This is a genomic window from Nitrococcus mobilis Nb-231 (assembly GCF_000153205.1).
Taxonomy (GTDB): Bacteria; Pseudomonadota; Gammaproteobacteria; order Nitrococcales; family Nitrococcaceae; genus Nitrococcus; species Nitrococcus mobilis.
The window spans coordinates 1319846-1377516 of the sequence record NZ_CH672427.1; the positions used below are offsets into that span (position 1 = coordinate 1319846).

The following is a 57671-nucleotide window of genomic DNA, read 5'->3' on the forward strand; positions in this document are numbered from 1 at the left end:
CAGCACCGCCGCCGCGGTAAGATCTTGCTGATCCGGCTCCGCGTCGAGATGAGCTTCCTTGGCAGGCGCGCGGGCAAAGCGCGCTTGAACCCAGTGACGATCGTATAGGGTGTCCCGTGGTGCATCCATAAGCTATTGATATAGAATACAAGCACATTATACAGATCAGCGGGTTGACTAGCTTTGCAGGCGGATTCCCGAATGCTTTCCCATCCGCTGACTTGCATCTTCCCGCCCATTGGCCTAACTATTCAACTAAAGAAATAACGGCATGATCCGCTTACGATATCAACAATCAGCGAACAAGGACGTGGCCCGCAAAATGCACACCTATTCGCTCGCGTTTTTGACAATGGGAATCTCCCTCCTGGGCTTGCTCGCCATACCAAGCGTCCAGGCAGGCGATACGGCGCGGATGGGTTGGCGCTCACCCCTGCATCCTCAGTTCGAATTGACCGCCCCACTCTCTAGCCAACTTAATTTCCGTTTTGGATTCAGCCGTTTTGATACCTCTTCAGCGACCGACCAACTCCAAAGCGCATTGGCCAACGAGGCGACGCCCGTTTTCTCAGCTTCCGCACTCGTCGACTGGCAAGTGCTCCCAGGCGGCCTGCACCTAACCGGCGGCGCACTCTATGACGACTTGGGCTGGTCAAACTCAGGGCAGACCAGTGGCGTCACCGCCATGGGCCGCTATCGCTCGACCCGCAATGGCGCTCTGCACCAAGACCGCGATTATTTGGACAAAGTCAAACCCTACCTTGGGCTCGGGTGGCGAGATCAGTTTGGGCCCGATGGGAGTTTTCGGCTGCAACTGGACCTCGGATTGGTCTTCCAGAGCGTACCGCCAGGTAACGCAAATTCGCCAAGCTCGGACTACATGGACAATGCGAACGCTGATGCCAAGTTCGGACCCACCTTCCAAAATTTCTACTATACACCCATGTTCTCTGCTGGTTTCCGCTACCAATTTTAATCGTGCCGTCGACACGCGATGCCTCTGACCCGAGTCTACTGAGCGCAACGGATGACGGCAGGTGCAGAGTTGACGCACGTCGAATCGAAAATGCTGATTGCGAGTAATCAATTCGGCATACTGTGCAAGATCTGCGTTGCGACGAGGGAGCAGCCGTGGCCGAATCCATCTTGGATCTACTGAACGCCCATCGTGGAATCGTCTGCGCAGTTGGTGCCGGCGGCAAGAAGACCACGCTGTATCGCCTTGCTGCTGTACATCCTGGCAAAGTCGGAATAACTACTACAGTGTTCATGGCGCCCTTCCCAGGCGCGCTGCAGGCCGCACGCGTTATCGCGCCCCAAGCAGAGCTCCCGACGGCGGTCATTGCAAGTGCTCGGGAAAATCGTCAGGTACTCTTCGCCTGCCCATCCGAAAAAACAGGGCGCCTTGGCGGATTATCGGTGGATGCCGTGCAACCGCTGCACGAGAGCGCCGGATTTGACCTAACCCTCGTCAAAGCCGACGGTGCAAGGATGCGGCAAATCAAAGCGCCGACAGCGCAGGAACCCAACATTCCGTGCGGTACCGGGGTGGTACTATTCCTCGTTTCCGCCGGTGTTATCGGCCAACCTCTGGATGAGGCGGTTGCACATCGTGTCGACCGCTTGGAGTTCGTTACCGGCGCGCACCGTGGTGAGCCCATCGAGCCACGGCATGTGGCCCGACTACTGACTTCCGCAGCCGGAGCGCGGCAGAATGTGGAACACGCCCAGTTAATCCCTGTCATCAATCAGGTCGACACCCCAGAGCGGCGCCGTCAGGCCCGCGCGGTGGCCGAGCAGGCCTTGGTCGAAGGTGAGTTTCTAAACCGCATTGTGCTCACCTCGATGCACAAGACCAACCCCATAGTAGATGTCATCCGGCGTGCCTGAGCTGACCGCGCACCTGTGCTAGTCTGATTCTACGACTAAGCTGGGTCGGCGCCCCGGCAAAACCATACAGCACTGGCTGTATACGGCGTGGCCCTTTTAAGCCAACGCACCGTAGCGAACGAGCCAACCCGTACTTGGCCCCGACTAAGATCACTTTAGAGGGGAGGCGAGACCATGAGCGGAGATTACCCGCTCGATCGTATTACTGGCGTAATCCTGGCCGGCGGCCGCGCCACCCGCATGGGTGGTGTGGATAAAGGTTTAATATCGCTGAACGGGCGCCCTTTAGTGGCTCATGTACTGGCCGCCCTGCGACCGCAGGTTGCAACGGTACTGATCAACGCCAATCGCAATCTCGAGTCCTACGCCGAGTTGGGCTGTCGCGTTATAGCCGACGTTCAGCAAGGCTATCCCGGACCACTTGCCGGGATCGTCGCTGCACTTGAACAAGCCGAAACCCCTTGGGTGCTCACAGTCCCATGCGACGGCCCGTTGTTAGCCGCAGACCTTGGAGCGCGCCTATATCAAGCCTTGCAGAGCAGCGAGGCCGAGGCGGCCACGGTGCGCGCTAGCGAACGACTGCACCCCGTATATGCCCTGCTGCCAACCTGGTTACGGGAGAGCGCGCAAGACTACCTGGCCGCGGGCGAGCGCAAGCTCATCACCTGGCTACAGCACCGGCGGCTGGCCATCGCCGATTTCTCGGACAAAAATGAACGTTTCATCAATTTGAATACCATCGAGGAGCGTGACGCCCTGGCCTTGCAATTGGCGGGTGATCACTGCGGAACCCGGAGGAAGGCATGAGCACGACTGGTGGCGAGATCAAAGCGCAGAAGGGATGCGGCCATGACGGTCCGTCCATGTCGGTGGACGAGGCGCGACGCCAAGTTCAGGCGGCGCTGCAACCACCGGCGGTGGTGGTGCAGCTACCGATCAGGGACGCGCTGGACCGAGTGCTCGCCGCAGACATCCACTCTCCAATCGATGTGCCCGGTCACGCGAACTCGGCAATGGACGGCTACGCGCTGCGCGCGAGTGATCTCGAGGCTCCTCTGGCGGTGATCGGGACGGCATTTGCCGGTCATCCCTTCGACGGCGAGGTCGGCGCCGGCGAGTGCGTACGCATCATGACCGGTGGAATGCTACCGGCAGGCGCCGACACCGTCGTGATGCAGGAGCGGGTGCGCCGCGAGGCAGACCGCGTATGGGTCGAGGGCGAGCACCGGCTGGGCGAGAACGTCCGACCGGCCGGTGAAGATCTCGCCAAAGGCGCGATCATCCTGCACCGAGGTCGGCGTCTAACGCCGGCCGATCTCGGATTGCTCGCCGAGATTGGACAGGCTGAAGTCGCAGTGCACCGCCGCCTGCGGGTGGCCTTCTTCTCCACCGGCGATGAGCTGCGCAGCGTGGGTGAGCCGCTGCGGCCGGGCGAAATCTATGACAGCAACCGCTACACACTGCATGGCATGCTGCAACGCCTCGGCGCCGAGGTGCTGGACTTGGGCGTCGTACGGGATAACCGCGCCGCACTGGCACACGCGTTGGATGCCGCAAGCGCTAATGCCGATGTCGTAATCACCTCAGGCGGTGTTTCCGTCGGCGAAGCCGATTATGTCACCGAGTTGCTTGCGGCGCGCGGCACCGTCGAATTCTGGACGATCAACATCAAACCGGGCCGACCGCTCGCCTTCGGCCGTCTGGACGATGCCGCATTCTTCGGCCTACCGGGCAACCCGGTCTCGGCCATGGTCACTTTCTACCAAGTGGTACAACCGGCATTGCTCTATCTGGAAGGCGAAGCGCCCTACGCTACCCTACCCGTGACCGCCCGCTGCGCCGCTGCGCTGCGCAAGAAAGGACGCCGCCGGGAATACCAGCGGGGTGTCCTTTCCACCGCAACTGACGGCACGTTGGAGGTGCGCAGCACAGGCGCCCAAGGCTCAGGTATTCTGCGCTCCATGAGCGAGGCCAACTGCTTCATCGTGTTGCCCGAGGAGTGCGAAGGCGTCGCCGAGGGTGAATGGGTCACCGTGGAGCCTTTCGCCGGCTTGGTTTGATGTCCCAACTCCCAGTCCCGGTGCCTCGGCTGGGTCAGCACAGCCCCGGCCCGCCCACTGCAGACTTATACCCTGAGCCCGACTCGGTAACAGGGCAGCCGTGCCGTCGCCGGCGTTCATCCCGGAGAGGGGTGTTGGAAGCGCCGCTTGTCGGAGATCATTACAGTTGGTTCATACATTTGCAGCACTTGCGATTTCGCTCGCAGTAGGGCTTCTGATCGGGCTCGAACGGGGCTGGGAGCAACGCGACGAGGAAGAGGGACAACGCGTTGCGGGCATTCGAACGTTCATGCTAATCGGTCTTCTGGGGGGTGTCACGGCGCTACTGGCCGTGCGTTATGGCGCCATAATCCTGGCCTTCGGCATCCTTGGCGTTGCGGTGATCAGCAGTACCGCCTATTTCGTCACCGCCCAGAGCAGCCGCCAATACGGAATCACCAGTCAGGGAGCCTTTCTGGCCACCTATGCTCTGGGAGCCGCCGCCGCCTCAGGCTACCCGGAGGCGGCGGCGGCGGCGGCCGTGGTAGTTGCCATCGTGCTCGGCCTCAAAGAGGAGATGCACAGCTGGCTGCACCGACTCGACCGCAACGAACTGATCGCCGCGCTACAACTAATGATGCTTTCTATCGTAGTGCTACCCTTGCTCCCCAACCGCAGCCTCGGACCGTTAGACGCGGTCAATCCGTTTCGAATCTGGTGGTTCGTCGTCTTAATCGCGGGGATCTCTTTCATCGGCCACTTTGCCATCCGGATCGCCGGACCGGGGCGGGGGGTACTGCTAACCGGCATGCTCGGCGGGCTGGCCTCTTCCACCGCATTGACACTCAACTTTGCCCGCTTCGGCCGCGGCCGCCCCGCCGCTCATCCGCTGCTGGCAATCGGCATCATGCTCGCGACCGGCACTGTCTTCCTACGCGTGACGGCCTACGTCAATGCGCTCAGCCCCACCCTGGGGCTGCACCTGCTGCCACCCCTGCTCAGTCTGGCGCTGCTGAGCTACGCCATCGCCATGTTGGCCTGGCTGAGCGAACGCGGCAAGTTGGTACCGCCGACATTGCAGCCCGGCAAGCCCTTTAAACTCCGGGTGGCGCTGCAATTTGGCCTCATCCTAGCCCTGATCGCACTGTTAAGCGAGGCTGCACAGCAACTGTTCGGCGAGACGGGGATCTACGGCCTGGCAATCGTCGCTGGTCTCTCCGGTGTCGATGCCATCACATTGTCACTGATCTACATGGCGGAAGGCTCCTTGCGCATGGGAATCGCCGCTAAGGCGGTTCTGCTGGCCGCCGCCTCTAACAGTGTCATGAAGGCCATATTGGTCGCCTTTCTCTGTGGCGGCTCGCTCGCCCGGCGCATCGCCCTCTATGCCATTGCCTTGCTGAGTGTCACGGCACTATGGGTTTGGTCGATTCCGTAGTGACAGCATCGACGCAGGGCCTGGTTACATGGCTGTAATAGCGATGCCTTACACCGCCGGTCCGCTCGGCAACCGACTATTTATCCTGTTACCTATGCGATAAATTGCATTCGATCTGAGCCGCCATCCGTCCCTTTTCTATCACCATTTCGAGTGTGCAATCCGTGCCGACAATCGATTATCTGATGAGTCTGCTCGACCCGGTCATACCCTGGCTAATCACCCTTTCCGTGATCACATTGTTGATCAGCGTGATCGCCGTGCCCTGGGTCGTCACCGTTGTGCCCACCGATTACTTTACCCACCGTTCCCGCCGCCGACTGCACCGCCGGAGCAACAACTCGCCGATCATTTGGCTCTGGCTCATGGCGAAGAACCTGCTCGGCGGGATTTTGGTGATTCTGGGCCTGATCATGCTGGTAGCACCCGGACAAGGCATACTGACCATACTGATCGGCCTGGGCATAGCCGATTTCCCCGGCAAATATTACCTAGAGCGGCGGCTGATTGGTCTGCCGGGTGTTTTGCGCACCGTCAACTGGATTCGCCAGCGTCACGGCCGCCCCCCACTGGAAGCACCGCCGCCTTGAACGGGCTCGGCATCACACCCGGCGCCATCGAAGCCGGCGACCGGAGCAGCCACGGCTTGGGAGGAAACAGCGGGGCCCCTCCTCACTCGTCTAACGGTAATTCTTCGCACCCCTCTGGCATGCGCTGAATACATTCCCTGACGGCTTCACGTTTCCAGATTCTCAGTTGTACTGGAAATTCTCCATTTTTCACCTAGCGTTAGAGGTAAGGACACTATTCAGACGTGGCCAAATCGCCAGCGGCCCGCCGCAGGAGGGCTAATTAACGATACCCACCAAGAGCATAAGGGCTACAACCTTGCTCGCATTAAGGCTAAATCTTATTCTTCGACACAAACAGAGAGGCCCACGCCATACGTTACTAAAGAATCATTAAATTAAACAATAACTAAGGCTCACTACGACAATCAAACGAACGGTTTAACAAGAAAATTCTATAACTAGCAAACTCCAATCCCATCATGGCAGGAAAATTACGCCCACACCCTTTGCTTGCTGTTATTCGGACCGGAGCAACAATAATGTTAGTTCGCATATCACACGCCTGAATGCGAGCTAACAGCGAACCCGCACGGAATGGCTATTGCTGCACGCTCAGGGAGAAGGTTAGGGCACTTGCCTGAGGGGAAGCTTACAGTGGGGATTGGTCTCATGCACGGCCGAATCCGTCTCAAAGGTAAGCATCCACTGGAAGGAGGCAAGCATGAATTGGGGAGACTATACTGTCGGGATTATTAATGCGATTCCAAGCAGCTGTCTTGCAGATCAACTCATTGGTGTGTTCCCCTCTTCGATTCGCATAGCACCGCTAATGAGGGAACGGGCCGTAGCCAGCTGGGGCGACGGGACGGCACTATCCCCTAAGATAACCTCAACGCAGGCGCGGTGTGCACCCGCGGCTGCGGTGTTTTTGATCTGTGCACCTGGCGCCACCCGGGAGGCGCAAACACTGATCGCGGAAATCCGAGACTCGGCGCCAAATGCCGCACTTGTGCTTGCCACAGAAGGTGGATCACCCGAGGATGTCCTCGAGCTGCTAAAGCTCAACATCCACGATTTTGTCACTTCGCCTTTTACAGCAGTGGACATACTCCCACGCCTTTGGCGCCTGTTAGGGCATAGGCATATGCCGTACACCCCCCCCCAGCGTCTGAAATTTAGCGCCGGATTCGACAACCTGATTGGCGTAAGTGCTCGCTTCCAAGAGGTCGTTGAAAAACTCCCGCTATTCGCGAAATGTGACGCTACGATACTGATAAGCGGCGAAACCGGCACCGGCAAAGAAATATGCTCTCGTGCCATCCATGATCACAGCGCGAGAGCGAACGGACCTTTTGTCCCGGTCAATTGTGGCGCTATTCCCGCTGAGCTTGTAGAAAACGAGCTCTTCGGCCACGAGCGTGCCGCCTTCACGAGCGCTACGAGCTCACACCTCGGCCTGATCCATGAGGCAGAAGGAGGCACCCTCTTTCTTGATGAAATCGACAGCTTGCCGCCAACTTCCCAGGTGAAGCTTCTGCGCTTTCTCCAAGAAAAGGAGTATAAGCCGCTCGGTTCTAACAGAACTCACAGTGCGGATGTCCGACTAATCGCGGCGAGCAATACCGACCTCGAGGATGCGGTGCGCCAAGGGCGTTTGCGCCAGGATTTCTATTTTCGTCTCAACGTGCTGCCATTGACGCTCCCGCCCCTACGGGAACGCCTATCTGATATACCGCTGCTCGCAAGGCGTTTCCTAAGCACGTTCGCGACCAAGCTGCACCGCTGCGTTCCCCTGCTATTACCGAAGGCAGAAAGCGCCCTGATGAACTACTCGTGGCCCGGTAACGTGCGTGAACTGGAACATGTTATCGAAAGAGCCGCCATCTTGGCTGAAGCGCGGGGCGAAATCAGCGAACAAGAAATCATATTGCCTGGAGCCAATACCGCCCAGCCGTCATCCTTTCAGCATGCCAAAGCGCGGGTACTGGCAGAGTTCGAGCGCTCCTACATCGAGAGCCTCTTGCTTACTTATCACGGCAACATCAGCCACGCGGCTCGGGCAGCAGGGAAAAACCGCCGGGCCTTCTGGCAGCTCATGCGCAAACACCAGATCGACGCAAACCGTTTTCGCGTCGCTGCGCCTGATACCAGCAACTGAGCCGGCCTCCGTTCGATCACGATCCGCGCAAAACTGAGGAGACACACGGCGATCTGCCAACCGTAAGCGATACAACAAAACAGTCAGGTAGCGGTACAGGCTCTGAGAATCGGGCTGTTCGTGGTGCTGGACCGAAACATGCTGGCGGTGGACGCGTAAGCTTCCCCAATCCTTCCTCTATCTCCTATTACACTGCGGTCTCGTGTCCCCCTCGAACTGCCAGGCTGTCCGGATCGGCCGACGGACACACAACTCCCCTCAGGGAAACCGGAATCCAGCTTTCTCCTCGCGGTGGGCTCTACCACATCATGACCCCCGTATCGCCCGCAGAATATTTGAGATAAAGGCGTATCCTGAGGACATAGCGCCTGCCCTGATAAAGTCGAACGCGCATTTCGGCGTTCAATTCGCTGCCACTGTCATCGTCGCCCTCGACGAATTTCAGGTTGCCGTTTTGATCCTCGAACAGAACCATCACCGAGTCGGCTTCACCGAACGTCCGAATCGTGTAGTCGCGCGTGGCCTCGGGCAGTACCGCAAAGTTCTTCTGCTCGCCGGGGGCAAGCGACAGCACCTCTAACCCATCTTTAACGCTCTCTGCCTGATTTCGGGCTGATTTGGGCGTGTATGCGAAGAGAAGTTATTGATTCGTATAGTGGCGAGGGTGGCGCGCTGGATGTAGTGCCATAATATTTGTTGTTATCCCTTGTGCGGAGCGCCCGCCCACGCTAGCCTCGCGGGCATGTTCATCCGCCGCACCCAGACCCGCAGCACGGCCACCGGCGAGTCGTATGTCACGTATCGTCTGGTGCGCTCCGAGCGGCGCGCCGGTAAGGTCCGCCAGCGCACCCTGTTGAACCTGGGGCGGCACTTCCCAGTGGCGCAGGCACACTGGTCGGCGTTGTGTGCGCGCATCGAGCAACGGCTCAGCGGCCAGGCGGCGCTGTTCGACGAGGAGGGGAAGGGCCTCCCGCTCGCCGTCGAGCGCCAGGCCGAGCGTATTGCGGCGCGGCTGCTCGCCGAGCAGGGCGGTACGCCGGCACCGGCCGATGCTGGCGGTGTACCCGGCGGTGGGGGTGACGTGCAGTCGGTGGACGTGGACTCGCTCTCACTGGTGCGCCCGCGCTCGGTGGGCGTCGAGCAGCTCGCCCTGTGGGCGCTGCGCCAGGCGGGCTTGGAGGAGCAGCTCCAAGCGCTGGGGCTGACCGGCCCGCAACGTGCGGCGGCGCTGGGGCTGATCGTTGCCCGCATGGCCGCCCCGGGCTCGGAGCGGGCGACGTATCAGTGGCTCGCCCGGCGCAGCGGCCTCGGCGAGCTGCTGGAGGTGGACTTCGAGGCGATGAGCCCGATGCAGCTCTACCGTACCTCCGATATCCTGCTGCGCCACCGCGCGGCCCTCGAAGGGCATCTGTTCGCCCGGGTGAGCGATCTGTTCGCGCTCGCCCCGACAATCACGCTCTACGATCTGACCAACACTTACTTCGAGGGCGAGGCACCGGTCAATCCGGCCGCGCGCCACGGCCACTCCAAGGAGCGGCGCAGCGACTGCCCGCTGCTCACCCTGGCGCTGGTGCTCGATGCTGCGGCTTTGTGCGCCGCTCGCGGGTCTTCGCTGGCAATGCGGCCGAGGCGCAGACCCTCCAGGGGATGCTCACCGGCCTCGCGGCGCCCGCCGGCGCGCTTGTGGTCATGGACCGCGGGGTGGCCACCGAGGCCAACCTCGCCTGGCTGGCCGAGCAGGCTACCGCTATTGTGGTCAGCCGCGAGCGCGCCGCGCGTCGATTTAAGAGCCATCACCTCGACACGCCGCGGCAGCCGTGAGCTACTCAAAGTGCCCTCGGCTGATGGCCAGGAGTGCGCCTGTATGTCGCTCCGAGGGCCGCGTGCGCAAGGAGCAAGCGATCGCCGGGCGCCTGATGGACCGCTTCGAGGCTGGGCTCGACAAGCTTGCGACCGGACTCAGCCGGCGGGGCACCACCAAGCGCATCGACAAGCTCTGGGAGCGCATCGGGCGGCTCAAGGAGAAAAGCCGCGGCCTCGGCCAGCACTACCACATTGAAGTGATCGCCGGTGACAGCGGCGAGCGCGCCCGTGCGATCCACTGGCAGCGCCTGCCCGTGAAAGGCTCTCTGGTCACCGAGCCGGGCGTCTATTGCCTGCGCAGCAACGAGACCGGCTGGGACGAGAAGACAATGTGGCGCACCTACATCATGCTCACCGACCTTGAGGCGGTCTTCCGAAGCCTGAAATCGGAGCTCGGCCTGCGCCCGATCTTCCATCACAAGGAAGAGCGCGCCGAGGGGCACCTGTTCATCACCGTGCTCGCCTATCAGTTCGTCCAGCTCATCCGCCACTGCCTCGCCGCCCACGGCATCTGCGAGCGTTGGAGCACGCTACGCGATACCCTCGCCGGCCAGTGCCGGGTCACCGCCACGTTCAACCGCGGCGATGGCCGCACCCTGCACGTGCGCAAGGCCACCCGCGCCGAGCCCGATCAGGCGCGAATCTATCAGGCCCTCGGGGCCGATCCCGCCCCGGGCGGCGTGCAGAAAACAATCGTGTGAGCCCGCTGATTTATAAAATGAACGTAATGTAGTGCCACTCGCCGCCGCGGCCGATCTTAACTCTCTGAGTATCGCGAAGTTATTTTTGGGGACGTTAAACTTGGGCTAACTTGAACGGCTCAAGCCTTGGATTGCCCGAATCGCCCTGAGACGGATACAAGCGCCGCGCCTCTTCGAGGTCGGAGTCCGACAATCCTGGCTGGGGTCTCAGCCCATCCTGATATTCCTCCGGCTTCTCGATCAAGCCTGGTCCAAACACGTAGTGCATGATGGGAGTCAGGGTCCCATTCCGATCCCTTGACGGCGCCGGATGGAAGCTTTCTCAACACGTTGTGATATGTCCTCTCGCGCGGCCAGTTATTCGGCGGACCGCCGAAGTAGTCATACACTGCCTCCTCGTCCCAGACGATTCCAGCAAAGGGATTCTGGTGCTCGTGCGGGAAGCTAAGCGTATGTCCGATCTCATGAACCGGTGTATCCACTCCGCGCGGGTCTTGGGTAAGATCCCATCCGAAATTCATGGTGGGTTCCGACTGGCCAGGGACGTCGATCACGTCTCGCCCGACATACGACCAAGCGCCGTCACCGGAGAGGAAGCCGATCCGGATTTCGGCTTCGCTGATGTCCGCGATTTCCTCGAAGGCAATGCCGATTCCAACAGCCTTCCAAGCATCAAATCCTTGACGGACGAGCGCTTTCTGCGCATCTTCTCCTGCAAGGGGACCGCTTTTGAAAAAGGCATACCGCAACTTGCTACCATTGACCCACTTTTTGTCGAGGTAGTGAATTAGTCGGGCGCGATGCAGAGAGACGTTTCGTCCAAAGGTTCGTTCAGGAAGTTCCGGAAGGCTACAGAACCGAAAAGATTGATCGTTTTGCTTGCTTCCCTGTCTGCGTTGCCCGGTTCTCAGCTTCGCTTCCAGCCTGTCGAGCCTGCTAGCCAGTTCTTCAATTTGCTTGGAAAGGGGCTTTGATGTTTCAAGCATTGGTAACACTCCGGGTGTCCAGAGAGGGGACCCATATAACTGACCGAGTTAGTTAACAGACCGTAGAATCTTTACCTACGAACCAAAAAAAATTGTAATTGTTGTCACCATCGATTCCAATTCCAACCGTATCGATAGCCCGGATATTTTCTGCTGGTGCTCGCTTAATACGATATGGTTTACGGAATCTACCAAGATCATTACTGGTCCCCGCGCTTACCCGGCCATTGTAGAACCAGACGAAATTGTAATTATTAGAACCATCAATACCCATCCCAACGATGTCCCGGGGGCGATAGTTCCTATTATTCTCAGGATTAATGGGAAGAACGTATTTATACGGCTTACGAAATCTATCGAGATGATCACTGGTACCAGCGCTCACGAACCCGTTAGAAAACCAGACAAAATTGTAGTTGTTAGTCCCATCGACGCCCATACCAACGATGTCGCCAGGACGATATCGTCTCTTGGTTCTTGGATTTATGGGAAGTTGATATCTAGAGGGTTTGCGAAATTTACCGAGATCTTTGCTGGCACCAGCGCTCACGAAACCATTAGAAAACCAGACAAAATTGTAGTTGTTGGACCCGTCGACGCCCATGCCAACGATGTCGCTAGGACGATAGCGTCTGTTGGTTTCTGGATTTAGGGGGAGTATAAATTTATAAGGTTGACGATAGTGACGAAGATCATTGCTGGTTCCGGCGCTAACACCTGGTCCTATGTAACATTTAATTGCATCTGCATGTGCCAGGACCGGCACCGTGGTGGCGACCATCACGGCGGACAAGTAGATAAAAAAACGCAGGCGCTTCTGAATGGCCATTGATTCACTCCTCTATTCGTTTGGATGCACACGTGCGGCAACCGTCCCCAATGGAACTGGGTGGATTGCAGGTGCCCACCCAAAATCCGGCACGGCCACTTATAGCAATCCTCTTTCGGCTCACGGATGCCATCATCCCAGATCCGCCTCCAAGGCGAGCGTCGTCAAGCTTGCCCTGCTTTGCTCGGCGATCGTCTACGCCGGCTCTTAGGAAGCTCTAATGAGTGGAATGCAATCAGAGTGCCAAAGCGAGAAGCGCATTCATGCTGGGTGTGGCTGCTAGAATTAGCCGTAAATGTCCTACCTCAACGCGCGATTTATCGGAAAACAGCAAGTTCGCGCAGCAACGCCTGTTTTCGGTCGGTAGGACATTTGTCTCCTAGCCTTGGGGTTGTTTTGTCCTAATAGAATTCCGCCGCGCGCGGCAGACTGTGGACTACACTTCAGACAGGGCGGTGACTTGCCGATTCGTACGGGTTCCGTCAAAAACTCTACCCTAGTCGTCGCGGTCGCCGGGGCTAAAACGTGTGTTGCTTCCGCCTCACGCGGGCTCTCCTTGGCCGAGAAAACAAGCGGCGACGCCGCCGCGCATCCGATAATGACATATGGATGCTCTGCTCAGCCGATACCGTGTCTCGCGCTACGCGCAGGCGGCGGCTGCGGTTCAGCCCGTTAATCGCGCCAATACGGGCTTCGGATACCTTTAGCAGAAGGAGCAGACGTGGAAAAGGCTGCAATGCCGCAGCTTCCTTTAATGAATCGCCTGGCGCACTGTTTTGCCATCGCAAGCCTTATTATTTTACCGCTTGTCAATGACGCCTTCGGAGACTGCAGTATGAATGCTGACCCTGATACCGTGATCATTCAGTGGAGTAGCAAAGGCGGACTTGAGAAACCGGCTTCCGCCATGGCTGATTTAACCGTGTTTGCCGACGGTCGTGTCTTGGCCGGACCACGATTCGCTAATGGGACAGCCACTGAGCAGCAACTCTCTGAAGCCGATCTCGCCGCTTTGCGCCGGTTTGTGTTCGAGAAGCAGGATATCTGGTCGATTGATTCAGCCGCGATCGAACGTGATCTGAAAGCTTTAGCCAACTCAAGCGCCGACTCAGGATCGCGCGCCGTACCGGTTCATCCACTGGGAACGGAGACGGTCGCCGACGCGGCCACAACAGTCATTCGCGTGCGCGACGGCGTGCGCACACACCAAGTCAGCCAGTACAACCTTTTTGGTGCTGCCCGGCGGTATCCGCAAATCGACGAGCTGCAACGCTTGCGCGCGATCGAAATATGCCTTTTAGAACTGGCTGACCAAACCGCGGCGGCGGCGCGGTGAATCCTCCCCCTTCCCTCGAAAGTCGTGCTATCAGCCAGGGCAGGGCAGCCACATTGAGCCGGTTCCTATACGTTGTACCGCCCCGCCATTTACTTAGCGGTTCAGGACTGCTGTTGGAGGCAAGACAACCGGTTTAGGGCGTCTGATGATACAAGTGTTCATCGGGCTTCGGTCGCCCATGATCCCGAGTTCGGCGAGGAATAATGCAGACGGGATGACAAACTCGTCTGCCGCCTCGTAGTCTACCTCGTAGCCCATATCTTCGAAGGCCCCAACAGACATACGACTGATAGGCCGGGTGACGCCGCTCAGGAAGCCGGTAAGCAACTCGTGACCGAACACGCTTTCACGCCAGTGGCCGTCGCGAGTGCCAGATCCGCCGGTGTTCTCCACCGGGACTGCCGTCGGGCTGGGCCGGCTCGTAAGGACGGCATATTCACGCCTCGCATTGGCGCCGACAAAGACGGGATTCACCGTACCGGCGCCGACGATAAGGTCCATGTGTGACCATAAGGTGCCAAAACCCAGAACATGGCCCATCTCGTGCAGAATGACGTCGATCAAACTGTTGTCTACTTCCATGCGGTCGAGATCGGCTGTGTCGAACGACATGATGCCCTTCACCGGTAGGTTCGAGCCCGGCCGAACGTGAGTCGGACCGGCTTGTCCCAGGATCCCGCCTGGACCGTCGAGTGAAACACCCTCTGCCTCAATGAGGACGTCGTCGATTGTGATGCCATCGACGACCGCGCTCGGCAGATCACCCCTGATAATTTGAGCCCACCGCTGTGCAGCCTGGGCAAAGGCCGACTGCTGAGCCGGTGAAAGACCGCCAAGAAAACGTACTTCGATAGCGAACGGTGAAGTTTCCGTCACGTCCGTGTCTAAGCCTAGAGACCAGCGGTTAAGGGCACCGCCATCCTGCTCAGCCATATCCTCGACTTCGAGAGTCCAGCTCCCCTGCACTGCTTTCCCCCTCAATGCCAGAAAATCTCCCTCCGGGCGGAAAGTCCCGCGAAATGGCGGCTGACCATCGGTGATCGAGATCTGAGCATTGGCGCGGAAGATCGTGTTGCGGAAATCGTTGCGGAATCCGCCCCTGCGATTGACGAGGAGGACCTCGGTGCCGTCCGGACTGTAGAGCTTAATCCGCAGATCGCCGGTCCATGTGTGGTTGATATCGACATGGACTTCGAGATTTTCGACCGTCGCTTGCTCAAGATCACTGACGGCGATTTCTGATTGGATCTTGCCTGGCGGGCCGGGATGGATCGCCACCGGCTGCTCGTTAACGAATTCGTGCCGCATAAAGCCCTCCCACGAAAAATGCGCTTGAAAGTGGTGGCTTCGAAGGCAAATCTCGTCGAGCTTACCCCGGTTGCTCGGCGAGCACCTACGCCGATCTTAGGGGGCTCTAACGAGTGGAAAGCAATCGGAGTGCCAACTTGTGAGGTGCATTAATGCAGGGGGTATAGCGGCGAGAATCGGCTGTAATTGTCCTGCCCGAATAGCTTATTTATCGAGCAACAGTGGGCTCGGCTCGGCTACGTCTGCTTTTAGTTGCTAGGACATTTTTTTCCTAGCTTTGCGGTGTTTTGTCCTAGCAGCTGTTCAGCCCGTTGATCTGCTCGTTCAGACAACGCATGAACCAGCTGATATCCGAGAGACGATCCCGCCACTGGGCGGCGAGCTCGGCGACTTTGTCCCGCTCGCCTTGGCTGATTGCCTCGCCCTCGACAAAGCGCTCCACCAACACCCCGCCGCTGAAGAGCTGCCGCCAGTGCCGAATGACCTCCTCTCCGACCAGTCTCGGGCACGCTTTGAATCCACCCGCAGCACCACAAGGTAATGGTTGCTTATCTGTCGGGTCCCGGATGATTTAATCAATGTCAGGAGCTATCCTCTGTGGGTAGCTCGAAGCGTTCTCGGTTATGTTGCCCGGGAGACTCGCTGATATGAACATCCGGCTTCATGCAAACGCCACCACGACACCCAAGATCCGGCGCTATATTCAGCGCTCCGAGAAGACCAACCGCGAGCTGGCCGAGGAGCTTGGCATTGCGCTGAGCACGGTGCGGATCTGGCGCGCCCGCCAAGACGTCCACGACCGTTCTCACACCCGGCATAATTTGCTAACCACGCTGAGCCCGGCGCAGGAGGCAATCGCCGTGGAGCTGCGCCGCACACTGCAGCTGCCGCTCGATGATCTGCTTGTGGTGGTGCGCGAGTTCCTCAATCCAGGCGTCTCCCGCTCGGGACTGGATCGCTGCCTGCGCCGCCATGGGGTCAGCCGGCTGGCGGATCTGCGCCCGGCTGAGCAGGCAAAGCGCCCGAGCAAGGCCTTTAAGGCCTATAGGCCGGGCTATGTCCATATCGACTACAAATACCTCCCGCAGATGCCCGATGAGACGGCGCGCCGGTATCTGTTTGTGGTCATCGATCGGGCAAGCCGATGGGTTTACCTCGAACTCAAGGCGGATAAATCCGCCCGCTCGGCCAGCGCCTTTCTCAAGGCCGTGCGTGAAAAGGCGCCGTTTCGCATCCACCGGCTACTCACTGACAACGACAAAGCCTTCACCGACCGTCTGCAGGGCAAACACCGCCAAGCCAGCGGTGAGCATCGCTTTGACCGACTCTGCGCCGAACTCGGTATCGAGCACCGCCTCGCCCCGGTGCGCCACCCGCAGACCAATGGCATGGTTGAGCGCTTCAACGGGCGCATCAGCGAGGTCTTGGCCACGCATCGCTTCGACTCACGCCAGGATCTAGAGGCAACCCTCAAACGCTACTGCTACTTGTACAATCATCACATCCCGCAGAAGGCGCTTGACCACCGAGCTCCCATCCAAGCCCTCAAGGATTGGCAGCACAAACACCCTGACCTGTTTCTACGTCAAGTTTATAATCATCCGGGACCCGACACTTATCACAGCGTAGGCGCAAACATCGATCGCGAAGATCCCTGCAAGCTCCATGAGCTTATCCACGATCCACTGCTTGCGGTGCTCGTAGCTCTGCCCGGTGAGCGAGTCCTCCCTGCAGAGAAAGGCCCGGCGCACGCAGCGCGCCATACAATGGTAGAAGGGCGTTTCTTCAAGACTGACCTGCCGATGCCGAGCGAGCGTCATCGACCTACCCCATTAGGCGTGCATGGATCACACAAAGAGACATAGAGCGCCTAAGGCGAGGCGAAGGGGCAAAGAATTTGAGTCTCCTATATTTCTTCCTCCAGTACAAAAGAAGCTTCAGGCGACGGTACAGGTGGTCAAACGCAACGAAGCGCACACCTTTGTCGTGCTGCCCCAGCGTTGGGTCGTGGAACGCTCCTTCGGCTGGCTGGAAAAATGCCGCCGCTTATGGAAGAACTGCGAGCGTACGCTCAATACCAGTCTACAGTTCGTCCATCTGGCGTTCTTGGCACTGTTGCTCCGGAGATTGTGAACAGGCTCTGAGAGTCTCTTTCATCTTCCGGGGTGGTGCCAGCCACCATAATCGTTAGGCCCGAGTCTGTCAGAAGGGTATCGGTATTGGGACGAACTGTCGCAGCTTGCTGATGATCTCAACTGCCTGATCGATGATCCTGGCACGCTTTTCCAGAGCCTCGGCCACCGTCGTGATGTTGTCTGCCTCGTCTTCCAAGGCATCGGCAGCTTGCTTCAGTTCGGCAATGGTCTGGCGCAACTCAGCGCTGTCTTCCAAAGCCTCCAGGCTGAGGAAAGACAGATCGTCTAGAAGATCCAGCAGCGTGTCGATGCCGGCTTGAAGTGCATTGACACTGGCAGCATCCGCAGCCTGACTGGCTTCTTTGCGCTGGCGACGAAGCGCGATAATGTTGGCCAGGATCGACTCGCGCGTGTCAATCTTCAGGCGTTGGGCTCTTTCATTCAGAGGCATCTTATTTCTCCCGCGCTTTCCCGCTGCGCCTAACCGTCGTCCGCATGGATGGCTTCCAAGGCGCCTTCCGCCGCCTTCTTCAAAGCCACGGCATTCTCGTAGAGGGCTTCCAGCTGCTTCCTGTTCGTCGGATCGTTCAGCGAATCGCGCAAGGCGCTGTGAGTCGATTTGATTCCGTGGAAGGCATAGATCGGACTATCGCGCAGGGCCTGAATGTAGGTGGCGCGGGCGCTCTTGATGTCGCTCCACACCTGGACATAATTGTTGGCCGTCACGTTCAGGGACTGGCGTTGAGCTTTATCGAGCGCCCGCTCTTTGTCGGTCAAGACAGGGCCATAAATGTCGAAAGCCGCTTCGGCCAAGAGGTCGGCTGCCTTACCCACTGCTTCATCGGTGTTGTTGGCGGCCTCCTTGAGCGCCTCGAAACGACGGTGGCGCAGGTAAGCAAGCCCCCCCTCGTAAACCAAGCTCCCAAAGGCATCCAGAGTTTCCTGATTGCGTTTCAGCAGTTCCTCATTGACGGTCGAGACCAAGGCAGTGGCGCTGGTATTCAACTCGCCGAAGGCTCGCTGCAGTGTGTTCTCATCTTCCGCATCCGTCACCGCCAACAGGCCGGCAATATAATTGTTCAAGGCCCCGCTCAATGCTTCTAGGTTTGACAGGCGGCCCCCGTCCGGATCGGTCCGCGGCACTGGAGTCACCATGCAGGCGGCATAATCCGCCTCGGAGATCAACTCGCCGCCGGGCGCGCCACCCGCTGCAAAAGCGGTTTCATATTTGAGCCGCAGTTCCAGGCAAGCATCGGACACCGAAGGTCTTGTACCGTTATTTACGAACTCTTCGAGAAGCTGCCTGTTGCGCTGCTCCGTCGCCCAAGCAGTATAGGTCGGCTTGAGGGCATTGAAACTGCGCAAAGAGTCCTTCACGCCGTCGCTGAAGGTGCCGATTTCCTCTTTGTAGACATAGGGCGAGCAGGCACCGAGCGAGACCCCTACGACAATCGACAAAGCGCTAGCGAAGCTTATCCCCCGCGTTCGGTCCATGGCCAAACCTCACGAAATTGCCTGGGCCACAGTAGATCGCCCCCGGACCTGCCGAAGGACAATTCGATGGTAACCAGATCGAAGTAGCTTTGCCGAGCCCTTTATGCCTCGGCGCTCGACAACCGGGAATCCTGCACACCCGCTCCACAACAGATGCCTCCAACTATCGCTAGAACTCTCAGCAGCGATTTCGGCGAGTTGCTGGGTAGCCAGCGCTCCAAACTTCGCGAAAGCCCATTTCCTCGTGCGCCTTGCGGTCTCCCTCCGTCTAATGCAGCACCTAAGCAGTATAGCGGGCTTTCCGCCTTCCTCGGCTCGATCTCTCGGAGCTCACCGGACACCCCGTGTGCGGCGAGCACGCACAGCAGCTTTGTGCGCCATGGCCAGCGGTACTGGCGGTGCAGTGTCTGCGACCAACACCGCCACTTCCGGCTGGAAGCGCTGGTGTTGGTTGCCGCCGCGCACTGCCCGCCCTGGCCTGAGCGAAAACTCGGTGACGTGCCCGTGTTCGCTTGCTGAAAGACGACAATCAGGTCAAACAAAGAGGCGAAAAAGTTAAAAGCGAAAAATTGGGTGTCTTATTTTTCTCGCTAAGCGGGAGCTCGGCGACAGCGAGATTCATCGACCTACCAAATGCAGACAGAGCAGAGTGCGCTTCAAGAAAAAAGCGCAATTTTATTGAGTGTTCTATTTTTCTCGATTTTCTTTATTTTATTTTTCTTTGTTTTTATCGTGATCAGTACAGCATTAGGAGGAACAGATTTCCCGTTCTTGCCAGATGTTCGATATAAGCTGCATCGTGGCGCAGAATGTTCTCGATTTCCCTGGTTGAGCAGTTGCCTCGACGAACCCATACGATCTTGGCAGAATGACCGCGCAACAACCCTGGCTCGAAGAAATCAGAATCCTTGCTGACTAGGATAAAGCCTTCCCGTTCGGCAAAATCGAGCAAGATGGTATCGGGTGCCTGCGAGAGACCAAAGTCCTGCACGTGGGCCGAACCGGGGAAAAGGTCGTCAAGCCTCGTTGCAAGGCGTGGAGAAAGGTTCTGGTCAAAAAGTAGCCTCACACTGGTATCGACAGCATGTGTTTTTCACGGTCGGCAGCGAAAGCGAGACACGCCTGGATATCCTCGCGGGTGAGATACGGGAAGTCGGCCAAAATTTCGTCCGTGCTCATGCCGGAAGCGAGATAGTCCAGGACGTCATAAACGGTGATTCGCATCCCGCGGACGCAGGGCTTACCGCCGCATTTTCCTGGCTCGATAGTGATGATGCTGCGATAGTCGACCATATTCGGTACAGCTCCTTAGGGCAATGAAGTATCGCTCATTAATTGAGAGTACCCGTAGTACTCCCTTCCGCCCCATTCCTGTGGCATGAGCCAACGCCCAAACGGTAGTTCAACGTCTCATGCTTGAAGACAGCTTTCAACTCAATTTTTCCCTATAAAAATATTCGATTATAAACTGCCTGTACCAACAAGGCGCCCTTACATAAAAATACTTGACGCGAACTCTAATACAAAATGCCTGCTATTACAGCACGCTTTTGGAGCGCCTTAAGATCTCGTCCTAATAGGCGAATGTCATTCAGCCTGTCGATCAGACTGTTTCGAGCCGCGGATAGAATACCCCGCTCGGCTTTAATCCCCATAGTTATCGGTGGCCCAATCGCCGTGCGAGCCGGCGCAGGCGCTCAGCGGAACCTACCGCCCGACAGAAACGTTGCCCGTAGTCGCGCACCGCCTCCACCCATGCGTTCTCATCGATGCCTAAACGCCGCAGGATCGGCGGCACGTCTTCCGGGATAAAACCGCGCTTGTCATCGCGGATGGCGCGGCCTGTCCAGTCGGCTAAGGCAAGATAGTCGGAAAAAACAAACGGAATCGCCGCCAGGGGCTGATCATCACGCTCGCCTCCACTGAAAGGCAGTAAAGCCGCTGACTGCTCGCTGAGTGCGCTCGGAGCATGCTCATAACCTGACTCCGGGGATGCGGTTTCATTGAGGCGTTCCTCTTCGCCCTGATCAGCGCCCTCTACGTCATTGCCCGAGCGCTGCAGCTGCTCGGCATAAGCGAGAAGGCGTGCTTGAATGGAGGTGTAGTCAGAGGTCTCCGGCGTCTCTGCAATCCCGGCACGCACAGGGTTCAAATCCACGTAGACCATGCAGGCGAGAAGCGCTCGCTCATCGAGCAAGGCCTGGCTCTTGAACCGTCCTTCCCAGAATCGACCTTTGCAGCCGTCTTTTTTGTTGGCCTGACGGGCAATCTGCTCGTTCAGACAACGCATGAACCAGCTGATATCCGACAGGCGCTCGCGCCACTGGGCAGCGAGTTCGGCGACTTTGTTTCGCTCGCCTCGGGTTGATATCTCGCCCTCGACAAAGCGCTCCACCAACACCCCGCCGCTGAAGAGCTGCCGCCAGCGCCGAATGGCCTCCTCCTCCGACCAGTCTCGGGCACGCTTTGAGTCCACCCGCAGCACCACAAGGTAATGGTTGCTTATCACGGCGTAGGCGCAAACATCGATCGCGAATACCCCCGCAAGCTCCATGAGCTTATCCACGATCCACTGCTTACGGTGCTCGTAGCTCTGCCCAGTGAAGGAATCTTCCCCGCAGAGGAAGGCGCGGCGCACGCAGCGCGCCATGCAATGATAGAAGGGCGTTTCTTCAAGACTGACCTGCCGATGCCGAGCGAGCGTCATCGACCTACCCCATTAGGCGTGCATGGATCACACAAAGAGAATAGGGTGCCTAAGGCGAAGGGGCAAAGAATTTGGGTGTCCTATGTTATCCTCCTTTTGACCCCCAAGGTAAAATCACCACTGAAGTCTTGACCGGCCTGCCACGTTTTTCCCAGCCTACGTTTTTCCTCAGCGTTTTCTCAATCTGTTCTTTGAAGCGATTATTCCCCATCGGGGTGCCTGATTGCGCGCAGTTTCTGATCCGGTCCAACTCCTCCACAGACAATTCGGTATCAAACAAAGCGCGGTATGCTTCCCAGCGTTGCAGGCGCGTTTGTCCCAAGCGTAGGTACTCCTCGCGCGGGCTCACAATGCAGTTTTCCTCGCCCAAGGCATTGACGGCATAACTCGACCACCGATAGTGGCGGGGTCGCGCGACCATTCCCGCTCTCACCGGGTTCAGCTCAATATAACGCATACAAGTCAGCAAATAAGTCTCGGATTCGATGATCATTCCCTTGTGCCGTCCCTCCCACAGAGTTCCTCGCCGACGGTAGGTCCGATTGATGTAGCCGACGTACTGACGTCCGCATTCCTGGAACAGCCGGCTAACCGATCCGCCGGTACCCGGCGTTAAGAGAAGGTGGATGTGGTTCGTCATCAGCACATAGGCATGGATAGCGCAACGACAAGCGTCCGATACGCGTTTCAAGATCTTCAAGTACTCGAGATAATCCTGATCGTCGAAAAATACCGGCTGCCGATTATGGCCCCGTTGCATAACGTGGGCCGGCATATCAGAAAGGTAAAAGCGGGGTTTTCTCGGCATCCGCTTATAAGGTTTTTCGGAAGGGGTGACGGGCGCGCAATCCGGGGAAGCGCAAAAATCCTTTATCGGTCGTGATCCAGTCGCAACCCGCCTCGATCGCCAGCGCGGCGTGGTAGGCATCCGGAACGAGGTTGCCTTCAGCTTTGCTCAGGCGCACCAGTTTCTCAAAAATAGCCCAATGTCGAGGACCGGGTCTAATGGGAACGGCCTGCGGTTGGCTTCGAACCTGATGGACGAAAGCCAAGGCCCTATCCAAGGGCGTCGGACGTTCAAATACGCGTGGATGCGTGACTACACGAATAAAACCGCTCAGCACAAGGTCTGAGACACCATAAGCGCCCAGACCATTGATTTGCTCCTCTAACCAATCCCGGTAGGCCAGATGGTCTGCCGTATCCTCGCGGTGAGCATACACCAGGACATTCACATCCATCAGAATCATCGTTCCATGATGTCCAGCAGCGATGGACTGTGGTCCAGATCGATCCCCGGACGCGTTCCCGTTCCTTTCGCTGTGATGATTCGCACTCGTCCGCGTTCCTCAACACGCTCTCGGCGGCTCAGCGATTCTCGAAGCGCATCTTCGATGAGTTGAGCCAGAGTCACTCCCGAGACGGCTGCCTGAGCTTTCGCCCGCAGGAGAAGCTGATCGTCGATATTGAGGGTGGTGCGCATCGCCTATTTCCTCATTCCCACTCATTGACCCATGAATATAATGACACACGCTAGCATATAAAACATCAAGATGTCTATATATATTAGGGTCTGACCCCTTTTTCTTTATATCGGGGTGGCCGGGAATATATTAGAGCCTCCCTAGTTCATGCGCACAAACTCTCCATTGATTTGTCTCCAGTAAAGTATTTCTTCATAATCCCCTGAGCGCACACGTATTGTTATGTATTCGGCGTTAGGATCAATTGTTCGCTTTAGCCTACTCTCTCTTTTACTTAACCGGTTCACTTCGTCAACACTTTTTATTGCCTGTTCCTTTGTCGCCTGCAAATACTCAAGACTTGCTCTACCCCCCCTCTCTGAAAATTGAGTCTTGCCGGTGACCTTCCTCTGTATTGTCAGGGTAAGCCTGTTCTTTTCCTGAGCACCCGTAGTACTAAATTCAATGTGCTGTGCTGTTCCGTCCTTATAGGTAACCTTTACGTCCGTAGATTGTCTGAGGCTTGAGCTTTTTATATATTCTATATCCGCTACATTCGGATCATCGATAAGCTTGTATAACTGCCTATATTCTCCTTCTGCACCTATTCTTTTAATATCAATCTTGCCGCTCAGTCTCCGGTCGAGTTCGTCTAACCCGCCGTTCGGGTCACGAAGTTTTCCTCCGCTCTGCTCTCGTAAAGCCTTGGCCCCAGGAAACCCGCTTGCCTCCGATATCGGTCGGTGTGAACTCCTCCTTCCCAACGGTTCCACTCTAGGCGTATCTGTCCCAGGATGAAATACAACTCCCTCCGGTCCGTGGGACGCGACTTCACCGCCGGTTCTGCGTAGTGCTTTGCTGGCTAGGTCTTCTGCCTTGGTCGCCTGCTCAGTCGCGGTCGCCAGACGCTCGCCGTTGTTGGCAACAATTGCGGCATCGAGAGCCTGCTGTGCATTCTCGAGAGCTCTACCGGCTTGTTCCAGTTCGTCGAGCTGCATCCTTGCTATCTTCCCGGATACTTTCCCAGCGGTAGTAATACGGGGAATAGTCGAGCGAATCTGTAGAGACAATGTTATCAACCTCTGAATCTGGCGTTGTGCAAGTTCCTTCGCAAGCTTAGCGACCGCTGCTGACTGACGAGCGAGCGGACTCGTCGCAACCCGTTTCGCCAGGCGGGTAAGTCCGGGAACCTTCTTCAGAAGACTGTTCGCACGCGCAGCGATCTTTGGTAACTGCTTGGCGATATTAACTTGCCCGAGCGTTAAATACGCTATGATGGCTTCGAATATTAGATACCCAACGATCCGCCCGTATTCTAAGCCGTACGAAAAAGGGTCTGACCGATGAAGTTCTTCTACACGCTCAAAGTTTGCTAGAGCAAGTTGGACTCCGAGGTCGAATCTGGCCTTCTCGTCGAATAACTCCGGGATAGTATTCGCGATCTCGAACAAGGTTGGAGGCCAAAGCAGGTTAGCCAGATCCCGTACATTGTCTATTATGCCAAGTGGAATTCCCGCGAGTAAGCCAGCGCTTAGTTCGGCTTGGTCCGAAAAGCTCGTCCACAGGGGAGGTTCTCTCTGTAAAGCCTCCAAATGGCGGCTGGTTGCAATATAGCCGCTGAGAAAATCAGCCCCCGGCGTGTATTCCACGTCGAGACCGGGAAACGTTTGCGCTGTGCGTCCTTGCAACAGTGCCACTTGGTAGGTATCGGGATCTATTTTCTTGAGCTCCCGGAAAGCAGCGAGAAGCTCTTGGAGTTGATGTGGAGCAAGGAGTTGATGTGGAGGAAGGCCATTGCCACTTCTATCCCAGGCGTCGTAGTGGGCGAGTATGTAACTCGTCAATGTTCCTATGGCGATATCGGGATCAATGGATTGCAACTGGTTCTCTTTGATTGCGGCACGGATCGTCCTGATGACATTATGTATCCCTTGCAAGCGTTGACGTTCTGCCTCGGCAACGGCTGCCTCGGCTTCAGCCGCGGCAAACTGTTTGTCAAGCACCGGCCGAACCAAAGTTTCCTCCTGAAGAACAAACAATGTCTCAGTCCCCACTACACCATCGTTGCCAAGACGATTCCTCTCCTGAAACTCTTTGACTCCGAGATACATCTCCAGGCCAAAGCCGCCATCATCACGATAGCGAGGCAGGAGGTTTACCGATTCAGACGAGAAGTCGCAGCCCCATTGGAGGAGCGCTTGCTGGACGAGCTTGACAGCATCGCCTTTAGCTCCGCGCCTTAGCGGCGGCTCGGCCCCTTCTGCAATGCCTCTCAATGTGTCATTCGCCGTCCAAGCCGCGGCATCGACTGACGTTGACTCCCCCGGTCCACATGGCGTAGGGATGAATTCGACCTTTTCGAGATCAGTCCGACCCGCAAGAACGTTGTTGATCTCCTCCACCGCCGCCTCGACGAGAGGATCACTCGTGGTTGCCATTTCACGCACGAGGGTTCGCAATTCACGCAGCTGGCTTCTCGAAAACTCCTCTGCCGCCAAGGCTTCAGCGAATTCAGAACTGCCAAAGGCTCCGTCGACGATGAGCTGCGCGAAGTCAAAAACTTCTTGGGAGCCTGGCACATCATTGCCCTTGCGAAACACCTGACCGGCGCCTTGCTGCACCACATGCGCCAACTCATGCCCCATCAGACCCCGGTCGGTAGTCGACTCCCCTCGCGCAAGATAGATATCAGAACCCCGGGTAAATGCACGAGCATTGAGAGCCCGGCTCGCTTCATTCGCCGCAGCCCCCGTGTGAACACGCACGCCCGAGAACTCGGCACCAAATCCCCCTTCCATCTGCCTCTGAATCGCTGGGCTCAAAGGGCTGCCGGAGCCGCTGCGGGCCATCGCCCGCTCTGCTTTAGCCGTATTGATTCCTTTCCCCGTGGATGCCTCTGAACTCTCTCGGCGCTGCGCTTTTTCCTCTTCTTGGCACTCGCGGCACTTGGTCTGAACGGCGGTCGGCGCAGTCCCAATACCGGGGAGCGCTTCCTCTTCCTGCTCAAGCTCAGGCTGTAGCTGTACCTGCTCTTCCTCCACCTGCCGCTGAAGAGACTCCTCTTCTTCCTCCGCGTCGCCAATAGGCCGTGAAAGACCACCAGACGGCAGCCGCGAAATACGTTCCACAGGCTGTCCCGCCGAAATCCGGCTCGCCGCCGCGTCCGCCGCCCGCTCGTACTCATCCCCCGCCGCACCGACCTCCAGCTTGGCCTGCACCACAGGCGCAGCGGCCCGTCTCGCCAACTGCGACCAGAGCGGACGAGCGCGCTCCGGCTTTGCCCCGGCTTGGGCCTTTTCCGCGAGCGCGGCCGCCTCGGACTTCCCGGATTGACGAGTCTTGCTGGCGAACATGGCGAACCTTCCTGTCACCCGCGTTGGAGAAAAATGATATCGTCGACCCTGAGCCCATCGGCCGTTAGCAATCTCCGCTCACCGCGGCGCAGGCCGACCACCTGCTGATCAGCGCTGCTCTCCAGAAGCCCTCCCTCCGTCAACGCCCCGAAGACTGCCTCCAGACGCTTGCCGGCGTTGGACTCGCTGGCACCCTCTGCGGGCGCGAGCTCCAGGGCGACCAGAGTCCCCACTTCGCTCAGCGCCGCGCTGACCTCATCCGGCAGACCGTCAGCCAGCGTGCCGTCGGGGTTGAATTTCATCACCAACGCCCGCTCCCGAAACCGGCTCTCGACGTTCCGACGACCGGCTCCGTCCCTTCTCATCCATACCAGGACACGCCCAGTCCGAATGGCGGGCTCTGGGGCAGGTTGCGGAGCCTCGATAAGTAAGAGCGACGGGCAATCCGGGGGCAGAGCGCTGGGGCTCGTTATCGGCTCGGCGCCGCTGCTAACGCCCAGCTCTTCGAGCACTATCCGCGCTTGTTTGGCATAAAGCGCCGCCTGATCGTCGCCCTCGAAAGCGACCACCGCCGCGGCTGTGGGTGTTCCGCCGCCCTGCTCGCTCCAGGCTGTCACGACCGCATCAAGGCTGTTCGGCAAGGCCTGGGCAGTGCCTTCCTGAAAGCTCACCTTACCCAAAGCAGTCGGCTTCGGCACCGGCGGATCATCCGACTCGAAGATATCGGCGATGCCTCCACCGCTGATCACCCGCTTGGTTTTTTCCAATAAGGTCGCTTGCACCCGAAATACCGACTGGCAGGTAACGGCAATCTCGGCTGCCGTCAGCAGCACGATCGAGCCGTCGGTACCGGCGACCGCCAGCCGCTCGGGGACCTGAAGGAGCGCTTCGAACTCAGCCGCTGCCTCAGCCGGGGTGATTTCCGCGAGCACCTCGCGCAACCGCTGCAGCCGCCCCCGGGCGAGGACCTCGCCATCCCGGAGCGCAGCCCCCCGGCTGGCAATAGCGCCGTAGAAGATGACGTCATTGGGATTGACCGCCTGCCAGTCGTCTCGCACCGCATCAGGGCTGGAGCGCAGCACCGGTGTGGCCGCCGCGTACTCCACCAGGTTGACCTGCACGAAGCTCAAATCCGCCAAGGCCTCGGCGTCGTTCGCCCGCAGGGCCGCAACCACCGTCTCCGCCTGCTCACGGTCGACAGGCAGGTGATAAACCATATAGCGGCGCGCCTGAACAGCTGCCGGGCGCTGCTCCTCGATCTCGCAGACCTTGTCGCGGCGGCGATGGAAGAGCACCCAGTCCCGGGTGGCCCGCACCTCGACCTCCCGCACCGGCGCGCTCTGCTCGGGAAACAACAGGCGGGCAGCGTGGTCGACAAAGCGCGGATCCTCCAGCGCCGCGCCCACCGCCTCCAGAGCGGTCAGAGCTAGCGCATGGTCGCTGTCCTCGGGCGCCAGCACCGCAGCATCCTCCTGCAGCCGAGCGGCGGTGATGAACGCCTCGCCGGTGTTCTCTTGGAGCCTGGCTTCCATCGGCTCGCCGCTCCAGCTGACCACCGGATGGAAGGGCGTTGTGTCCTCCTCGGCGCTATCCTGCAGCTCCAGCTTAAGCCGAGATGAGGTAGTGCCTAGCTGCAGGCGCAGCCTCGCGTGAAACTCGAAGCCCTCTACCTCCTGCTCCACGCCCTGGCCCGAATCGCGCCGGCGATCCCGGGTGACCCCCGGAAAACGCCCCGTGAGCACCTGCTCATTGGCACCGCCTAGGCTGCTCTCCAGGTCCAGACTGCCCTGAATCCGCACTTCCCGGAAGACGTTTGAACCACGCGAAGTAGCCGCGATTACCACCAGCAGACTCACCGCCGTGCTCTCGCCCAAGGCCATGGTGAAAGGATCGTGCTCGCAGCGCAGGCTGATCCAGCAGGCCAGGGCAAACCTCGGCACGGGAGTCGCGACGGCCACCCGCAGGCGGGCCGGTGCGACCGGTGCGGCCGCCCGGAAACCCTCGACGCGGGGGGCGAAGATGCCGCTACGCCGCCGGGCCATGCGGCCAAGCTCTGGTGGCAGCCGCTCCCCGGCCTCGTCCGTGCGCACTCTCAGATCGCCCACGCCGGCGAAGTAGAACGCGCCGCCGCCCGCAGGAAGAGTCTCGGCGCGACCGGCACCCCTGACCTGGGAAAAAGCAGAGATGGTCCGGTCTCCGATCTCCTCCCGGATCACCAGATTAGCGGTCCCGCGGAACGCCAGGGCCGGCTGCTGCACGGTGCGGGTGACGATCTCGCCGTCGGGCACGAGCACGTCCACCGCGGGCTTGGCGGCGGGATCGTCCAGCCCCCTAAGCAGAGAGATTCGCTCCATGTGCTGCGCCTCTTCGAGCGCATGGGCCACGAAGTCGGGGCGCACTACGCAGAATCGCAGCTCCACCCCCTCGCCCATGAACTGGCGCACTTGCTGATTGACGCTGAGGTTGGCCTCGGGCACCACCGGAAGGTAGCCGGCGCTCGGCAGCTCGACGATCCCGCAGCGAATCAATACCCGCTCGCCAAGCGCGGCCACGCCCCCCTTGGCCACGGCCGCAAGGCGTCCGTGCAGGTCCCGCAACGCGGTGATGCCCCCGAACCCCGGCTCGGCGGCGAGATTTTCAGCCTCCGTGAAGCGCCTGGCAACCGCTCCCATATACCGCGTCACCTTCTCCAGCGCCGCAGACGCCTCGGCCGCCACGTCGCGCGCCTCCCGGCAGGGATCCACCTCAGCTCCGGGCCGCGGCAGGCCTTGGAAGCAGTGGTGCAGCTGGCACTGGAACTGGAGGATCTGAGCCAGGAAGACATTCCAGGGCCGCATGGCCATGCGCCAGGCCCAGTAGCGCCGGGGCGGCACCTCCATCCGCTCGCGGCGGGGGATCCAGGGATCCAGAAAGCGGGTGGTGGCGCCGCTGCGCGCCACCAGTGCGATCGGCACATCGTTGCCGCCGGCCGCCAGCGCCCCCAGGCACCAGGCGTCGGCGCCGAGCCCCTCGCGGGAAATGAGCCTGGCGACGCGCGCTTGCTCATCGGCGAAGTAGGCCGAGGCCACCTGCGAGCGCAGATGGGTGCTGGTAAGCGCCACCGCCTCGGAGGTGGTAAGGGGCGTGTTCAAGACCAGCGGCACCGCCCGCATCACCACCCCCTCGATGACATACGGCCGGTCGGTGCTGGTAACGCAGGCCTCCTCGCACAGCTTGCCGAACACGTCCTCCTCCCCGCAGTAGGCCTCGGCGTGGCCTACGGTGATGAGATAGAGGTCAATGCCTTGCACCACCGCGCCCGGCTCGGCCGCCGCTCGAAGCTCACACTCGCCAAAGCTCGCCGCGGTGAAGCCGGCGGGTCTCGTGGACTGTCTGCCCGTGGTCTGTGAGCGCTCGATCAGCTCGGTCAGCCCCACGCCGGTTGCCTGAGGCAGGTACAAAACGCGCCCGGCCGGATCGATGGCGAGCCCCGCGCTTACCTCCAGGCGATCACCCCCGCCGAGCTCGGCATCGAAGCCGTACACCACACCGGCGCCGCCGGCCTGATTGGACAAGGCCACCAGCGTTCGCAGCGCGCTTTGCTCGAGCTGCAGATCCGCAGCCCGCAGGAACTTGCCATCGAAGAAGTTGAGCCGGGTCAGCGCCGTGGGCGAGGGGATCACCGTGAAGCCGCTTTGCCCCCCGATCAACACAAAGGCCTGGTTTGTCGTGCTGGGCACCTGGGAAGCCATGGCTAGCTCCTTTCCTGCATGATTATAAAATCGTGACCGTCGTGGGTGCTGCCCGGCGGGTCCGCCAGGGACCCCGCCAGAGGCACCCCGTCGCTGCCCAGCAAAGGCGTGGCGCCCGTGCCTCTCGCCACCAGGCGCAGCAGCCCTACGCCTGGCTCGGCCTCTAACTCCAGAGTGATCGTATTGCTCGTCTCGTCGAAACTCGCATCCTCGATCGTGACGCTCGACCATCCGGCGCCGGCGTCGAAAACCGTCACGCCGAATGCGCCGGGCGTGACGCTGGCCGGTGCCAGGGGGGCGCTCACCTGGAGCCGAAGCTGGGTCCCATCCACTGTTACCGACTCGGGATCGACCCGCGGGCCGCCGGCGTCGGCCGCCGAGCCACCGCAGAGCAGCTCCTGAATCGTGGTGGTCGCCACATGGGCGGGGCGAATACTGGTGTCGATCCGAGCCGGGCCCTCAGCCACCAACCGCCAGCTGCCGTTGACGCTCTCCAATGTGATCTCAGTGATATTGGCAAGCGGCACAGTTGCACCGCCGGGAAACAGGGTCGTCTCTTCGCCGTTCGGCGTGACGGCGGGGCGCAGGTCGATGGTGTCCAGAGCCGCGAAGCGGCGCAGGGCGGCGAGCCAAGCGGCAGCCTGCTCTCCCGCCGGCAGTACCGCGATCGCGTTACGAGCATCGAGGACCTCCTGATCCGCATCAACTATGGTGCCCTCTTCCTCTCTCGGCTCCTCCAGGCCGAATAGCAGCCGCAATCTGTGAAACGGCGGCAGCTCGGTCTCCCGGGCCAGGCCCGGCAGCAGCAGCAGCTCCGCGGTCTCGGCCACCCGGGAATACGCGGTCGTGGTTGCCGAGCCCTCACAGGGCTCCACCAGGGCCGGCACCTGACGGGTGAGGCAGCCCCTGAAGCGCATCACCACGTGGGCGTCGAACCGGATGCGACCATTGTCGAGTGTAGTGGCCTCCAGATCTGGATCTTCCTGGTGTTCCGCGAACCATCGGCCGAGGCTGAGGCAGACCGGGGTTGGCAGGTACAGCTCGCGGCCCAGGCCATCCAGCGCCAAGCCCGGCTCGACCCGCAGCTCGCCGCGCTCTTCATCCAGGCTCACATCCAGCCCCCAGACGGCCCCGGCACGGTGCAGCCAGGCGTTGTGCAGCCACTGCTTGCCGCGATGGTAGGCATCCAGTGTCTCGAAGTCGTCCACGCCCAGCAGCATGCCGAAGTGGACCCGAAGGGCGAGAAAGGGGTCTGTCGCCAGCGAGGGGAGCGAGCAATCGGCAATGCGCGTGGAATCGGATGTACTAGCCATGGTATCTCCTTACGAGTCCTCGTCCTCGGATGGCTGCTCCTCGTCCCCGAGCGGCTGCTCCCCGTCCCCGGGCGGCTGCTCCCCGTCGCCGGGCGGCGGGCTGTCGCCCCGGGTCGCGCTCAACAGCAGCCGCTGGCGGATCTGCTCGGCAAATTTCCAATCCTCTCGGGCCTGCTCTGCGGCGGCTTGCAGATCATCCAGGGCGACGACGCTCTTTGCATGCTTCTCCAGCGCGTTGACTAGCAGGGTTTGTGGCGAGTCGACGTCTATGAAATTGACTGCATTGAGGAGCGCTTTCGCTTTCTCTTCGTCGACCAGATCTTCTAGCAGGGTTTCAGCCCGATTCAGGGCATCCAGATTGGCCCAGATGTGGTCCGGCACCGAAGCTTCCCACGCATCGAGCGCGCTCCGCATGGACTCGCCAGCCTCGTTAAGCTTACTGTACTCGCTCTCTTTCGTAGTCAACTCAGTCTTTAGGGCAGCCAGGTCGTCCTTCAGCTTTTGCACGTCCGCACGGAGCGCTTGCACCTCCTCATCGGCATCCAAATCGTCTGGGCCGGCGCCGGACATGCGTAGCTCGCGCGTCTTCCTATTCAGCTCGCGCGTCTTCTTGCTCAGCTCGACTTCTTTGGTTTCCACCGCCCACAGGGCCTCATCGCGCGCTATCTCGGCGGAAATGGCGTTTTTGCCAGCGCCCATTAAGGCCTTAATCCGCCCCCTCTGGGCTTGAGTGAGATCCGTGCTCTTGTTGATTCGCCCGAGCAGAGCCACAGCCAGGTCATAGCGCTCCTTGGAGCGCTGCACATAGTCACCCAAGTCGGCCTCGGCCATACGATACCGGGTCCACCGCCGAGCAACCCGTTGCGCGGTCCCCTGATCTTTTTCCCGCTTTTCGGCCAGCTTGTCTTCGGCATCGTCTGCAAGCTCCTTGAGCGTGGTCAGCCGCTCCAGCTGCCGGTCGCGTCGCTGTACGGCCCGATTGTACAGCTCGGCGGGGATGTCCTCTTTGACTCGGGCCTTGGCTTCTTTGAAGTCGCCATCGCGAACGCTCTCCGCATTCGCCTTCAAGTCGGACAGCGGAGGGCTCGCAAGGGCGTTTTTCCAGTTCTCGAAGCGCTCGAGGCGCCGCCCTGCCTCGGCGAGTTCCGTCTCAGCTTGCGACAGACGACTGGTGGTGCGACTTAGCTCCGCCGCGGCCCGGCTCTGCGCCCGCTGTGCCTCATCCACCCTCTGCTCGGCATCGAGCAGCGCCCGCTGCTTGTTGCGATGACCGATGATCAGCTTGCGCAGCTGCTCCGCCAGCGCTTCCACGTCGGAAGGCATCAGCGCCTGTGCCATGGCCCGCCGGTTCTCCGCAATACCCCGCTCAAGCGTGGCCAGCTCCTGGGTGCACTGGGTTTGCGCGTTGCGGGCCTCCCTCAGCTTCACCTGGGCTTGCCCCAAGCTCCCCTGGGTCTCGGTCTTCGCGGCCTGCAGCAAATCCCGCTGGTTCTCATAGAACTTTTTCAGCTTCTCGGGCATGGCCATGGCCTCCTATGGGCTGGTGGACGCTTCCCCGCCGGGCATACCGGGGAAGGCCTTGCCGGACTTTTCGTACTCGCGTTGGACGGCACGCAGCAGATGCTGCCGGGTAACGGGCGAGGCGTTGGCCGCCGCGAGAAAGGCTGCGGCTACGGCGGCGTTGCGGATCAGTCCACCGACGACAGGGAAATGGGCGGCCAGCTCGGTGAGCCGCACGTCCTCAGCGAGCGGCGCTTTCGGCGGCAGGTGACAGCGCCACAGTGCCAAGCGCTCCTCGCGACCCGGCTCGGGAAACTCCACCAGGGCTTCCAGGCGCCGCAGAAAGGCGGGGTCGATGTTCTGGCGATGATTGGTGGCCAGAATCGCCAAGCCCTCGAACCGCTCCAGGCGGGCGAGCAGGTAGGCTGTCTCCAGGTTGGCATAGCGATCATGGGCATCCGAGATCTCGGTGCGCCGCCCGAACAGCGCATCGGCCTCGTCGAAGAACAACACCGCGCTCGCCTTCTCGGCCGTGTCAAAGACCTCGGCCAGGTTTTTCTCGGTCTCGCCGAGCCACTTCGAAACCACGCGCGAGAGGTCCACCACCAGGAGGTCCACGGCCAGCGCCCTGGCCATGACCTCGGCGGCCAGGGTTTTGCCAGTACCAGGCGGCCCTGAGAACAGCAACCGCACACCGCGGGCGCCTGCTCGTCCCCCTAGAAACCCCCAGTCTTCCAGGACCTGCACCTGGTGAATGAGCCGGTCGATGGCTTCACGCAGCTGCTCCAGGCGCTCGCCGGGCAGCACCAGCTGCTCCCAGGTGGCGAGCGGCCGCAGCCGCTTGACGCCGCCCTGCAGGCTCGCTCCGGCCCGGGCCCGGACGCTGGCGGCGACGTCGTCCAGGTTGGGCCTGCGTCCCTGCCACTGGGCCCGCGCCCGAGCATCAGTCGCCACCGCCAGCGCCGAGGCGGGTTCAGCGGGATAGCGCGCCGCCAATAGCGCCGCTTGGCCACGCAGCTCCGGCATAGCTCCGCGCCACATGCTCCGCAGGGCCGAAGGGCCGAGCCGCTCGCAGCTCACCTCCAATAGCGGCCGCAGATCATCTATCGCGGCGCCCCCTGGCCGAGCGCAGACCAGTACCGGCCCAGGATACCGAGCGCAGGCGGGCACCTGCGGCGTGGTGGGCTCATTGCGGTAACCGAGGCAGAGAATCGGCACGACACCCCGGGCCAGGGCATGCACTCCGATCAGCTGCGCCACTGCCGGCGTCGGATCGGGCGGCAAATCGATGATCACGCTTGCGAGGCCAGCCGCTTGGGTAAGCGCCGCAGCCCGATGGCGAGCGACCCGCTCGTCCTCGGCGCTGAGCAGAATGATGCAGGCCATGCCGGAGGCCAGCGCGCTTAGCGCATGCTCGGTCGGAGGTTCCCGCAGCCAGTGCGCCAGACCATGCAACCCGACGGCAATTTCCCGCCGCCTTACGGCCTCGGGCCACGCATCGATCCCACCGAGCACTGGCCAAAGGGTGTCGGCTACCAGCAGGCTGCGAGTGACGAGAGGCCCCTCGCCTGCGATGCGCAGCGCCCCTGCTGTCACCGCCGGACCGGTATGAAGGAGCTCGCGCAGCATGTGGCGCTCATCGGCATCACGGCAAAACAGCTGTGCAGCCAGCCCGACCGTAGCAGCCGGTACGGCTAAAGGATGCAGAGCACGCAGAACATCGGCGTAGCCTTCATGCTGCTCCGGCAGACCCGCCAGCAGCAGCAGGTCGACTTCGCAGGATGACAGCCCGAGCCCATCGGCTAGACGGTCCAACGGATGTGCCGCCCCGGCAGACCGTCGCTCCGCGGCCGTTCCCTGCCAGATGGCTAAAGGCCGGCCGCGCGCGGCTTGCTGGAAGCTCGCCTCAAGAAAGCTCAACGCGCTCGCGAGCGAGCCGTCGGGCTGCGAAAAAGTCTGTTTCAGAAGCTCCAGCAATCGGCCTGCCAGGATGGCTGATTCCAGAGCGAGCCGCTCCGCTGGCGAGAGTCCAGGATCCACCGCCTCGTGTGTCCGACCGGGCGACTTATTCATAGATAAACTTCACTACCGCTTCGAGCCAGGGCAGGAAGCCCGGATTCAGATCGAGCCCGGCGCGGCGGATGGCCGTCGAGACCTCCTCCAGCGCGAAACGAACCTCAATCCAGCCGGGATCGGCAACGACCTGCGCACGCCGGCGGCATACTCGATCGAGCAGCTGCGCATCGGCCACTTCCGGCCAGTCCAGGCGCTCCCGCAGGGCCGCGCTAAGCTGCTCTGCCCAGCCGGATACGGCCTCTAACTCCTCGGTAGTCGGCGGCTCTTGGTCCTGCGTCGGCGGCGGCTCTTCGGGACCCAAGCCAATAAAGGCCAGCGCCGCTGGGTCGCTCTCCGCCACGGGCAGCAGATACAGCGCCAGGCGGTGCAACACCCACCGCAAGGAGCGCTGCTCGAAGCGCTCATCGGCGACCAGAGCGTCAGGCAGCGCCAGGGCCTCCAGCAGATTGATCAGGAACAACAAGCCCCCCATCTGGGTGATCCCCTGCTGGCGGAGCGCGCCGGCCGGTAACTCCTGAGGGCCTGAAAGAAGCGCTGTCGTATCGGAACGTTGCGTCGCGGATGAATGTAGGGCCGTCGGCAGCGCGGGGTGAGCCGGGGCTGGCGTCAGAGCCGCAAGCTCGTGTGCTGCAAGCGCCAGAACGAGCCGCACGTCGTCGGCCTGCCATCGCAGCACGGCCGGTTCGCTCGCCAAGAGCACGAGGGCGGTCAGCGCCAGGCGCGGCGGGCCTGCGCGTTCGATCAGGGGCGCCAACGCTTGGCTCAACTGTGAGGTGGCGAGCATCCGCCGAACCTGCGCCTCCTGCCAGCGATCCGGCTCCACGGACGCAGTTGGAACCATTACCTGCTCGGCATCGACGCCGGCGACCTCCAGGGCCGCCATGGCCAGCGCCACCCACGACTCCGCCTCCAGCCGCTCGCATAGCGGTTGCAGCCCACCGAGGTTCGCCAAGGCGGCAAGCACGGGCACGATCGCCGTTGGCTCCTGGATCAAAGCCAGGCACAGGGTGCGAGGGCCGTCGCCGACGCCGCTCGCATCGCCAAAGCCAAGCTGGCGCCAAGCCCAGGCCCGGCGATAATCGGCGGCGGCGATCCCTATGGCGAAGTCCATCAGCGCCTGGCGCCGGTTGGCGTAGCGCGCCACCGAATCGCTCGATCCCTTGTCCAGGGCATCGCGAACGCCCTCAGCCAGGGCCAGACTCCACGCCCGAGTCAATTCGGGATCCGTCAGGTTCATGGGCAAGCGGACTAGCACCTGAATCCGACGAATGCACAGCTCCTCCTCGGGCGCGATTCCGATACGCTCGAGGGCGCGTTCCAGGCTCTCGTCCAGCACGGCCTGCAGAATGCGATCGAGGCGCCGGCGCTCCGCCATCCTGGATGGCGGCAACCGATAACGCGTCTCGAGGTGGCCGATGAACACGCTGTCCATGCGCTAGCCCACCCGAGTATCGCCACCGAGGCGGCCACTGCCGACTCGGGTCCCGGGGGCCGGTCGGCCCACCACGGCATGACGGCCAAGCGATGAGCTTCCCAGCCGCAGCTGATCGAAGCCGGCGCTACGCCCGACCAGAGAGGTAAGTCCGGTATACAGTCCCACCCCCACGCGCATTCCCGCATCCACCGTGCAGATGTCATAGCGGGTATGTGCCGGGCGGTGGAGAATCAGGATATGCTCGACCACCTCGCGCTGCTCGGACGTCAGCGTAAGGGGAATCACCACGCTGAACCGGTGGGCATGGACAGCGAAGCCATCGGCGGGGCGGCCCTGATCCAGCACGGCCACCTGACCGGGCTCGCCCAGGGCACCGCCCACCCGGAAGCCGGCCCCGAGGATTGCGTTGGCGGCCAGCGGGCTATCGCCACCCACCACAGCACCGCCCAGGCCACGGACTCGGAAGTGCTCGATGAGGATCACGTCGCGCCCCAGGTAAAGAGCGAGAAAGCGCTTCAGGCCCGGGACGGTGCCCCGGAAGCGGAATAGCCAGATCGCCTCCTCGATCAGCACCCGGCTACGTTCCACCGGCCAGCGCTCGTCGAGCACGAGACCCACGAAGCCGGCCAGCCAAGGCAAAAGCTCCGGCGGGGCGCTGTGAGGATCCAGCAAAGCCCGGCGGGCAAAGGCCCGACTCTCCAGGTCTTGCCAGGCGCCCTCGAAAATGGCGAGATAACGACGCAAGAACTCGGCTGCGGGCGGATCCCGGGAATAGAGCCGCGGCAACCGGCGCAGCAAGTCATGGGAGGGATACTCGGCACGCAGGCTTCTCACCCGCGGCGTAGAACGGGTGTTGCCGCTCAGATCCAGCATCACCCACAAATAACGGCCGGCTTCGGCTATCACCGGGAGCTCATAGGTCTCATAAAGATCGCCTTCTCTTTGGCGCACCCAGGGCAGCTCGCGACCGGTCTCGCGCCGATGGAGCCGCAAGCCCCGCGCATTATCAGCCGGTAACAAGGCCACTGGCGGCATCGGCGGGGACAGGTCAGGGCGGCGAATCTCTACGGTTTCGGTGTTGGCCGGCGGGCTTCGCAGCAGCACAGCGCCCTCCGGAGGCTCGTCGGCGACGATGCAATGGACCCGAACTTGAGTGTTGGCGGGGATGCAGGCGTCGATGAAAAGCCGCCCCCACACCGTCTGAAACTCGCCGCTGTCCAGCCGGAAGGTGGTCACCCGGCCCTCGCTGACGTAGCGCACCCGGGCCGGCACAGCGTGGCGAAACCCCCTACGGGTCCAAAAGCCGATGCGACCATCAGGAGTGCGGACGATGCCGCGACCGTCGTAGTCCCGTGCCCTGATGGGTGGCAGTTCATCTGTGGCGCCGGGCTGAATGCTGAAACGCCGAAAATCCTCTCCCGGCAACCGCGCCGCGACTAGTGTTTCCGCCTCCTGAAACTCGATGTCGGTGGCAAAGGGGACGGCCAACACGTCGTCGGGCGCGTCCAGCCTGACGATTCGCGCGTCCTGCGCACCGGCATCAAGCAGCAGCCACAACCCACCTGCCGGCCCAGCGGCGATGCGGGAGAGGTTTTCCAGCCCTATCGGCAAGCGGCGCGGTTCGCTGCGTGCTTCCAGCACCAGTAGATCCGGCGAGCCCTCCACCACCGCGTAGATACGCCGGCCGTCGCTGGCAAGATCCAAGGGGCGAGCGCCGGCGAGGACGAGCTTGCGCAACAGGCGGCGCTCCCAAAGGTCGTAAATCAGAATGCGCCCGGCGCCACGCTCGGCCACGAACAGCCGCCCGTCAGCGTCCACCGCCAATCCGCGGGGCTCATCCAGCGCCCCGACCGGTTGCGCGATTGCGCTGAACTCGCCGGCCGGCAGCGGCGCGGCCTCAAACAGAGCCACTGGGGCAGGCCGCTGGGACTGAGGATCCAGCAGGTCATAGGCGGCCCAAAGCGTGCGCTCGACCTGACCCGCCTCCGGCAGGCTATGGTACAGCCGACACCAGGGATCAAAGGCAAGCCCGGCGGCCGGCGGGGGTGTCGCATTCGGCGCGTCCGGCGCTTCCGGCTCTACTACCTCCCAGGCCAGCTGCACCGCCCAGTCCTCGGGTGCCAGCGAAGCATCCTCGAAAGCCGCGCGTCGCCACTGATCCTCACCATGCACCAGAGCGTAGGACCTCAACATGGCTCAGCACTCCTCCCGGAGGACCGGCACCGGTACAGGGGTTCGAACGGGGGGCGGCGGTCCCAATGCCTCACCGGGCGTATCGCTCGGCGGTCCGGCAAGCACGGTAATCTCGGCGAGCTCCGGCACCTCGTCGAGCTCCAGCTCCACGGTGCCATTGACCCAGCGCTGAGCCTCCATGTCCCAGCCCGCGACCGTGAGCCCCTCTCCCTCCAGGTACTCGACTCCCGCCACCTGCAAGGCGGCTGCCTGCAGCTCGGGACCATGCACCCGCCGCCCCAGCGGCCAGCCCTCGCCCGAGGGGCCAAATGGGGGCAGCGGCGCCAGGTACTGCCGCAGTACCAGCTCCACCCAATGACGTACCGCATCCATCCCGTAACCGCCCCTGACCTTGACCCCCACCGACACCGCCACCTTGCGGTAGCGTGGCGGGATGACATAGAGCTCGGTGGTGATCAGCCGGCGCCTGTCCAGCCAAGTGCAGACGCTGTGCAGCATGTTGCGGTCCGGAATCGGGGCATTGGGATGGACAGCGTCCTGTTTCGGCCAGACCACCACGCTGACCACGCCAGCGGCCTCGGCATGGCGGGTGTGGGGATGAAACAAAGGCAGACACTCGGCGCGTCCTACCGCCACTCCGGGTGTTTGCAGCGACAGCTCGCGAAAGTCATTGCGAGTCACCGTGCGGTCGCGACGGCGCAGCTCACCGGGGATCCGGTCCAATGCCTGGTCAACGGTCTCGGCATCCGCCCCGTTATGGGCTGCCAGGGGATTACTGACCTCTACGCCGCTGATCAGCCCCGATAGCTTATTGATTGCACCCGCAGGCACGTTGCCCTCAGCGCCGCCGCCGTAGCGGTAGGTGCGGGCGCGGATGCGCTGGCCCAGCTGGGGCGGGTAGCCCTGCAGCCCGTTGCCGAAGGTAACCCTGCCGGCCTCGGAATCGAGGCGGTAATGGCGATCGCTCTCGGTGCTGGCGTGGAAACCGTCCACCTCGGCCCAGGCCTCCCAGCCATCCGGGCCCTCCACCTCCAGGGTGAGGGTGTCCACTAAGACCTGCCTGTGGACCAGCCGGTACTCTTGGCCGGGCTGGCCGGTGCCAGTACCCAGGAACTCGGTGCGGGCCGTGCGGCGCTGGGTCGTCTCCGCGGCGTTGACACCTACGTAGAGCACTTTGCCAAAGCGGCTCTCGTCCAATCGGAAGCCACGCAACCAGAACAGCAGCCGGGCCTCGGTCTCCTCGTCCAGCTGGGGCGGCAAATCGCCGGTGCCCCCCAGATCGGGATCGTCCAGAGCGAAGACGCCCATGTCAGCGCTCTCGCGCGGCAGCTTGAGCCTCAGCACGCCCTCCCGGCTAAGACCGCGGGTCGAATCACCCTCTACGGTCAGCGCCTGGTAGACCGGTTTGCCCTCGTCGGCCAAACGGCCGGTGCTGATCTGCCATTGCACCGCAGGCGCCGGAGTTTCGTTGCCAGGGCCTGGGCAGGGATAGATATCAGCGGCGGCCGGCGGTTCCGGGTCGGGGACAAAACCCAGGTTGAGCAGCACCGGCGCGTTCTTCACGAATTTCTCGCGCAGCTCTTCCGGGTCGTTATCCCCCGCCGCCAACACCGCCACCCACAGCATACCGTCCACCGCCGTGTCGAAGTCCACCGGCAGACCATCGCCGGCTTCGGGCACTGTCTCGTTCTCGTAGCAGACCGCCGCCTCGTCGGCGTCCAATCCGTCCAGAGCGTCCACCACCCGTAGAAAGGAATCGAAAACCTCAGACTCGCCGTCCTCGTCAGCGGCTGGGCAGGGTCGGACGGCCTTGGCCACGGCCTGAACCGATACCGGCTGCACGGTGACCTCGGTTTGGGTCTCAAAGACCAGCTTGCCGGCCTTGACCTCGGTCCCCTTCTCCACCAACACGCCATTCAACACTTCCGTGCTCATAGCCACTAGAGCCCGCGCCGGTTGGGCTGGACGCAGGGGAATCTGCAGCAGCTGGAGGTATTCGAGCCGGGTGGACTCAGGGATCTGATTGAAGCGGTACAGCAGATTTTCGCCGAGGAAGGCGAACAGCTCCAGCAGAGTGATACCGGGGTCGCTCGGGTTGTGGTCGGTCCATTCGGGGTTGTAGATGGGAATGCGGCGGACCAGCTCGTCGCGCAGCTGCTCGTAGGAACGGTCATCGAGAATGGGGCGGCGTAGCGGCATGCCGGCTCCTCCGCTATTCCAGGTAGAAGGGGTAGACCAGGCTGCCAGGGCTGCCGTCGCGGACGTGGACGTAAGTGATCTGGATTTCCACCAGAGCCGAATCGCTTCCTGGCTCGACTCGCACTTCCTGGAGCTTGATACGCGGCTCCCACAAGCGGAGGGCGCGCTGCACATCGCTTTGCATCAGCGCCCGAGTGGCCGTGGTGTTGGGCTTCATGAAATACCGGCGCAATCCTGCGCCGAAGGCCGGCCGCATCAGCCGCTCACCTGGTTCGGTCTCCAGGATGATCAAGATGGCCTGGCGAACCTTCTCCGGCCCTTCGGCATACACAAGGCGGCTGGAGCGCGGATCGGGCATCAGCGGCAGACTGGGACCTCTGCCCAGCAGGCGCACGGCAAGGCGTGTTGTCATAAGTTCGGCGGCTCCACGCGCTGGTAGTACACAAGCTTGTCAGTGACCGAGGGCAATCTGCCCTTAACGGCCGCGGTGGCCGGATCCGGCTCTTCCAGGGCTTCGCGCAGCCCGGGAGGGGCATCGGCGGAGAAGTCGGTGGCCATGTCCAGGGCTAACTTGCCGAGGGCGTTCAGATCGTCACCGAAGGCATCGATAAGCCCCTGCCTAACTTCCGGGTGCAGATGATCACCCTTCTCGTCGAACTTGCTCTTCAAGAGTTCCTTGAATTCTTCGACGCTAGAGATGGTGTGCCCCCCGATATTGAGAACGCCCTGGGCGTCGATCTTCGCTTGAACACTGGCCTCGATATCGAGCTCCGGCCCCTCCAGTTCCATGGCTGCGGCAAGGCCGGCGTCGATCGAGAACGCAGGCGGTATGCAGAACTTGAGGAGTAACAGAAACCAGAGCTGAAACAGCGACACGACGATGGGGAGGAACAGCTGCAGCACAAACATCGCTACGATGGTGATCAGCGGGATGGCGAAGAAGCAGATAGAAGCGCCTCCGCGGGGGCGTTTAGGGTCGGCGAGAGTGGGAGTATTGTCTCCGTCCACTTTGAAGTCCAGGGAGGAGCCCGGCGGCGAGACCATACGCACACCGGCTGCCTGGCCAGGGCGCAAGCTGTCGGCCTGGGCCTCCAGGGCATTCAGGTCCGGCAGCTGCACCGTCACCGTGCGGTTGCTGGTGCCTTCGAGGTCGAAGTGGGCAGCCAGCTGGTAGCGCTCTGTAGGCGTGCTCCAGACCAACTCGCCCTTGCAGTCGCTGCGGGCTGAGGTTTTGGGGCAGGCTGGGTTGTGGCGGCGTACAAAGCAGTGAACCTGATAGACGCTGCGCTCGTCGAAGCGGGGCTGACCGCCTTCATCGGTTGCGGCGCCGCTGGTAGGCACCACGCCAAACCAGATGCTGCGCTTGTGCGCCGAGTGGTGGGTGTCCGACTCAGCGGGAATAAGCGGATAGAGGGGAAGAATCGCCTCAGTGACGATCTGGGGTTCGGTCTCTATCGCCCGCCAAGCGCCCAGATCCGCGCTTTTCTGCGAAGGCACCCAGCCCTCGAGGGCATATCTTATTTGCTCTGCCCGCCGCAGCTCCTTGAGCCTACGCTGGCCAGCTTTCACCTCTTCTTGAAGCTTGGCGAGCTTATCCTGGCACACTCCATTAAAGCTTCGGCCCAAGCGTCCGCCGAAGGAGCTCGCGCCCCGGAGCTTCGCGATCCGGGCGCGAGCCGCTGCGATTTGGCGCTGGACCTCCGCCAGCTCTTGCCGAGCCTCCGGGGCGACCCGGACGATACGCCGCCGGATGACGAAGCCGGCTTCGCAGACGGCCTCCCGCTTGACGCTGGGGAAACCCGGCGCATCGCAGTGCAGCTCGCAGGCGACCAAATAGAAGCGGCTGTGGACGTCCAGAAAAAGCTTGCGAAGCTCAGGCTGCGCCTTGACGTAGCTTTTCTTGGACAGGCTGTAAACGCTGGCACCGTTCGCCCGCACCTCGTGAACGAAATCCTCGTCCCGATAGATGAGCGAGCGCTGCGGCTCCTCTAGGAAGCGGCTGACGAAATCACTGGCGGCGTACTTCTGAAAAATGGGCCTGGAGAATCTCCCCGCTGCAGGAATGCCCGGCTGCAGCCACCGATACCAGGGGCCCACGAGCATCCACGAATGCTGGCTCGTCATGGTACTCACCAGATGTTGCCCGCGCCCGGGCTGTAGACCGGCGAGGTGATCGCCGCCGAGGCGTTGAGAGTGGTGCAGGTCACGATGCCGTCGAAGTTGGCGGCCGCCGCGTGAACGTTGAGGACCGGAGCGTTGACCTCCACTGTGGCGTTGGCGCGGATCTCCACCTGCCCCGCCGCGTTAAAAGTGACGGTGCAACCGTTGGCGTGGGTGAGGGTTACCGACTGATCGGCATCGCTCAGCGCCAAGGTATGACCACTCGCCATTTTCAGGGTAAGCTTGGCCGCGCCGCTGGCGTCATCGAATTCAAGCACGCTACCGGCCCGAGTCTTGATAAGCCGCCTGTTGTTAGCCGCCTGCGGCGTTGCCGGCTGTTTCTCCCTGCCGTTCCAGGCGGCGCCGACGACGTAGGGGCGGCGCAGATCCCCTGCCTCAAAGCCCACGACCACCTGAGAGTCCTTCTCTGGCAGGATCTGCAGGCCCTGATCATTGTCCGCGTAGGGAGACAGCAGCGTCGCCCAAGCTCGCACCGCCTTTTCGCCGTCGCTGCCCAGCCAGGGAAATTTGACTTGAACCCGACCCAGCTTCTGCGGATCTTCTATATCGGTTACGATGCCTGGGTAGAGGCCGTAGTACCGCGGTCCGCCGCCGTCCGGTTGGAAGTCGCTGATCATTCGTCTAGCCCTCGATTGTTGGTCGCTCAGCCTCGAACCGGGTTCGAAATCCCTCGGCGAGGTCGTAGGTATGGCAGACCCGCGTGACGTAATAGCCGCCCCCCTCGAACGGCCGGCCTACTCGCTGCAGGGTCAGGCGACTCGCCACAACCATGTCGGCACTACCGCGGGTGACACCGCTGACCTGAACGAAGGCACGGGCGCGGCGCAGCATCTCCGCCTGCGCCCAACCGGCCGCCTCGCGGTCATTGAGGGGCATCGCCTGCACCCGGTGCGAGACCCTTGCCCCAAAGGCGTTTTGCAGAATCCCGGGGCCGGTGCGCCCGCCGTCGATTTCAGCCTCGATGGCCTCGCCACCGGCCTCTTCGTCTATCACGTCACGATCGTGGGCGTCGTAGCCACTTACCCGCACGGCAGTGCGCTGGTGGGCAAGGTCTGCCCGAGCCTGGAGCGCCAGAATATGGTTGTCCTGCACCAAAGTGAGCTCGGTGGCACTACGTTGCCCACGACTCTTGAAGTACATGGTGTCGCCCTGGAACCAGACTTCCGCCTGGATCAGCCGCGCTCGCTCCCGAAGAAAGGCCAGATCGCTCAAATTCCACTGCTGCACCACGTCGTAGCTCGGACCGTCGACATCCACCTCGGAGTTGATGCCGTGCCCGGCAGCAATCTCCTCGGCGATCTCAGCATCGCTCATCGCCTCGTAGGTACGCGTGTGCCGCGTCATCCGTAGATCCATGAGCTTGTCTTCGGCATATACGACGATCTCGGGCTCCCTGGTCTCCTCGAAATTGGCCTCGATTGCACTGATGGCGCCCTTGAAGATGGTCCGCGCCACCTCGCCCGGTCCGATGGACACCTGTAGCTCGCGGCCGAAGTCGAACAAGGCGCCGTCCAGATAGAGCAGCGGCTCCTCGGCCTTATCCGCCATCGGGCCCACCGCCAGAAAACGGGCACGCAGCGTCTTCAGTCCGTCAGTGGCCTCCTCGATCACCAGGCGAACGATGTCCCGGGCCAGCTCTCCCTTGGTTTCGCCATCTACCAGGAAAACCGGTACGGTGGCGCTTAAGAGTGCCTCAGTCATCGAAGCCCTCGGCGCGGGTGCGTAGCTCAATGCGGTGCAGCCGTTCGGCACGCGTTTGCCACCATTCCTCGTTCCGCCAGCGGGTATCCACCTCAGTGCCCTCACCCCGAGTCGGCTCCGGCTCCGGAATAACCTCGGTGGTGGCATGGTCCACATGGGTAGGCATTGGCTATCTCCTCCTTCTGGAGCCGTGCAGACAAGCGCAACGGCTGCCCGGACGACGCTGCTGCTGAAGGGCATCGGCTTCCCCGCGGCCCCGGTCATGCACCGGCAAGCGCTCCCACGCCGGTATGCTCGGATCACTGCTGAACTTGAGCTCGCCTTGGCCGACCCGCGGTCGCAGGGGCACACCGAAGCCATAGCTTGCCGCCCGAGGATCGACCGCAGGCGGCGGCGAAGAGGATTGGGCCGCGGCCTGCCGAGCCGGGCTGCGCGGGCCACTGGTGCGCAGGGGGGTGCGCGCGCGGGCGCTCCCGGTTCGCCGGCTCGAGACAGGATCGGCTACTGCCGCCGCCGTAGCGGTCGAGCTGGCCGCGGCGCCGCCCACCGAGGCTGTTGGGCCCTGGCGCCTACCACTGGCTCCAACGTGTTCCTGGCCAAAAGCCTCGCGGGAAGACCGGGAAGCCCTATCGGCCTTAACGATTTGCACCGCCTCAATGGCGGCGTCGACCCCGCCCGCCGCGGCCAGGGCATAGCCGGCGGCGAGATCCGCGTCCGCAGCTGCTCCGAAGGCGCTACCGGAGCCGGCGCCGCGGCCCACTCCGGCCTCTAATCCCAGATCGGCTTCCAGCGACAGCCCGAGACCGGCTTCGATGCCGGCTTTGGCACCGAGACCCACACTGCTACTGAGATCAGCGCTGAACCCCACCTCGGCCCCCGCCGCCAGTGAGAACCCTGCGCTCAGGTCCACATCGAGCCCACGCCAAGCGCTCGGCTCCAAGCCCGCTCGGGCCATGAACTCCGCGGCCAATTCTCCTTCCAGCGCTAGCGCGCTGCGAGTCGTGAGACCGCTGCCATTAATGCCTGGTGCCCCGAGTCGCAGTTCTCCGGGAGCGGGGGCGTTGCCGTTCCGGCGGGCACCCGGTCCCGAGTCCATGAACTGATAGTCGGCGTCCTGCTCCCTCATGCTGAAGCTGACCTTGGCGCGCAGCGGAGTGCCGTCGGGGGCGAAGTGCTCGTAATCGATGTCCAGGTGCTCAACGATCCCCCTGAAAATCAGAGACCCCCACTCGAACCGCAGCTTGGGTGGGACCTGCTTGACACCCGCCTCCTTGGGCAGCACGAACCTCTCGATGAACTTGATCTTCTCGCGTACCGAACGGGGGTTATCCGTAGTGCCTTCGTCGGCGGTGTCGAAGTGCAGCTCCATCGTGAGCACTGCAGAGCTGGAGCCGATATACTGGCGTGCCTGACGGGAGCGGGTGCGCCCGCCCTCGATCTGATTGGAAAGCTTCAGCTTGAGGCTTGAGGGATTGAGCTGCACCGGCACGACCGCGCCGACCGGCGTCTCGTGCAGGTCGCTGGCGATTTCCTGCAGCTTCGCCTTCTGCAGCTCGCTCATGGTTCAGTTCTCCACCAGTCGCAGGCCCTCATGGGCAATGTGCAATTCTTCGATGGCTATCTCGCCGGATTTCGCGTTCAGCCCCGGCCCCGTGACCTTGGCGGGCAAACCCCGGTCGAAGTGCCAGGTGGCGACCGGAGTCTGGTCTTGGCTCCCCCAGACCTCGACGATCCCGTCGTAGCGAGCGACCGGCCGCACGCCGGCCACCACCTCCTGGAGCCATCGCCAGAGCTCTCGGTTCACCTGCCCTTCGTCGCCGAAGAACATGCCGCGCTTGAGGACCAGGTTCGTGTACTTAGCCCGTCCCAACCGACGAATGACACCGTCGTTGCGCCCACCCTCCAAGTACTCCTGCACGTCCATTTCCACCTCCAGACCACTGCACTCCTGGAAGCCGCCGTCGGCCAGCGGCGTACCACTCGCGCTTGTCTCGAGCCCGGCGGCAGTGCCAACCTCGGCTTGGGGGCTGCGGTGTAGCTTGATTTCGAAACGAAAGGCCCGTAGCAGTGGCATAGGCTAAACCTCCACCTTCAGGGTGCCGTCGTCGCCTCGATTCAAGCGCAGCACGATGAACTCGATGGGTTCGCTCAGCGCCACGCCAATCTCGGCGACCATCTGTCCGGCATCGACCACCCGGGGCGGATTGGTCTCGGCGCTGCAGCGCACGAAAAAGGCCTCCTCTTCGGTGGCGCCGGTGAAGGCCCCGGCCTGGTAGAGCTGGCGCAGGAACAGTCGCAGCAGGTTACGCACGTCCGCCCACAGACGGGGACCGTTGGGCTCGAACACCATCCAATGGGTCTGCTGCTCCAGAGTCCGGCGCAGCATCAGGAGCAACCGGCAGACGCTCAACTGGCGGTAGCGGAGGTCCCTGGACAGCGTGCGGGCCGCCGTGAGCCGCACACCGTCACGCTCCCGGAGGTAGACGTTGATGCCAAGCAGATGCAGCTCGTCATGACGAGCCGGCGAGACGCGGTCGAGCACATCCACCACGCCGGTGGCCATTGCATTGGCGGGGCCGTGAGACAAGCCGAACAGCCGTTCCTGATTGGCGATGATGCCAGCGGCCACAGCCGCCGGATTGAGAGAGAGCAAGGCGTCACGACGATCATCGGCACGGGCGATCCGCAGCCAAGGGTGATAAGCCGCTGCGAAGGAAGAGCGGAACCGCGCCCGCCAACGCATAATCTGCCGCTGGCCCAGCCCTGGGGGCACGTCCAGCAAGACGAGGAAGCGACGCAATGTGCCAGCGAGCTCCACGAGCCGTGCCTGCAGGCTTATGATCTCCTCCAGTTCGCCTGGCAATCGGGGGTCGCGAAGCAGTCCGCTCAGCTCCGGTGGCGCACTCTCCTGCTCTCCGGGCAAGGGAGGATCCACGCAGAGCTCAAAGCGAGGGCCCGCTAGGGACGGCTCTTCCAGCACCGCCTCAGTCGTAGGCAGCGGCTCGGGCACATAGAGATCAGGCACCACAACGCTGGCCAGGTCAGGCAGCTGTACCAGCGCGTGGACACCGGCGCCCGGCTGTTCATCGCCCAACGTCCAGTCCCTGTCTAAGAAGTCATCGGGAACAATTTCCGGATAGTAATCTTCGCCGCCCTTGAACTCTTCCGCTTCAGCGGCTGTGAGATCCGGACTGTCGGGGACAATATGGCCATCGACCCAGCTGGCCCCGGGCAGCAGCAGCTCAGACTCGAGCGTCAGCACGGCGGCCAGCCAGCGAGGGTGCGAGGAAGACAGCCCAAGCCGCTCGTGATGCTCCACGCGCCCATCGCCGTCGTCGACAGTCAGCACCCCTTCGACAATCTCGGCGGCCTCGGGACCTTCCACGAGGGGCTGATCGAGAGTGATACGAAGGTGTTCTAGGCCAGCATCCCCCCGCCCTTCGCGCCGAATCAGCGCCGCGAAGCGCAGGACATGGGCACCGCCGCCCAGCCTCAGGCGCAGCAGCGAACCGGCCGGCAGCCGTTCATCCGCATCGACAATGAGTTCCCGGACGGTGGCTTCTTGGAAGCTCAGCGGAGTCCTGCTGTAGGTCAGCGTGGCTGCCAGCGCGTTGCCCCAGGTCCCGGGATTACGGGCAGCAAAGTAAGGTGTCACTCCTGCCGAGACCTTGACGCCGTGCAGCTCCCCAGTAGCGGCGCCCCGGGCTGGGTCGACCACCGGAGCGACGATCCGCACCACGTAAGCCTTGCGCCCTCCTTGGTCGAAGAAGGCGGCAACGGCGTAGGGCAGTCGGCCGGGCCCCTCGAAGCCACCGTAAAGCCGGCGGTAATCTGCAAAACTCTCCACCGCCACGGCGATGGAGCGGCGGCGTTGCTGCAGCAGCGCCGTCCAGGGACGATCCGGCCGAGCGTCGTCCAGCGCCACCTCCCACGCCGGCCCGCGGGGAGCGACACCGACGAAGGCGCAGACATCCATCGGCACGCCCGTCAGAGGCGGCGGCGAGGTCTCCGGGCGCAGGTAGACCCCAGGCGCCCCTAGCGCGAGCGGCGTGCTCAGCACCGGTTGCCTACTCCTCATAGGTAACGTCGTCAGCACAGAGCACCAGCTCTTCCATCGCCACCTCGGTGCCGCCCTTACCCGCCAATGTCGGGCCGGTCCACTTCTTGGGCTGTGCATTGCGAAGTACCCAGCTTGATACCGGCTCGCGGGCCTCATCCAACAGGGTGATGGTGACCGAGCGGGGGTCGTGGTGGCCCTCGCGTTGTGCCTGGATCCAGGCGAACAGGTCAAGGGAGCCGACCAGACCGCGTTTGAGCGTTACGTCTCCGACCTTGTATGAGTTGGGGATCTTGCGCACCGCGTTGAATCTCTCGTTGCCGTTGCGGTACTCGGCGTATTGGACCTCCGTGTCGAGGCCGCTCGCATCCGAGAAGCCGCCGATAATCGTGCCCTCGGAACCGTCACCCTGTTCGCCGCCGAGGGCCACGATAAAGTTGAACGCGCTGTAGGCGTTCTCACGAAAGACTGGCATGGTTCACCTCCTCTAGGCCCGGGCATCCGCTGTCCACTGGCCGATGCGAAAGATCACAAACTCTGCCGGCTTGGTGGGTGCGAGGCCAATCAAACAGATCAGGCGGCCAAAATCGAGGTCGTTCTGGGTCATGGTGGTACGGTCGCAGCGCACGAAAAACGCTTCTTTTGGGGTGGCGCCCATCAGCGCTCCCTGCCTCCAAAGCACTAACAGGAAATCCTCGACAGTTCGGCGGATATTGGCCCACAGCCGGCGATTGTTCGGCTCGAACACCGCCCACTGGGTACCGACGTCGATAGAGCGCTCGATGAAGATGAACAACCGCCGCACGTTGACGTAACGCCACTCGGGGTCGGAGCTGATGGTTCTCGCACCCCACACCCGGTGTCCGCGCCCTTCGAAAAAGCGCAAGGCATTGATACCCTCGGGATTCAGCACCTCCTGACGCGGCGTGTTGATATTGGCCTCGAAGCGGGTCAGGCCGCGCACCACCTCATTGGCGGGCGCCTTGTGCACCCCACGGGTAATGTCCGTGCGGGCATAAATCCCAGCCACGAATCCCGAAGGCGGCAACAGCAATGGCTTCGGTGGCGCCCCCTGGGCGGGCCGCTCGGTGGGATCAAGGGTCACGATCCAAGGGTGGTAGAGGGCGGCCCGCTTGCTGTCGAACTTGCCGCGAAACTCGCGGATCTTGTTCATGGAGCTGTTTCTCGGACCGTCGAGAATGGCGATGCGGTAGCGAAGCTTGTCGGCGTGGCTGATCAGATGCTGGGCCGCCAGTTGGCTCTTGTCTTCGTTCTCCAAGGCACCAATGTCAGGTGCAAAGACGATCGCGATGTCTTCCACTTCCCCCAAGGCCGGTAGACCGGTGGCCTTTATCTCGGGGTGATCGGGATCGGCTTCTTTGCCCTTCAGGTCCGCCGGCTCGATTACTGCGCCATCGTTACCCTTATCCAAGCGCGGGTTGGGATTCTGCTGGAGCGCCACCATAAGACGGGCAGGCTCGAACTGATCGCTGCTATCCGGCTCCCAATGCAGCCAAACCATGGCGTCTTGGTCCTCGGGATCATCCCGGTCTAGGATCCTACCGATGTAGCGTCGCTGCAGGGTCGAAGTCTCCAACCCTTCATAGGTGTCGACCCGCTCTGCGTTCACTGTGACCTGCACCCGCAGAGTAACCAGCTGGAGCACGGCACCAGCCGATAGCGGGGATTTAGACGTATCCGCCTGCACAAGCATTTGGACCCCGTCATCTACCGTGACTACCCGTAAGTTCTCTGCGACCAGATTATCCGGGGGCTCGCTGCCCTCGGGGATTAGTTCTACCACGGCGCCGTCGCGAGCCAAGGGAGCCCGAACCACGTGGGTATCCTCGTCCTCTACGGCGACGGTCTTGGTGCGAATTGGCTCGACCTTTACAAGAACGTCGCCCATCTTGCCCGGCCAGCGCGCCTTCCAGGTGGCGGTGGCGTTGCCCCCCACCGAGACCTGGCGGTAGGCGACGCCCGCCTCCTCACCTCCCCCCTCGGCTTTCGTGAAGACTCGCGACACATAGAGCCGCTTGCCGCCGTTTTCGAAGAAGGCCCGAGCCGCGTGGGCCACGTAAGGCAGCCGCCCCCCCTCTACCTCTAGTGGCTCCAAGCCGCCGTAGACGCGCTCGAATTCCGTGAAGCTGGTAATGAGGCGAGGCTCGCAGGTGCTCGGCCCACCCGGGTAGTAGACCGGTCCCCAATGAGTCATTCCGGCAACCCCTGTGGTGCTGGTGGGCACCCCCTCGATGGATTTCGAGCGGAAGCTGACCTCTTCGACAAATACACCCGGCGCAAGATACTCGGGCATCGCACGTCTCCTCTGCAATGCGGGTTCACGGTAGCGTGAAGACGAAATTTTCCTCCTCAATACCGGTACGCAGCCGACCCAGCCGAAATGAAACGATCCGACTGGCTGAGGCGGCCGCCACGTAACCCTCAGGCCTGCTCCCACCTGCCGAAACCGGATCGTCCTCGCCAGGCGTTGGCGCCAACTCCAAGGACAGATCCCAGAACGGGTCTTGGTCCGGCAGATCGGTCGGGATCGGCGCTGGGGGAGTTTCAGGGCCGAACACGTCCACCCGTACCTCCAGATCGCGCCCGGTGAATTCGCTCGCGGGCGCGGCCCCGGGTGCGAGCAGGAGCAGAAACTCGCCGCGATCATCGCCCTGGGCCCGGCCTACCAGAGTTTCTGTATCCGGCAGCCACGCCTCGATTCGCGCCCAGCGCATCGGTTTGTCACTGCGCAGAACCCGGCCGCGCAAACCCGTGGCCCGCTCGCTCACGTCGTAGGCCGCTCCGGGGAAGAGCACCGGCCGGCGCACGCGGTGGGTATAGGGTTGGGACTCGGCCACTTCTTGACTAAGTAAAGGCAGGCGAAACCGGCGCGGTACATAGCGGCGAACATGGTCGTAGATCCGCAAGTCCACGTGATCGGCGAGGGACGGGTGATACAGCAGCACGTGCAGAGCCGAATCATGCCGGTTGACGCGGGCGTGCACGTCACCAGGCCGAACCGGACGTCGGTAGGGATCGGTCGGATTTGCCAGATGCCTGGGCAGGGGCCGCTCAAGCTCCACCCGCACCGGGTGAGCAAGGCGACCGCCGCGGAGGGCGTCCAGCGGCTCCAGCCCCAGCGCGAGGCGGTGGACGCTTTCCGTATATGCGCTGGCGAGGAACTCGTTCATGGCGCCAACGAGGGCTTCGAGCCCGTAATCGCGCTGGTGACCGGCGGCGCAACAGCAGCCCTGCGTTCGTCGATACGAATGATACGCACCATGTAGGAGACGCTGAGCTTGTAATCGGCGGGTAGAGAATCGAAGGTTCGCATGACGTCCTCAGTGCTGAGATTTTCTAGGCAGATCTGGACAGCCTCGTTGGGCGACCAACCTGTCGCGTTGTCCACCAGCAGTGGACCGCTGAGGATAGGGCTGCTGTCCAGAGCCTGCATGGCACGGCCTAGGATGCGCTGCTCGAAGGTCGCATTAGCCGCCCAGGGTGTGAGGAGAAAGTGTAGGTCTAACGGGAGATGGGACCGCCCCTGCTGATGGCCCACGGCACTCCAGGCCGGTCGCATGGTCTCGTTGTAGCCCACGCGGAAGAGAAAGATCGACAGTGCCGGGGCGACGATGACGGTTGCTTGGTTGCTGGGGACCAAATCCTCAGTACGAGCCAAGACAGCGCTGGTGTGGTTGCCGGGCACCGGCTCGTCCTCGTCGAAACTCAGATTGAGGAACCGGACCATGCTCTCTCCCACCGCCGCGACGGCCTGAAAATCCGCCATTATTGCTCTCCTATCCCCGGCTACATTCGGCTTGAGGCGTCTGCTATAAACGCTTTTATTTAGCGCCTTTCAGTACTATCCGTGACTCCACAACTCTCCTGTAATACTGCCTATAATGTCGCTTTCCATAAGCTGTTTTTCAGGTCAAGACAACCTCTAAAATTCATCTATTATCGTTTGTTTCAGCGGAATCGTGCCATACTTCATTTCATATTGGCTGACTGATTCTTGACTGTTTCCACAAACGCCTCAGCATAGATCGCGCACTCCATTGCCGAGAGAGGGGGGCACTTTTTCAGTGCCAACCCTTAGCGCTATTGGGTATTGAACCGGTGGGGCAATGCGTGCCGGTAACAGCTTCCATATCAATCGGTGTGGTTCATGTTTACCACAACACGAATCTCGTCGAGCTTGCTGCGGTTTAAGCGATATCTTCGCTTCTGCGCAACCGCTTGTTTCTCCGTTACAAGCCCTCTCCCAACGAGCTCGGCGAGAGCAGCACGCACGTCTTCCACTGTCCATTCGACCTTTTGCCGTGCAAGTCACCAATCCGCGATTCCCTCCGCCGCGTCTTCGGCATCCTGATTTTTCTGCAAGTGCGCAAGGATTTCCCTGGCAATTGGGGAGCATGGCTGTGTCACCGTATATGCCGTTCTTAGAAATCGCTAAATAGTGGAATGCAATATTAGTGCCAGCTTGAGAAGCTCATTACTAAGGAATGCGTTGAAAGAGCCACGCCAGGATACCTCATAACGTATTGTTGCTACGTAAAATTATGGCAGATCGATATGTGGCTATTTCAACAACCGCCTTAGTACTGCTTGGATACGACTACGACACTCGGATTTAATTATCCTATCTGGGTATGTATTTATCTCGCAGCTCGATGCCAACACAGCAACAGCTTTCTTTGGCTGCTAGGACATTTTTTTCCTACCGTTGCGATGTTTTGTCCTAGAAGAAAATAATGATGCAGGGCGTCACACCGACTGATTGGCACTACAGACCGAGCGAGATGCAGGGGCAATTCCTCTCACTGACACGGCCGGAGCGAGGGCTCACGGCTATCTTACTAAGACTTTAGGAGGCACACTGTATTGACCTGAGCGATGTCCGCCAGCCTAAGATCGCAGACAGCCGCCAGTAGAGCTTCGTGTGGTACGCGCAGAAGGAGATACATCGCAGTGGAAATCCGTGCAGCGATAGCAACTGCGGCAAAACAGCCGCTAACCGTCGAGACGGTGACGCTCGACGGCCCCAAGGCCGGGGAAGTGCTGGTCGAAATCAAGGCTACCGGCGTGTGCCATACGGACGAGTTCACTCGCTCGGGGGCTGACCCCGAAGGCCTGTTCCCGTCCATCCTCGGCCACGAAGGCGCCGGCATCGTCGCGGAGATCGGCCCCGAGGTCAAATCGCTCAAGCCCGGGGATCACGTCATCCCCTTGTACATTCCCGAATGCCGGCAGTGCGAATTCTGCCTCAGCGGCAAGACCAACCTCTGCGGGGCCATTCGCGCCACCCAAGGTCGCGGCGTCATGCCCGATGGCACCAGTCGCTTTTCGCGCAACGGCGCGATGATCCACCATTACATGGGATCCTCCACCTTCGCCAACTACACTGTGGTGCCGGAGATCGCGCTGGCCAAAATTCGCGCTGATGCCCCGTTCGAAAAGGTCTGCTATATCGGCTGCGGCGTTACAACCGGCATCGGAGCCGTGATCAACACCGCGAAAGTCGAGCCCGGCGATAATGTGGTGGTATTCGGCTTGGGCGGAATCGGGCTCAATGTAATCCAAGGCGCCCGTATGGCCGGCGCCGATTTGATCATCGGCGTGGACATCAATCCGGACAAGCGCCAATTAGCCGAGCAATTCGGCATGACTCATTTCGTCAACCCAAAAGAGGTCGAGGGCGATTTGGTGCCTTATCTCGTCTCGCTCACAAAGGGCGGGGCCGATTACAGTTTCGAATGTATAGGCAATACCAAGTTAATGCGTCAGGCTCTCGAGTGCTGCCACAAGGGCTGGGGAACCAGCATCATCATTGGGGTGGCTGGCGCCGGTGAAGAGATCAGTACCCGACCCTTCCAACTCGTCACCGGTCGGGTATGGAAAGGAAGCGCCTTCGGCGGCGCCAAAAGCCGCACCGACGTGCCGAAAATCGTCGACTGGTATATGGAAGGTAAAATCAACATTGATGATTTGATCACCCATGTCATGCCGTTGGAGCGCATCAACGAGGCTTTCGAACTGATGCACAAGGGTGAGTCCATCCGCAGCGTTATCCGATTCTAAGCGCCCCAGAGCGCATCATTGAAGCGCGCGGCGGGTAGAGGAAGCTTGCATGCCGACGAAGCGCCAGCACAGAGGAGCCTCTTCCGATGACGAATGAGAATGTGGAGCTCAGCGAACGCCACCGCTGTTTCGGCGGGCAAGTCGAGTTTTATCGACATTGGTCCACCGCCTGTAACACACCGATGCGGTTCTCGATCTTCCTGCCGCCCCAGGCAGAGCACGGCAAGGTACCGGTGCTCTATTGGTTATCCGGACTCACCTGCACCGAAGAAAACTTCATAGAGAAATCCGGCGCCCAGCGCTACGCCGCCGAGCACGGGATTATGTTGGTGGCCCCGGATACGAGCCCGCGCGGACTGAATCTGCCGGGCGAGGACGATGCTTATGATTTCGGCAGCGGCGCCGGTTTCTACCTCAATGCGACCCAAGCGCCATGGAACGCCCACTACCGCATGTACGACTACGTCGTGGAGGAGCTGCCGGCACTGATCGCTAGCACCTTCCCCGCCGACGTGCAACGCACCGGTGTATTCGGCCACTCCATGGGCGGCCATGGCGCGCTAACGGTGGCGCTGCGCAACCCCGAGCGCTATCGCTCGGTCTCGGCATTCGCCCCGATTTGCGCCCCAAGCCTCAGTCCCTGGGGAAAGAAAGCGTTCAGCGCGTATCTCGGCTCGGACGAGAGCACTTGGCAGAAATACAACGCACACCACCTCGTACGAAGCACCGCCAGTCGGCTGCCTCTACTCGTCGATCAGGGAACAGCCGATCAATTCATCACGGAACAGCTCATGCCCTGGGAGCTGGAGAAAGCCTGCCGGGAGGTCGACTATCCGTTGACGTTGCGTTTTCAAGCCGGCTTTGACCACAGCTATTATTTCATAAGCACTTTCATGCGCGATCATCTGGCGTATCACGCGAGTGCGCTCGGTGTCGTAGGGGCGCGCCCTTGGACGGTTGCCTGAATGGGATGTCTCCGCAGGCGGCAACACTGAGCAACTGGCCAGAACTCGATCGTTGCAGAAAATCGCCACCAAATACAGCCCGGCCAACGAGGCGAACGTTCTAATCTATTTTCATTGCAAATTTTGAGCGATCGACCGACATAACCGATGACAGAGGTCAGCTCTCGGCACAGATCTTCTTTGAAGACCCTGTATAGATAGGGTAGGAAATTACAATGAAATTGACGGCTATTATTGAACGCGAAGGCGATGGCTATGTAGCCCTGTGCCCAGAGCTGGATATCGCGAGCCAGGGTGATACGGTTGAACAGGCTCGGGACAATCTCCAGGAAGCATTGGAGCTTTTTTTTGAAGAGGCATCACCGGAAGAAGCTAAACACCGTCTTCGCGGTGAGATTTTCGTGACCCAGGTCGAGGTAGCCGTTGGGTAAGCTTCGAGTCCTTCTTGGCAAGGAGGTGTGCGCTATTTTGTCCAAACACGGCTTTGTGGAAGTGCGCAGACGCGGTAGCCATATCGTAATGCAGAAGAAATCGCCCCAAGGCACGATAACCGTTCCAGTACCCGATCATAACGAAATCCGTACCGGCACATTGCAATCCATAATCCGGCAATCGAGTGTGACGCGCAGTGAATTTGGGTCATAAAAGCAAAGGTGCTCTAAGAGCTTGTCCACAATCCACAGCTACGGTGCCGTAGCTCTGCCCGGTAAGCGAGCCCTCTCCGCAGAGGAAGGCGCGGATCCGTTATTTCCCTTTTCTCCGCAGCTCTACGATCAGCGCGAGGGCAGACCGCAGGTTCCGAGGTATGGGCGGAGCGGGTGCTGCCGGACGGAAAGGCCGTTTATACTGCCTATACGCCGAGAGACATCCGGGACCGCCGATGAACAACCCGTCCGACGATTACGCCGTCGGCCTGATCGGGCAACTTCGCTGACAAACACCGGACAGCTAGACAGCGTGTGTGCCCGCCAGTCTGGTTAGCCGTTTATCGAAGGTATAAACATCCAACCCCTCGCGCTGCGCCTGGGTAAGAATGACACAGTCAGAGAAATCGGCCTGGCTGGCATTGAACAGGTCCAGCGCCTTCTGAGTGATCACTTCGTCTTGGAGCACAAAGGCGGTGTTGGTATGCAGGTGAGTAAGTACCGTAAGCACTGTTGCCTTATCCAGACGATAAGCGCTTTCTAGGACCCAGACGCATTCCACCATGACGATGAGCGGTACGTAGACTTTGCGCGCCCGGCTAGCCAGTGCCCGTGCAGCCTGAACCTGTTCAGGCTGGCCGGGATCATCGGTCAGGATACGCACCAGGACATTGGTATCCACAGCGATCACTGGACAGCCCGTTCTCGGATGGCCCGCTCCATATCCTCGATGCTGGCGGAGCTCTCTGCCTTAATCACACCGAAAGCAGCCTCGATCCGATTCTCTCCCCGTACCACCCTGACTTGGCCATCCTCAACTACGAACGCCACCTGATCACCAGGTTTCAGGCCTAGCATCCGGCGCACGTGAACGGGAATGGTGACCTGACATTTAGAAGTAAGAGTCGACGTCTGCATTTATCCTCATTCCCCAAGAAAGTATTACCTTGTGAGCATAGTAATACACCTCTCAGCACATCTCTACCCTCTCAGCCTGGTAGTCGCCTTTTCGGAGTGCGGCGCACAAAATCCAGATAGATGGCAGCCTTCTCGAAAGAATCAGGTTCCTACTAAGAGGGTGTGGACAAAACTACGTGCTCCACCCAGAAAGGCGTGATACAAGAGACATAATCGGCTCTCGTTAAGCTTGCTCGCGTATCCGATCGCCTTTCGCTGCCCTTCCACCAGCAGCGCATATCGCCTCCATTGCGTTCTTTTATGTCTTTTTTTGAGCTTAGTCGGCATGAAGGCATCACGCCAGTACGGCGGCCGCTCAGGCCAGTATTAACGCACGCCCAGCTTGTTCAGGACCGCGGCCACAGC

48 protein-coding genes and 3 pseudogenes (1 of these 51 cut by a window edge) are annotated in these 57671 nt (G+C 61.2%); 15 read left to right on the forward strand and 36 right to left on the reverse strand.

What is annotated here, in order from left to right; all coding sequences use genetic code 11:
- On the reverse strand, window positions 1-129 hold the start of the coding sequence (locus NB231_RS06085) for a CoA pyrophosphatase (RefSeq protein WP_005000619.1). 498 nt of this gene lie to the left of the window's left edge; 129 of the gene's 627 nt are visible here — the first part of the coding sequence; its start codon is at window positions 127-129; the stop codon falls past the left edge of the window.
- A 142-nt stretch (window positions 130-271) separates the two neighbouring features.
- On the opposite strand from NB231_RS06085, the gene NB231_RS06090 reads away from it, so the two are divergent.
- The 7 genes from NB231_RS06090 to NB231_RS06120 all read left to right on the forward strand — a co-directional run bounded on the left by NB231_RS06090 (window position 272) and on the right by NB231_RS06120 (window position 8097).
- Window positions 272-976, forward strand: a complete 705-nt coding sequence (locus NB231_RS06090; RefSeq protein ID WP_005000620.1) for a hypothetical protein — start codon at window positions 272-274, stop codon at window positions 974-976.
- A gap of 155 nt (window positions 977-1131) precedes the next feature.
- On the forward strand, window positions 1132-1890 hold the full coding sequence (gene yqeC, locus NB231_RS06095) for a selenium cofactor biosynthesis protein YqeC (RefSeq protein ID WP_040661950.1): 759 nt from the start codon (window positions 1132-1134) through the stop codon (window positions 1888-1890).
- Between the two features lie 174 nt (window positions 1891-2064).
- On the forward strand, window positions 2065-2697 hold the full coding sequence (mobA, locus tag NB231_RS06100) for a molybdenum cofactor guanylyltransferase MobA (RefSeq protein WP_005000622.1): 633 nt from the start codon (window positions 2065-2067) through the stop codon (window positions 2695-2697).
- Window positions 2694-3950: a molybdopterin molybdotransferase MoeA gene (gene moeA, locus NB231_RS06105; RefSeq protein ID WP_005000623.1), complete on the forward strand. Its 1257-nt coding sequence runs from the start codon at window positions 2694-2696 to the stop codon at window positions 3948-3950. Before mobA ends, moeA begins: the two co-directional genes overlap by 4 nt.
- 166 nt (window positions 3951-4116) lie before the next feature.
- Window positions 4117-5367 (forward strand): MgtC/SapB family protein, encoded by a 1251-nt coding sequence (locus NB231_RS06110; protein ID WP_005000624.1) that lies wholly within the window; start codon window positions 4117-4119, stop codon window positions 5365-5367.
- Window positions 5368-5531: 164 nt separating this feature from the next.
- Window positions 5532-5957, forward strand: coding sequence for a PGPGW domain-containing protein (locus tag NB231_RS06115; protein WP_050756057.1), 426 nt, complete (start codon window positions 5532-5534; stop codon window positions 5955-5957).
- Between the two features lie 1126 nt (window positions 5958-7083).
- Window positions 7084-8097: a sigma-54 interaction domain-containing protein gene (locus NB231_RS06120; protein WP_232210520.1), complete on the forward strand. Its 1014-nt coding sequence runs from the start codon at window positions 7084-7086 to the stop codon at window positions 8095-8097.
- 298 nt (window positions 8098-8395) lie between these two features.
- On the opposite strand, the gene NB231_RS06125 is transcribed toward NB231_RS06120, so the two are convergent.
- The gene (locus tag NB231_RS06125; RefSeq protein WP_005000627.1) at window positions 8396-8671 is read right to left on the reverse strand and encodes a hypothetical protein; all 276 of its coding nucleotides are present in this window, start codon (window positions 8669-8671) and stop codon (window positions 8396-8398) included.
- A 168-nt stretch (window positions 8672-8839) separates the two neighbouring features.
- Between NB231_RS06125 and NB231_RS19440 the strand changes: the two are divergent.
- A pseudogene (locus tag NB231_RS19440) lies at window positions 8840-10661 on the forward strand (IS1634 family transposase).
- A 119-nt stretch (window positions 10662-10780) separates the two neighbouring features.
- Here NB231_RS19440 and NB231_RS18340 read toward each other — a convergent pair.
- Both NB231_RS18340 and NB231_RS18345 read right to left on the reverse strand, forming a co-directional pair.
- Window positions 10781-11647: a M12 family metallopeptidase gene (locus NB231_RS18340; protein ID WP_156776917.1), complete on the reverse strand. Its 867-nt coding sequence runs from the start codon at window positions 11645-11647 to the stop codon at window positions 10781-10783.
- A 52-nt stretch (window positions 11648-11699) separates the two neighbouring features.
- Entirely contained in the window at window positions 11700-12476 is a 777-nt protein-coding gene (locus tag NB231_RS18345) for a hypothetical protein (protein WP_156776918.1), read from the reverse strand.
- Between the two features lie 721 nt (window positions 12477-13197).
- Between NB231_RS18345 and NB231_RS06140 the strand changes: the two genes are divergently transcribed.
- Window positions 13198-13812 (forward strand): hypothetical protein, encoded by a 615-nt coding sequence (locus tag NB231_RS06140; protein WP_156776919.1) that lies wholly within the window; start codon window positions 13198-13200, stop codon window positions 13810-13812.
- Between the two features lie 93 nt (window positions 13813-13905).
- Here NB231_RS06140 and NB231_RS16690 read toward each other — a convergent pair whose 3' ends face one another.
- A complete protein-coding gene (locus tag NB231_RS16690) occupies window positions 13906-15120 on the reverse strand; it encodes a proprotein convertase P-domain-containing protein (protein ID WP_005000633.1) in 1215 nt (404 codons plus the stop codon).
- A 292-nt stretch (window positions 15121-15412) separates the two neighbouring features.
- Window positions 15413-15562: a hypothetical protein gene (locus NB231_RS19445; RefSeq protein ID WP_232210398.1), complete on the reverse strand. Its 150-nt coding sequence runs from the start codon at window positions 15560-15562 to the stop codon at window positions 15413-15415.
- Window positions 15563-15767: 205 nt separating this feature from the next.
- On the opposite strand from NB231_RS19445, the pseudogene NB231_RS06150 reads away from it, so the two are divergent.
- A pseudogene (locus tag NB231_RS06150) lies at window positions 15768-16733 on the forward strand (IS481 family transposase); the annotation flags it as partial.
- A 331-nt stretch (window positions 16734-17064) separates the two neighbouring features.
- Window positions 17065-17253: pseudogene (locus tag NB231_RS18355) on the forward strand (transposase); the annotation flags it as partial.
- A gap of 69 nt (window positions 17254-17322) precedes the next feature.
- Here the strand turns inward: NB231_RS18355 and NB231_RS06160 are convergent.
- The 28 genes from NB231_RS06160 to NB231_RS06290 form a co-directional block, all read right to left on the reverse strand.
- Entirely contained in the window at window positions 17323-17706 is a 384-nt protein-coding gene (locus NB231_RS06160) for a hypothetical protein (RefSeq protein WP_005000638.1), read from the reverse strand.
- Between the two features lie 29 nt (window positions 17707-17735).
- Window positions 17736-18749 (reverse strand): hypothetical protein, encoded by a 1014-nt coding sequence (locus NB231_RS06165; protein WP_005000640.1) that lies wholly within the window; start codon window positions 18747-18749, stop codon window positions 17736-17738.
- A 736-nt stretch (window positions 18750-19485) separates the two neighbouring features.
- On the reverse strand, window positions 19486-19818 hold the full coding sequence (locus NB231_RS06170) for a DUF5615 family PIN-like protein (RefSeq protein WP_040661954.1): 333 nt from the start codon (window positions 19816-19818) through the stop codon (window positions 19486-19488).
- Window positions 19815-20042: a DUF433 domain-containing protein gene (locus NB231_RS06175; protein WP_005000642.1), complete on the reverse strand. Its 228-nt coding sequence runs from the start codon at window positions 20040-20042 to the stop codon at window positions 19815-19817. The genes NB231_RS06170 and NB231_RS06175 overlap by 4 nt, the downstream gene beginning before the upstream one ends.
- 364 nt (window positions 20043-20406) lie before the next feature.
- Window positions 20407-21456, reverse strand: coding sequence for a hypothetical protein (locus tag NB231_RS06180; protein ID WP_005000643.1), 1050 nt, complete (start codon window positions 21454-21456; stop codon window positions 20407-20409).
- Window positions 21457-21541: 85 nt separating this feature from the next.
- A complete protein-coding gene (locus tag NB231_RS06185) occupies window positions 21542-22264 on the reverse strand; it encodes a transposase (RefSeq protein ID WP_040661958.1) in 723 nt (240 codons plus the stop codon).
- Window positions 22265-22268: 4 nt separating this feature from the next.
- Window positions 22269-22706 carry a type II toxin-antitoxin system VapC family toxin gene (locus tag NB231_RS06190; protein ID WP_005000645.1) on the reverse strand — a complete coding sequence of 146 codons (438 nt, stop codon included), beginning with the start codon at window positions 22704-22706 and terminating at the stop codon, window positions 22269-22271.
- Window positions 22703-22939, reverse strand: coding sequence for a type II toxin-antitoxin system VapB family antitoxin (locus tag NB231_RS06195; RefSeq protein WP_005000646.1), 237 nt, complete (start codon window positions 22937-22939; stop codon window positions 22703-22705). The genes NB231_RS06190 and NB231_RS06195 overlap by 4 nt, the downstream gene beginning before the upstream one ends.
- Window positions 22940-23080: 141 nt before the next feature.
- Window positions 23081-26272 carry an eCIS core domain-containing protein gene (locus NB231_RS06200; RefSeq protein ID WP_005000647.1) on the reverse strand — a complete coding sequence of 1064 codons (3192 nt, stop codon included), beginning with the start codon at window positions 26270-26272 and terminating at the stop codon, window positions 23081-23083.
- A gap of 14 nt (window positions 26273-26286) precedes the next feature.
- The gene (locus tag NB231_RS06205; protein ID WP_005000648.1) at window positions 26287-30003 is read right to left on the reverse strand and encodes a hypothetical protein; all 3717 of its coding nucleotides are present in this window, start codon (window positions 30001-30003) and stop codon (window positions 26287-26289) included.
- 2 nt (window positions 30004-30005) lie between these two features.
- Complete coding sequence (locus tag NB231_RS06210) at window positions 30006-31316, reverse strand: hypothetical protein (RefSeq protein WP_040661961.1); 1311 nt, start codon at window positions 31314-31316, stop codon at window positions 30006-30008.
- Between the two features lie 9 nt (window positions 31317-31325).
- Window positions 31326-32837: a coiled-coil domain-containing protein gene (locus tag NB231_RS06215; RefSeq protein ID WP_156776920.1), complete on the reverse strand. Its 1512-nt coding sequence runs from the start codon at window positions 32835-32837 to the stop codon at window positions 31326-31328.
- Window positions 32838-32849: 12 nt separating this feature from the next.
- The gene (locus tag NB231_RS06220) at window positions 32850-34889 is read right to left on the reverse strand and encodes an ATP-binding protein (protein ID WP_005000652.1); all 2040 of its coding nucleotides are present in this window, start codon (window positions 34887-34889) and stop codon (window positions 32850-32852) included.
- Window positions 34882-36324 carry a hypothetical protein gene (locus NB231_RS06225; RefSeq protein WP_005000653.1) on the reverse strand — a complete coding sequence of 481 codons (1443 nt, stop codon included), beginning with the start codon at window positions 36322-36324 and terminating at the stop codon, window positions 34882-34884. Before NB231_RS06225 ends, NB231_RS06220 begins: the two co-directional genes overlap by 8 nt.
- Before the next feature lie 3 nt (window positions 36325-36327).
- A complete protein-coding gene (locus tag NB231_RS06230) occupies window positions 36328-38520 on the reverse strand; it encodes a phage tail protein (protein WP_005000659.1) in 2193 nt (730 codons plus the stop codon).
- Window positions 38521-38523: 3 nt separating this feature from the next.
- Window positions 38524-40719, reverse strand: a complete 2196-nt coding sequence (locus NB231_RS06235) for a putative baseplate assembly protein (RefSeq protein WP_005000660.1) — start codon at window positions 40717-40719, stop codon at window positions 38524-38526.
- A gap of 13 nt (window positions 40720-40732) precedes the next feature.
- Complete coding sequence (locus tag NB231_RS06240) at window positions 40733-41131, reverse strand: GPW/gp25 family protein (RefSeq protein ID WP_005000662.1); 399 nt, start codon at window positions 41129-41131, stop codon at window positions 40733-40735.
- A complete protein-coding gene (locus NB231_RS06245) occupies window positions 41128-42843 on the reverse strand; it encodes a hypothetical protein (RefSeq protein WP_156776921.1) in 1716 nt (571 codons plus the stop codon). The genes NB231_RS06240 and NB231_RS06245 overlap by 4 nt, the downstream gene beginning before the upstream one ends.
- A 5-nt stretch (window positions 42844-42848) precedes the next feature.
- Window positions 42849-43517: a phage baseplate assembly protein V gene (locus NB231_RS06250; RefSeq protein ID WP_005000664.1), complete on the reverse strand. Its 669-nt coding sequence runs from the start codon at window positions 43515-43517 to the stop codon at window positions 42849-42851.
- Window positions 43518-43521: 4 nt separating this feature from the next.
- The gene (locus NB231_RS06255) at window positions 43522-44601 is read right to left on the reverse strand and encodes a phage late control D family protein (RefSeq protein ID WP_005000665.1); all 1080 of its coding nucleotides are present in this window, start codon (window positions 44599-44601) and stop codon (window positions 43522-43524) included.
- Entirely contained in the window at window positions 44594-44767 is a 174-nt protein-coding gene (locus NB231_RS18360) for a hypothetical protein (RefSeq protein WP_005000666.1), read from the reverse strand. The genes NB231_RS06255 and NB231_RS18360 overlap by 8 nt, the downstream gene beginning before the upstream one ends.
- Window positions 44768-44770: 3 nt before the next feature.
- Entirely contained in the window at window positions 44771-46162 is a 1392-nt protein-coding gene (locus NB231_RS16695) for a CIS tube protein (protein ID WP_005000667.1), read from the reverse strand.
- A gap of 3 nt (window positions 46163-46165) precedes the next feature.
- Window positions 46166-46675, reverse strand: a complete 510-nt coding sequence (locus NB231_RS06265; RefSeq protein WP_005000668.1) for a phage tail protein — start codon at window positions 46673-46675, stop codon at window positions 46166-46168.
- A 3-nt stretch (window positions 46676-46678) separates the two neighbouring features.
- Entirely contained in the window at window positions 46679-48661 is a 1983-nt protein-coding gene (locus tag NB231_RS16700; protein WP_005000669.1) for a phage tail sheath C-terminal domain-containing protein, read from the reverse strand.
- 7 nt (window positions 48662-48668) lie between these two features.
- Window positions 48669-49133, reverse strand: coding sequence for a phage tail protein (locus NB231_RS06275; protein ID WP_005000670.1), 465 nt, complete (start codon window positions 49131-49133; stop codon window positions 48669-48671).
- A 12-nt stretch (window positions 49134-49145) separates the two neighbouring features.
- Window positions 49146-50972 carry a phage tail sheath family protein gene (locus NB231_RS06280; protein WP_005000671.1) on the reverse strand — a complete coding sequence of 609 codons (1827 nt, stop codon included), beginning with the start codon at window positions 50970-50972 and terminating at the stop codon, window positions 49146-49148.
- Window positions 50973-50997: 25 nt separating this feature from the next.
- Window positions 50998-51849: a hypothetical protein gene (locus tag NB231_RS06285; RefSeq protein ID WP_005000673.1), complete on the reverse strand. Its 852-nt coding sequence runs from the start codon at window positions 51847-51849 to the stop codon at window positions 50998-51000.
- A complete protein-coding gene (locus tag NB231_RS06290; RefSeq protein WP_005000675.1) occupies window positions 51846-52445 on the reverse strand; it encodes a DUF4255 domain-containing protein in 600 nt (199 codons plus the stop codon). The genes NB231_RS06285 and NB231_RS06290 overlap by 4 nt, the downstream gene beginning before the upstream one ends.
- 1184 nt (window positions 52446-53629) lie before the next feature.
- On the opposite strand from NB231_RS06290, the gene NB231_RS06295 reads away from it, so the two are divergent.
- The 4 genes from NB231_RS06295 (at window position 53630) to NB231_RS17485 (ending at window position 56349) form a co-directional block, all read left to right on the forward strand.
- On the forward strand, window positions 53630-54739 hold the full coding sequence (locus NB231_RS06295; RefSeq protein ID WP_005000676.1) for an S-(hydroxymethyl)glutathione dehydrogenase/class III alcohol dehydrogenase: 1110 nt from the start codon (window positions 53630-53632) through the stop codon (window positions 54737-54739).
- Window positions 54740-54825: 86 nt separating this feature from the next.
- Window positions 54826-55704, forward strand: a complete 879-nt coding sequence (fghA, locus tag NB231_RS06300; protein WP_005000678.1) for an S-formylglutathione hydrolase — start codon at window positions 54826-54828, stop codon at window positions 55702-55704.
- 209 nt (window positions 55705-55913) lie between these two features.
- Complete coding sequence (locus tag NB231_RS06305; protein ID WP_198007350.1) at window positions 55914-56135, forward strand: type II toxin-antitoxin system HicB family antitoxin; 222 nt, start codon at window positions 55914-55916, stop codon at window positions 56133-56135.
- Window positions 56136-56160: 25 nt separating this feature from the next.
- Complete coding sequence (locus NB231_RS17485) at window positions 56161-56349, forward strand: type II toxin-antitoxin system HicA family toxin (protein WP_269593431.1); 189 nt, start codon at window positions 56161-56163, stop codon at window positions 56347-56349.
- A 303-nt stretch (window positions 56350-56652) separates the two neighbouring features.
- Here the strand turns inward: NB231_RS17485 and NB231_RS06310 are convergent, their stop codons facing one another.
- Window positions 56653-57039 carry a PIN domain-containing protein gene (locus tag NB231_RS06310; RefSeq protein WP_005000682.1) on the reverse strand — a complete coding sequence of 129 codons (387 nt, stop codon included), beginning with the start codon at window positions 57037-57039 and terminating at the stop codon, window positions 56653-56655.
- Complete coding sequence (locus NB231_RS06315) at window positions 57036-57266, reverse strand: AbrB/MazE/SpoVT family DNA-binding domain-containing protein (RefSeq protein WP_005000683.1); 231 nt, start codon at window positions 57264-57266, stop codon at window positions 57036-57038. The genes NB231_RS06310 and NB231_RS06315 overlap by 4 nt, the downstream gene beginning before the upstream one ends.
- Window positions 57267-57671: the final 405 nt, after the last annotated feature.

Coding starts and splice junctions, on each gene's coding strand:
- NB231_RS06090 (WP_005000620.1), top strand. CDS start 272: ATGATCCGCTTACGATATCAACAATCAGCGAACAAGGACGTGGCCCGC.
- mobA (WP_005000622.1), top strand. CDS start 2,065: ATGAGCGGAGATTACCCGCTCGATCGTATTACTGGCGTAATCCTGGCC.
- moeA (WP_005000623.1), top strand. CDS start 2,694: ATGAGCACGACTGGTGGCGAGATCAAAGCGCAGAAGGGATGCGGCCAT.
- NB231_RS06120 (WP_232210520.1), top strand. CDS start 7,084: ATGCCGTACACCCCCCCCCAGCGTCTGAAATTTAGCGCCGGATTCGAC.
- NB231_RS18340 (WP_156776917.1), bottom strand. CDS start 11,647: ATGCTTGAAACATCAAAGCCCCTTTCCAAGCAAATTGAAGAACTGGCT.
- NB231_RS18345 (WP_156776918.1), bottom strand. CDS start 12,476: ATGGCCATTCAGAAGCGCCTGCGTTTTTTTATCTACTTGTCCGCCGTG.
- NB231_RS16690 (WP_005000633.1), bottom strand. CDS start 15,120: ATGCGGCACGAATTCGTTAACGAGCAGCCGGTGGCGATCCATCCCGGC.
- NB231_RS06160 (WP_005000638.1), bottom strand. CDS start 17,706: ATGCCTCTGAATGAAAGAGCCCAACGCCTGAAGATTGACACGCGCGAG.
- NB231_RS06165 (WP_005000640.1), bottom strand. CDS start 18,749: ATGGACCGAACGCGGGGGATAAGCTTCGCTAGCGCTTTGTCGATTGTC.
- NB231_RS06175 (WP_005000642.1), bottom strand. CDS start 20,042: ATGGTCGACTATCGCAGCATCATCACTATCGAGCCAGGAAAATGCGGC.
- NB231_RS06180 (WP_005000643.1), bottom strand. CDS start 21,456: ATGACGCTCGCTCGGCATCGGCAGGTCAGTCTTGAAGAAACGCCCTTC.
- NB231_RS06185 (WP_040661958.1), bottom strand. CDS start 22,264: ATGCCGAGAAAACCCCGCTTTTACCTTTCTGATATGCCGGCCCACGTT.
- NB231_RS06190 (WP_005000645.1), bottom strand. CDS start 22,706: ATGATTCTGATGGATGTGAATGTCCTGGTGTATGCTCACCGCGAGGAT.
- NB231_RS06195 (WP_005000646.1), bottom strand. CDS start 22,939: ATGCGCACCACCCTCAATATCGACGATCAGCTTCTCCTGCGGGCGAAA.
- NB231_RS06200 (WP_005000647.1), bottom strand. CDS start 26,272: ATGTTCGCCAGCAAGACTCGTCAATCCGGGAAGTCCGAGGCGGCCGCG.
- NB231_RS06205 (WP_005000648.1), bottom strand. CDS start 30,003: ATGGCTTCCCAGGTGCCCAGCACGACAAACCAGGCCTTTGTGTTGATC.
- NB231_RS06210 (WP_040661961.1), bottom strand. CDS start 31,316: ATGGCTAGTACATCCGATTCCACGCGCATTGCCGATTGCTCGCTCCCC.
- NB231_RS06215 (WP_156776920.1), bottom strand. CDS start 32,837: ATGCCCGAGAAGCTGAAAAAGTTCTATGAGAACCAGCGGGATTTGCTG.
- NB231_RS06220 (WP_005000652.1), bottom strand. CDS start 34,889: ATGAATAAGTCGCCCGGTCGGACACACGAGGCGGTGGATCCTGGACTC.
- NB231_RS06225 (WP_005000653.1), bottom strand. CDS start 36,324: ATGGACAGCGTGTTCATCGGCCACCTCGAGACGCGTTATCGGTTGCCG.
- NB231_RS06230 (WP_005000659.1), bottom strand. CDS start 38,520: ATGTTGAGGTCCTACGCTCTGGTGCATGGTGAGGATCAGTGGCGACGC.
- NB231_RS06235 (WP_005000660.1), bottom strand. CDS start 40,719: ATGCCGCTACGCCGCCCCATTCTCGATGACCGTTCCTACGAGCAGCTG.
- NB231_RS06240 (WP_005000662.1), bottom strand. CDS start 41,131: ATGACAACACGCCTTGCCGTGCGCCTGCTGGGCAGAGGTCCCAGTCTG.
- NB231_RS06245 (WP_156776921.1), bottom strand. CDS start 42,843: ATGACGAGCCAGCATTCGTGGATGCTCGTGGGCCCCTGGTATCGGTGG.
- NB231_RS06250 (WP_005000664.1), bottom strand. CDS start 43,517: ATGATCAGCGACTTCCAACCGGACGGCGGCGGACCGCGGTACTACGGC.
- NB231_RS06255 (WP_005000665.1), bottom strand. CDS start 44,601: ATGACTGAGGCACTCTTAAGCGCCACCGTACCGGTTTTCCTGGTAGAT.
- NB231_RS18360 (WP_005000666.1), bottom strand. CDS start 44,767: ATGCCTACCCATGTGGACCATGCCACCACCGAGGTTATTCCGGAGCCG.
- NB231_RS16695 (WP_005000667.1), bottom strand. CDS start 46,162: ATGAGCGAGCTGCAGAAGGCGAAGCTGCAGGAAATCGCCAGCGACCTG.
- NB231_RS06265 (WP_005000668.1), bottom strand. CDS start 46,675: ATGCCACTGCTACGGGCCTTTCGTTTCGAAATCAAGCTACACCGCAGC.
- NB231_RS06275 (WP_005000670.1), bottom strand. CDS start 49,133: ATGCCAGTCTTTCGTGAGAACGCCTACAGCGCGTTCAACTTTATCGTG.
- NB231_RS06280 (WP_005000671.1), bottom strand. CDS start 50,972: ATGCCCGAGTATCTTGCGCCGGGTGTATTTGTCGAAGAGGTCAGCTTC.
- NB231_RS06285 (WP_005000673.1), bottom strand. CDS start 51,849: ATGAACGAGTTCCTCGCCAGCGCATATACGGAAAGCGTCCACCGCCTC.
- NB231_RS06290 (WP_005000675.1), bottom strand. CDS start 52,445: ATGGCGGATTTTCAGGCCGTCGCGGCGGTGGGAGAGAGCATGGTCCGG.
- fghA (WP_005000678.1), top strand. CDS start 54,826: ATGACGAATGAGAATGTGGAGCTCAGCGAACGCCACCGCTGTTTCGGC.
- NB231_RS06315 (WP_005000683.1), bottom strand. CDS start 57,266: ATGCAGACGTCGACTCTTACTTCTAAATGTCAGGTCACCATTCCCGTT.